At 60.4% G+C, this 55,289-nt stretch carries 59 protein-coding genes and 4 pseudogenes (1 of these 63 cut by a window edge); 18 read left to right on the top strand and 45 right to left on the bottom strand.

Going from position 1 to position 55,289, the window contains the following annotated elements; genetic code table 11:
* Positions 1-334: 334 nt before the first annotated feature.
* Positions 335-655, bottom strand: coding sequence for a LysE family transporter (locus JJC00_RS38695; protein WP_349643534.1), 321 nt, complete (start codon positions 653-655; stop codon positions 335-337).
* A 22-nt stretch (positions 656-677) separates the two neighbouring features.
* Positions 678-1,304 (bottom strand): FMN-binding negative transcriptional regulator, encoded by a 627-nt coding sequence (locus tag JJC00_RS07440; protein WP_200472024.1) that lies wholly within the window; start codon positions 1,302-1,304, stop codon positions 678-680.
* A gap of 158 nt (positions 1,305-1,462) precedes the next feature.
* Here JJC00_RS07440 and JJC00_RS38890 point away from each other — a divergent pair, with 158 nt between their 5' ends.
* Positions 1,463-1,903: a GntR family transcriptional regulator gene (locus tag JJC00_RS38890; RefSeq protein WP_200474018.1), complete on the top strand. Its 441-nt coding sequence runs from the start codon at positions 1,463-1,465 to the stop codon at positions 1,901-1,903.
* A gap of 525 nt (positions 1,904-2,428) precedes the next feature.
* Here the strand turns inward: JJC00_RS38890 and JJC00_RS07430 are convergent.
* From JJC00_RS07430 to bioB, 10 genes are all read right to left on the bottom strand, one after another.
* Complete coding sequence (locus JJC00_RS07430; RefSeq protein ID WP_200474017.1) at positions 2,429-3,235, bottom strand: polysaccharide deacetylase family protein; 807 nt, start codon at positions 3,233-3,235, stop codon at positions 2,429-2,431.
* A 1,739-nt stretch (positions 3,236-4,974) separates the two neighbouring features.
* Positions 4,975-6,894 carry a methyl-accepting chemotaxis protein gene (locus JJC00_RS07425; protein ID WP_246774123.1) on the bottom strand — a complete coding sequence of 640 codons (1,920 nt, stop codon included), beginning with the start codon at positions 6,892-6,894 and terminating at the stop codon, positions 4,975-4,977.
* A 391-nt stretch (positions 6,895-7,285) separates the two neighbouring features.
* A complete protein-coding gene (locus JJC00_RS07420; RefSeq protein WP_200472022.1) occupies positions 7,286-7,570 on the bottom strand; it encodes a hypothetical protein in 285 nt (94 codons plus the stop codon).
* A gap of 224 nt (positions 7,571-7,794) precedes the next feature.
* Positions 7,795-8,646, bottom strand: a complete 852-nt coding sequence (panC, locus tag JJC00_RS07415; protein WP_200474016.1) for a pantoate--beta-alanine ligase — start codon at positions 8,644-8,646, stop codon at positions 7,795-7,797.
* Positions 8,647-8,665: 19 nt separating this feature from the next.
* Positions 8,666-9,529 carry a 3-methyl-2-oxobutanoate hydroxymethyltransferase gene (gene panB / locus JJC00_RS07410; RefSeq protein WP_200472021.1) on the bottom strand — a complete coding sequence of 288 codons (864 nt, stop codon included), beginning with the start codon at positions 9,527-9,529 and terminating at the stop codon, positions 8,666-8,668.
* Positions 9,530-9,907: 378 nt separating this feature from the next.
* Entirely contained in the window at positions 9,908-11,110 is a 1,203-nt protein-coding gene (locus JJC00_RS07405) for an adenosylmethionine--8-amino-7-oxononanoate transaminase (protein ID WP_433996516.1), read from the bottom strand.
* A gap of 652 nt (positions 11,111-11,762) precedes the next feature.
* Entirely contained in the window at positions 11,763-12,395 is a 633-nt protein-coding gene (gene bioD / locus JJC00_RS07400; RefSeq protein ID WP_200472019.1) for a dethiobiotin synthase, read from the bottom strand.
* On the bottom strand, positions 12,392-13,546 hold the full coding sequence (locus JJC00_RS07395) for an 8-amino-7-oxononanoate synthase (RefSeq protein ID WP_200472018.1): 1,155 nt from the start codon (positions 13,544-13,546) through the stop codon (positions 12,392-12,394). Before JJC00_RS07395 ends, bioD begins: the two co-directional genes overlap by 4 nt.
* Positions 13,547-13,627: 81 nt before the next feature.
* Positions 13,628-13,981 carry an aspartate 1-decarboxylase gene (gene panD, locus JJC00_RS07390; RefSeq protein WP_200472017.1) on the bottom strand — a complete coding sequence of 118 codons (354 nt, stop codon included), beginning with the start codon at positions 13,979-13,981 and terminating at the stop codon, positions 13,628-13,630.
* Between the two features lie 50 nt (positions 13,982-14,031).
* Entirely contained in the window at positions 14,032-15,015 is a 984-nt protein-coding gene (gene bioB / locus JJC00_RS07385) for a biotin synthase BioB (protein WP_433996492.1), read from the bottom strand.
* A gap of 135 nt (positions 15,016-15,150) precedes the next feature.
* On the opposite strand from bioB, the gene JJC00_RS07380 reads away from it, so the two are divergent.
* A complete protein-coding gene (locus JJC00_RS07380; RefSeq protein ID WP_200472015.1) occupies positions 15,151-15,786 on the top strand; it encodes a GntR family transcriptional regulator in 636 nt (211 codons plus the stop codon).
* A gap of 154 nt (positions 15,787-15,940) precedes the next feature.
* On the opposite strand, the gene JJC00_RS07375 is transcribed toward JJC00_RS07380, so the two are convergent.
* Positions 15,941-16,375: a nuclear transport factor 2 family protein gene (locus JJC00_RS07375; RefSeq protein ID WP_200474015.1), complete on the bottom strand. Its 435-nt coding sequence runs from the start codon at positions 16,373-16,375 to the stop codon at positions 15,941-15,943.
* 940 nt (positions 16,376-17,315) lie between these two features.
* Here JJC00_RS07375 and JJC00_RS07370 point away from each other — a divergent pair.
* The 4 genes from JJC00_RS07370 (at position 17,316) to JJC00_RS07355 (ending at position 20,249) form a co-directional block, all read left to right on the top strand.
* A complete protein-coding gene (locus JJC00_RS07370) occupies positions 17,316-17,516 on the top strand; it encodes a hypothetical protein (protein WP_200472014.1) in 201 nt (66 codons plus the stop codon).
* A 256-nt stretch (positions 17,517-17,772) separates the two neighbouring features.
* Positions 17,773-18,132 carry a Dabb family protein gene (locus JJC00_RS07365; RefSeq protein WP_200472013.1) on the top strand — a complete coding sequence of 120 codons (360 nt, stop codon included), beginning with the start codon at positions 17,773-17,775 and terminating at the stop codon, positions 18,130-18,132.
* 114 nt (positions 18,133-18,246) lie between these two features.
* Positions 18,247-19,626 (top strand): aminodeoxychorismate synthase component I, encoded by a 1,380-nt coding sequence (gene pabB / locus JJC00_RS07360; protein WP_246774122.1) that lies wholly within the window; start codon positions 18,247-18,249, stop codon positions 19,624-19,626.
* A gap of 11 nt (positions 19,627-19,637) precedes the next feature.
* Entirely contained in the window at positions 19,638-20,249 is a 612-nt protein-coding gene (locus tag JJC00_RS07355) for an anthranilate synthase component II (protein WP_200472011.1), read from the top strand.
* Positions 20,250-20,491: 242 nt separating this feature from the next.
* Here JJC00_RS07355 and ald read toward each other — a convergent pair whose 3' ends face one another.
* Complete coding sequence (gene ald / locus JJC00_RS07350; RefSeq protein WP_200472010.1) at positions 20,492-21,604, bottom strand: alanine dehydrogenase; 1,113 nt, start codon at positions 21,602-21,604, stop codon at positions 20,492-20,494.
* 447 nt (positions 21,605-22,051) lie between these two features.
* On the opposite strand from ald, the gene JJC00_RS07345 reads away from it, so the two are divergent.
* The 3 genes from JJC00_RS07345 to JJC00_RS07335 all read left to right on the top strand — a co-directional run bounded on the left by JJC00_RS07345 (position 22,052) and on the right by JJC00_RS07335 (position 25,202).
* Complete coding sequence (locus JJC00_RS07345; RefSeq protein WP_200472009.1) at positions 22,052-22,774, top strand: LuxR family transcriptional regulator; 723 nt, start codon at positions 22,052-22,054, stop codon at positions 22,772-22,774.
* Positions 22,775-23,572: 798 nt separating this feature from the next.
* Positions 23,573-24,202 carry an acyl-homoserine-lactone synthase gene (locus JJC00_RS07340; protein WP_200472008.1) on the top strand — a complete coding sequence of 210 codons (630 nt, stop codon included), beginning with the start codon at positions 23,573-23,575 and terminating at the stop codon, positions 24,200-24,202.
* 61 nt (positions 24,203-24,263) lie between these two features.
* The gene (locus JJC00_RS07335) at positions 24,264-25,202 is read left to right on the top strand and encodes a LysR family transcriptional regulator (protein WP_200472007.1); all 939 of its coding nucleotides are present in this window, start codon (positions 24,264-24,266) and stop codon (positions 25,200-25,202) included.
* Here the strand turns inward: JJC00_RS07335 and JJC00_RS07330 are convergent.
* The 15 genes from JJC00_RS07330 to JJC00_RS07260 form a co-directional block, all read right to left on the bottom strand.
* Positions 25,169-25,414 carry a DUF2274 domain-containing protein gene (locus tag JJC00_RS07330; RefSeq protein ID WP_200472006.1) on the bottom strand — a complete coding sequence of 82 codons (246 nt, stop codon included), beginning with the start codon at positions 25,412-25,414 and terminating at the stop codon, positions 25,169-25,171. The genes JJC00_RS07335 and JJC00_RS07330 overlap by 34 nt on opposite strands.
* 6 nt (positions 25,415-25,420) lie before the next feature.
* On the bottom strand, positions 25,421-26,635 hold the full coding sequence (locus JJC00_RS07325; RefSeq protein ID WP_200472005.1) for a TrbI/VirB10 family protein: 1,215 nt from the start codon (positions 26,633-26,635) through the stop codon (positions 25,421-25,423).
* Positions 26,632-27,537 (bottom strand): P-type conjugative transfer protein TrbG, encoded by a 906-nt coding sequence (trbG, locus tag JJC00_RS07320; protein ID WP_433996515.1) that lies wholly within the window; start codon positions 27,535-27,537, stop codon positions 26,632-26,634. The genes JJC00_RS07325 and trbG overlap by 4 nt, the downstream gene beginning before the upstream one ends.
* An 86-nt stretch (positions 27,538-27,623) precedes the next feature.
* On the bottom strand, positions 27,624-28,307 hold the full coding sequence (gene trbF / locus JJC00_RS07315) for a conjugal transfer protein TrbF (protein WP_200472003.1): 684 nt from the start codon (positions 28,305-28,307) through the stop codon (positions 27,624-27,626).
* 483 nt (positions 28,308-28,790) lie between these two features.
* On the bottom strand, positions 28,791-30,011 hold the full coding sequence (trbL, locus tag JJC00_RS07310) for a P-type conjugative transfer protein TrbL (protein WP_200472002.1): 1,221 nt from the start codon (positions 30,009-30,011) through the stop codon (positions 28,791-28,793).
* Entirely contained in the window at positions 30,008-30,391 is a 384-nt protein-coding gene (trbK-alt, locus tag JJC00_RS07305; protein WP_200472001.1) for a putative entry exclusion protein TrbK-alt, read from the bottom strand. The genes trbL and trbK-alt overlap by 4 nt, the downstream gene beginning before the upstream one ends.
* Positions 30,391-31,122, bottom strand: coding sequence for a P-type conjugative transfer protein TrbJ (trbJ, locus tag JJC00_RS07300; protein WP_433996491.1), 732 nt, complete (start codon positions 31,120-31,122; stop codon positions 30,391-30,393). The genes trbK-alt and trbJ overlap by 1 nt, the downstream gene beginning before the upstream one ends.
* A complete protein-coding gene (gene trbE, locus JJC00_RS07295) occupies positions 31,119-33,560 on the bottom strand; it encodes a conjugal transfer protein TrbE (RefSeq protein ID WP_200472000.1) in 2,442 nt (813 codons plus the stop codon). Before trbE ends, trbJ begins: the two co-directional genes overlap by 4 nt.
* 9 nt (positions 33,561-33,569) lie before the next feature.
* Entirely contained in the window at positions 33,570-33,833 is a 264-nt protein-coding gene (locus JJC00_RS07290) for a VirB3 family type IV secretion system protein (RefSeq protein WP_200471999.1), read from the bottom strand.
* Positions 33,833-34,174 carry a TrbC/VirB2 family protein gene (locus JJC00_RS07285; protein ID WP_246774121.1) on the bottom strand — a complete coding sequence of 114 codons (342 nt, stop codon included), beginning with the start codon at positions 34,172-34,174 and terminating at the stop codon, positions 33,833-33,835. Before JJC00_RS07285 ends, JJC00_RS07290 begins: the two co-directional genes overlap by 1 nt.
* Positions 34,171-35,091, bottom strand: a complete 921-nt coding sequence (trbB, locus tag JJC00_RS07280) for a P-type conjugative transfer ATPase TrbB (RefSeq protein WP_433996514.1) — start codon at positions 35,089-35,091, stop codon at positions 34,171-34,173. The genes JJC00_RS07285 and trbB overlap by 4 nt, the downstream gene beginning before the upstream one ends.
* A gap of 200 nt (positions 35,092-35,291) precedes the next feature.
* Positions 35,292-35,720 (bottom strand): CopG family transcriptional regulator, encoded by a 429-nt coding sequence (locus JJC00_RS07275; RefSeq protein ID WP_200471997.1) that lies wholly within the window; start codon positions 35,718-35,720, stop codon positions 35,292-35,294.
* A gap of 6 nt (positions 35,721-35,726) precedes the next feature.
* Complete coding sequence (locus tag JJC00_RS07270; protein WP_200471996.1) at positions 35,727-37,709, bottom strand: conjugal transfer protein TraG; 1,983 nt, start codon at positions 37,707-37,709, stop codon at positions 35,727-35,729.
* Positions 37,710-37,741: 32 nt separating this feature from the next.
* Positions 37,742-39,505 carry a relaxase/mobilization nuclease domain-containing protein gene (locus JJC00_RS07265; RefSeq protein ID WP_200471995.1) on the bottom strand — a complete coding sequence of 588 codons (1,764 nt, stop codon included), beginning with the start codon at positions 39,503-39,505 and terminating at the stop codon, positions 37,742-37,744.
* 364 nt (positions 39,506-39,869) lie between these two features.
* Positions 39,870-40,199: a hypothetical protein gene (locus tag JJC00_RS07260; RefSeq protein ID WP_200471994.1), complete on the bottom strand. Its 330-nt coding sequence runs from the start codon at positions 40,197-40,199 to the stop codon at positions 39,870-39,872.
* 83 nt (positions 40,200-40,282) lie between these two features.
* Here JJC00_RS07260 and JJC00_RS07255 point away from each other — a divergent pair.
* Positions 40,283-40,684 (top strand): annotated as a pseudogene (locus JJC00_RS07255) (IS66 family transposase); the annotation flags it as partial.
* Positions 40,685-40,820: 136 nt separating this feature from the next.
* Complete coding sequence (locus tag JJC00_RS07250) at positions 40,821-41,045, top strand: hypothetical protein (RefSeq protein ID WP_200471993.1); 225 nt, start codon at positions 40,821-40,823, stop codon at positions 41,043-41,045.
* A 161-nt stretch (positions 41,046-41,206) separates the two neighbouring features.
* Here the strand turns inward: JJC00_RS07250 and JJC00_RS07245 are convergent, their stop codons facing one another.
* The 8 genes from JJC00_RS07245 to JJC00_RS07210 all read right to left on the bottom strand — a co-directional run bounded on the left by JJC00_RS07245 (position 41,207) and on the right by JJC00_RS07210 (position 45,876).
* Positions 41,207-41,938 carry a lytic transglycosylase domain-containing protein gene (locus JJC00_RS07245; RefSeq protein ID WP_200471992.1) on the bottom strand — a complete coding sequence of 244 codons (732 nt, stop codon included), beginning with the start codon at positions 41,936-41,938 and terminating at the stop codon, positions 41,207-41,209.
* 188 nt (positions 41,939-42,126) lie between these two features.
* Positions 42,127-42,612, bottom strand: coding sequence for a S26 family signal peptidase (locus JJC00_RS07240; RefSeq protein WP_246774120.1), 486 nt, complete (start codon positions 42,610-42,612; stop codon positions 42,127-42,129).
* 23 nt (positions 42,613-42,635) lie between these two features.
* Positions 42,636-43,100 carry a DUF2840 domain-containing protein gene (locus JJC00_RS07235; protein WP_200471990.1) on the bottom strand — a complete coding sequence of 155 codons (465 nt, stop codon included), beginning with the start codon at positions 43,098-43,100 and terminating at the stop codon, positions 42,636-42,638.
* 249 nt (positions 43,101-43,349) lie between these two features.
* On the bottom strand, positions 43,350-44,231 hold the full coding sequence (locus tag JJC00_RS07230; protein ID WP_200471989.1) for a replication initiator protein A: 882 nt from the start codon (positions 44,229-44,231) through the stop codon (positions 43,350-43,352).
* A 22-nt stretch (positions 44,232-44,253) separates the two neighbouring features.
* Complete coding sequence (locus tag JJC00_RS07225; protein WP_200471988.1) at positions 44,254-44,535, bottom strand: helix-turn-helix transcriptional regulator; 282 nt, start codon at positions 44,533-44,535, stop codon at positions 44,254-44,256.
* A gap of 132 nt (positions 44,536-44,667) precedes the next feature.
* Positions 44,668-45,177, bottom strand: coding sequence for a DUF2285 domain-containing protein (locus JJC00_RS07220; protein WP_246774119.1), 510 nt, complete (start codon positions 45,175-45,177; stop codon positions 44,668-44,670).
* A 67-nt stretch (positions 45,178-45,244) separates the two neighbouring features.
* Positions 45,245-45,439 carry a transcriptional regulator domain-containing protein gene (locus JJC00_RS07215; RefSeq protein ID WP_200471987.1) on the bottom strand — a complete coding sequence of 65 codons (195 nt, stop codon included), beginning with the start codon at positions 45,437-45,439 and terminating at the stop codon, positions 45,245-45,247.
* Between the two features lie 164 nt (positions 45,440-45,603).
* Positions 45,604-45,876, bottom strand: a complete 273-nt coding sequence (locus JJC00_RS07210) for a DUF2285 domain-containing protein (protein ID WP_200471986.1) — start codon at positions 45,874-45,876, stop codon at positions 45,604-45,606.
* Positions 45,877-46,039: 163 nt separating this feature from the next.
* Here JJC00_RS07210 and JJC00_RS07205 point away from each other — a divergent pair, with 163 nt between their 5' ends.
* Entirely contained in the window at positions 46,040-46,291 is a 252-nt protein-coding gene (locus tag JJC00_RS07205; protein ID WP_027545514.1) for a helix-turn-helix domain-containing protein, read from the top strand.
* Positions 46,292-46,304: 13 nt separating this feature from the next.
* Here the strand turns inward: JJC00_RS07205 and JJC00_RS07200 are convergent.
* A pseudogene (locus tag JJC00_RS07200) lies at positions 46,305-46,656 on the bottom strand (ParB/RepB/Spo0J family partition protein); the annotation flags it as partial.
* 108 nt (positions 46,657-46,764) lie between these two features.
* On the opposite strand from JJC00_RS07200, the gene JJC00_RS07195 reads away from it, so the two are divergent.
* A complete protein-coding gene (locus JJC00_RS07195; protein ID WP_200471985.1) occupies positions 46,765-47,100 on the top strand; it encodes a helix-turn-helix domain-containing protein in 336 nt (111 codons plus the stop codon).
* Positions 47,093-48,313 (top strand): annotated as a pseudogene (locus JJC00_RS07190) (type II toxin-antitoxin system HipA family toxin). Before JJC00_RS07195 ends, JJC00_RS07190 begins: the two are co-directional and overlap by 8 nt.
* Before the next feature lie 210 nt (positions 48,314-48,523).
* Here the strand turns inward: JJC00_RS07190 and JJC00_RS07185 are convergent.
* From JJC00_RS07185 to JJC00_RS07170, 5 genes are all read right to left on the bottom strand, one after another.
* Positions 48,524-49,540, bottom strand: a complete 1,017-nt coding sequence (locus tag JJC00_RS07185; protein ID WP_200471984.1) for a nucleotidyl transferase AbiEii/AbiGii toxin family protein — start codon at positions 49,538-49,540, stop codon at positions 48,524-48,526.
* Complete coding sequence (locus JJC00_RS07180) at positions 49,530-50,123, bottom strand: DUF6088 family protein (protein ID WP_200471983.1); 594 nt, start codon at positions 50,121-50,123, stop codon at positions 49,530-49,532. The genes JJC00_RS07185 and JJC00_RS07180 overlap by 11 nt, the downstream gene beginning before the upstream one ends.
* A gap of 218 nt (positions 50,124-50,341) precedes the next feature.
* Positions 50,342-50,674 (bottom strand): DUF2285 domain-containing protein, encoded by a 333-nt coding sequence (locus JJC00_RS37860; protein WP_246774118.1) that lies wholly within the window; start codon positions 50,672-50,674, stop codon positions 50,342-50,344.
* Between the two features lie 247 nt (positions 50,675-50,921).
* Positions 50,922-51,116 carry a transcriptional regulator domain-containing protein gene (locus tag JJC00_RS37855; protein WP_246774117.1) on the bottom strand — a complete coding sequence of 65 codons (195 nt, stop codon included), beginning with the start codon at positions 51,114-51,116 and terminating at the stop codon, positions 50,922-50,924.
* A 166-nt stretch (positions 51,117-51,282) separates the two neighbouring features.
* Complete coding sequence (locus JJC00_RS07170) at positions 51,283-51,555, bottom strand: DUF2285 domain-containing protein (RefSeq protein WP_200471982.1); 273 nt, start codon at positions 51,553-51,555, stop codon at positions 51,283-51,285.
* A gap of 146 nt (positions 51,556-51,701) precedes the next feature.
* On the opposite strand from JJC00_RS07170, the gene JJC00_RS07165 reads away from it, so the two are divergent.
* Positions 51,702-51,953, top strand: a complete 252-nt coding sequence (locus JJC00_RS07165; RefSeq protein WP_200471981.1) for a helix-turn-helix domain-containing protein — start codon at positions 51,702-51,704, stop codon at positions 51,951-51,953.
* Between the two features lie 110 nt (positions 51,954-52,063).
* Here the strand turns inward: JJC00_RS07165 and JJC00_RS07160 are convergent.
* A pseudogene (locus JJC00_RS07160) lies at positions 52,064-52,251 on the bottom strand (DUF736 domain-containing protein); the annotation flags it as partial.
* Between the two features lie 448 nt (positions 52,252-52,699).
* Here JJC00_RS07160 and parS point away from each other — a divergent pair.
* Together parS and JJC00_RS07150 are read left to right on the top strand one after the other, a co-directional pair.
* The gene (gene parS / locus JJC00_RS07155; RefSeq protein ID WP_027535764.1) at positions 52,700-53,131 is read left to right on the top strand and encodes a type II RES/Xre toxin-antitoxin system antitoxin; all 432 of its coding nucleotides are present in this window, start codon (positions 52,700-52,702) and stop codon (positions 53,129-53,131) included.
* Positions 53,113-53,592: an RES family NAD+ phosphorylase gene (locus JJC00_RS07150; RefSeq protein ID WP_246774116.1), complete on the top strand. Its 480-nt coding sequence runs from the start codon at positions 53,113-53,115 to the stop codon at positions 53,590-53,592. Before parS ends, JJC00_RS07150 begins: the two co-directional genes overlap by 19 nt.
* Positions 53,593-53,828: 236 nt before the next feature.
* On the opposite strand, the gene JJC00_RS07145 is transcribed toward JJC00_RS07150, so the two are convergent.
* Complete coding sequence (locus JJC00_RS07145) at positions 53,829-54,149, bottom strand: DUF736 domain-containing protein (protein ID WP_200471976.1); 321 nt, start codon at positions 54,147-54,149, stop codon at positions 53,829-53,831.
* A gap of 1,087 nt (positions 54,150-55,236) precedes the next feature.
* Between JJC00_RS07145 and JJC00_RS07140 the strand changes: the two genes are divergently transcribed.
* Positions 55,237-55,289 carry the beginning of a hypothetical protein gene (locus tag JJC00_RS07140; protein ID WP_246774115.1) on the top strand. The gene runs 421 nt beyond the window's last position, so 53 of the gene's 474 nt are visible here — the first part of the coding sequence; the start codon lies at positions 55,237-55,239; its stop codon lies off the right edge, out of view.

Below are 55,289 nucleotides of genomic sequence, written 5' to 3'. Positions count from 1 at the left end.
GTCCTCAGGGTGATCAACCGGCCGGCCGCGCAATTAGAAGTGAAGCTCGAAGTGAAGATCCCGACGTGCACATCGCTGCACCAGATACCTGTCGCATTTTGAGGACGGCAGACGGCCGCTTGGCCAAGCCAGCTCATGCTGTGGCGGCCCAATGGGTCGCGATCACATGGGCGGCAGCGTTGAGCGCAACTGAAACCGTCCCCATGATGACGAACTGCCGGGCGACATCGGCGGTTGGGTCAATAAATGCGGGGTGAAGGCGAGAAAATTGCATCCGTCTTCGGGTTCAGCACCTCGACAATAATGCCTCGCCAAAATGCCCGTCCGACACCGACTATCTCCACCCCGATCGGATCGACGATCTTGGCTTCGGTCCATGTCTTGACCCAAGCCAGATCAGATAGACGGCTCCGGCGCGCTTGAGCAGAGTGAAGGCTTCCGCACTCGCCATGACGAGCGCAAAGATCCCGACCGCCCCCGGCAATAACATGCACAAACCGCCAACACCGGTGCCCAAGCCGATGCCAGACCATGCGGACGGCCGCCTGCAAACGTTCGTGCCGCAACGTAGAACATCCCGGGTCCTGGTGTGATCGCCACCAGGAGCGCAGCTCCCAAGAACAGCAGGAACACCTGAAACTCGACCATCATTCACCCCATCCCGGCACCGTCCAGCGTCATCCTCTCGGTATCAGAGCGGCCACGATATGGTCTTCAGGGCGATCGCTCCTCGACAATCCATCGATGACGCCGGCGCGATCCGCTGCGTTGCGATTCTGGCTCACCTTTCGTTTGGCGTCGCACCTTGTGATCGGCATGCGCAGGCCGACGATCGCCTTGAGCTGGGCTTGGATGAAGTCAGCCGGAGCGTCCGCGACTGCCCAGCGGTCCTTTTGCGATTGCTCGTGCAGATCCGTCAGTCGTCTCACTATGTCGAGTAACCGGTCCGCATCGTCGAAAAACTCGACCGGGCCGTAGGCATGTACCGCAACGTAGTTCCAAGTTGGCACGACCTTGTGCGTCTCCTGCTTCGTCACGTACCACGACGGGGTGACATAGGCTTCAGGCCCCGCAAAGATGGCCATCGCCTCGCAGGAAGGCTGCAGCTTCCACTGTGGATTAGATCTTGCCACGTGCGCGTAAAGCGTGCCATTCGCACCCTCCGTCTCGTCGAGAAGCATCGGGACCGGCGTGCCGATCAGCCCCTCTTCAATTGCAGTGACAAGGGTTGCCGAGCGGGCCTCGCGCATGGTCCGGTGAATCTCTTCGATGTCCTCGACGCGAAAGGCTGGCGGTATATACATTGCTAGAACTCCTCCGCATCCGAACACTTCGATCGGATCTTGATGCCTGATCATCTAGGCGATACGCAGGCCACTTTGAAGGGCCAGTTTAGAGCGATATTGGTAGGCCAGTCAGAGACAGGAAAGTGGTGCCATAAGCCAAACGTGGCTATGAAGCACTGAAGGCGCGGATCGATGATGGCGTCTACAGACCGCGCGACCAGCTTCCTTCGACCCGCGCCTTCGCGGCCGAGTTTGGAGCCTCTCGAACCACGATTACCGCAGCCTACGAGCAGCTCCTGGCGGAAGGCTTCATCGAGACGCGCAGGGACGCCGGACCTTTGTTTCGCCTGCGGTTCGATCGGGGCGCCTGTCACGGTCCAGCGGCAAGCAGGCGTCAAGAACGGCTCGTCTATCGGCGCTCGGGCGACGGCTCCTCGAGTTGTCCGGACCGCCGATCGCGACCGAAGCCCTGCAGATTTCGCTGCGGCGATATTGCAGCTGCCGATTTCCAGAGCCTGGCCTGGCGGCGCGCTCTGACGAAAGTCCTGAGGACGCCTGGTCCGCGCAGCCTGCGCTATCAGGCCCCCCGCCTCGCCAGTGCACTGAGGCAACGATAGCACTTCCGCATCAGGCCCCATGCTGCTCCAAAACCTTCCCTGTCACGCGAGGAAAACTCGGCGCAGCGCGCGGACTATGGTCGCGGATAATGATTGCGTTCTCGTGTCCCGCCTCGGAACACGTATGTTGGCACAACTTGTGCTGGTCTAGCGGCTACCGGGATTTTGCATCATCCTCCCGGGGCTGGAGCGACGCCGCTCGCACTCATTTCAAGCGAGCGGCGTTGTTGTTTCCTGAGGGGCGCAATTGCCCGAAGCACTCCCGGAGGAAAGCTCGGCCCCCTCTTTCTGGTCGTTGCATCAGAGCGTCGGAAGATGCTCAGCTGGGCAAATGGCTCCGTCCCGATTTGAATTGCGAGTGTCCCAATTGAGGACGGCGTTTGGCCTGTGTGACTGGCGATTATCGCGGGGCGATGGCGATCTCGATGGCGCCTGATACAAGAGATCGCCATTTTTCATGCGGGCGCAGCGGCACTCCAATTCATGCGAGGGCCCGAAGCGGAACTCAAATTCGGTCGCGTGCCCTCAATGAGGAGCTCCCTCGGCGCGCGTCTGGGCCGGGGCAGCAGCCGGTACCAGGTGTACGATCCGATAGCCTTGGTCGTGCAAGTAGCGCAGGAACGCGGGCATCATAGCTGCCGTCCGCGCCTGCGGATCGTGCAGCAGAATGATTCCCTTTTTGGTGATCTCGAGTTGCTCGATCACCTTCTTCAATTCCTGCTCGGGGGTCATGTTTTCCCAGTCGGCCGCCCAAAGATCGGCGCCAAAGACGAGGATGCCACGTGACTGCAAAAGGTCGAGCGTCGCAGGCGTCGAATCGAAATAGGGAAAGCGAAAAAACGGCGTCAAGGGCGTTTTGGACGAGGTGCCGTTGAGCGCCCTCTCATCGGCCGCGATTCCGCGATCGATGTCTTTCCTCGCCTGCTCGAAGCTGATCTGAGACATCATCGGATGCGACCAACTATGGTGCCCGACGGTGTGGCCCTCGGCGGCGATACGCCGGACAAGTTCGGGAAATTCGGCGGAAGACTTGCCGACGAGGAAGAAGGTGGCTCGCACGCACTCTTGCGCGAGCGCGGCAAGTACCTTCTGCGTGTTCGGGGGTCTCGGCCCGTCATCGAACGTTAGCACGACCTCATGGTCGGCTAAGGGCAAGGTCTGCGGAAAGCTCTTCAGGCCGACGGGGAGATAATTTTTTGCATCGACGGCGAGCACGCGCGAAGTTCCAAGCGCATCCTTGCGTGAGCAATCGGTCGCATTTGCCGCGGTAATCCCAGTCAGCAGCGCGGTCGCAGCGCCAATGAGCCGTGAAGCCGCTCTGTGCCGGCGCATCCTCGGCACTCCCGCCCGGCCCAGGTGCTTCACGACCTCATGCGCTCACTGGGGGGTACCGGCATAGCCACTCACTTGTTGCGATTGTAGGGCTCTGGTTTGTGGGGCTAAGGGAAATCTCTTCCGATGACGCCTTCCGTAGATTGCACTCTCGGTCCGGCCGAGCTTGAGCCCGATAACGCGCGTCGGTGTGTTGCTTTTGCCAACTCTTTGAGCTGCCTGACGTCCCGGGCAGTCCAAGGGTTGCCGGCGTTACGCGTTGACTTGGCCATCCCGGCGACTTTCAGTAGCGCGCCGACCGATGGCCAAATGTGCGTGTGTTCGGATTGTAGTTGCCGCTGGTGCCGTAGTTGTCGCGCTGCGTGCTATTCGGATTTGTCGCCGTGTACGGCTGCACATAAGTCCCATTGCTGCGGGTGTAACCTGAGACACCGTGGCTGTTTGGGTTAGAACCCGTACCGAAGTATTGCGCTTGCGCCGCACTAACGGACCAAGTCAACACACACGCTGCAAATATCGATCTGATCATTTTCCCCTCTGCCGTATAGATTCAACGAACTTGTTGTCCTGTTCGAACCATAGTCATTGGCATCTGACCGGCCGGGTTCACCGGCAGATCGCATCAAAGGACGGCCGACCATGAAGCCGCATGCGCAAGGTGCGAAACCAAGCCAGCGCACTCGCTTTAGGTCAACGCCAAGGCAAGCAGGCCCGAGCAAAGCAGCGCAACGCCCCCAGTGGTCAGTGCCAGGAGGCTGCCTGAGACGAAGTCGTGATTTGCCATTCATCGCTTTCAGTTGTGGCGACGAACACGAGCCCCATGCTGCCTTCGATTTGACCGAGGAGCGCATAAATGATTATTCGAATCATGCGCACTATTCCTGCTGTTGTCAGGAAGACATGCTTTTTTCCAGCGCGCTGAGGCGACCGCGCGCCGTTCTGCAACGAAGTTGGCGTTGAGGATCCAGAAGGACGAGCTTAAGCCGGTCTGTCTCTGCGACCCGACATGCTCGTCTGATTGAGAGGTTACGGGGTTTGCATGCCGTTTCTCAAAACTCCGAAGTGCGAGATGTTTCATAAATCCGATACTGCTATCGGAGTAAGCTTTTTTCCATGCGTGGACTCATCATTCTCCTTGTGACCTTTGCAATTGCGCTCGCGGTCCGTGGCCGGCACCAGGATGGTTTGGTGCCGGGACCGACCGCGCCCATGCCACTCGTCAACGTGCCCTAGCCAGCAAAATGGGGCGGGCGCATATTGCGCCGTCGGCATGCTTGAGATCTGCGACTACTATCTATCCGAGTCCGCGCACGGGTGCCGTTGGGCCAACTCAGCAACGTGCGGTATGAGTGAGTGTAGATCGGTCAAGGGACGATGACAGAGCGCGAATTGTCGCTTTTGGAGAAGCAAGCTGCTGATGCTCTTCGTCGCGCACGGCGACTGCCCGTTGGTGCGAGCCGGAACGATCTCCGTCAGCTCGCAAAGGCGCTTCTTTGGCTGCATCGAAACGGAATGGAAGCTCTGGAGCAGGAGCGATCAAACATGGAACATGGACGAAGATGAGAGGAGTTGCGGGTCATCTCCTGTGCAGGCGGGTACTCGAATGACAGGAGGTGCGACGGCTTGGGTCGCGGACCTGAAGACGCTTTCGCCCGCACCATTGTCCTAAGCGACCGGAGCAATCTTCGAAAACGCATCGATGTTCCGGCTCCGGCGGCTCGTGCCGTTGAGACGCCAGCTTAAGCCGCTTGGACCCTCCCGAGGAAGCTGCCGAGCTCGCGCCTCAGCCGGGCGCTTTCCCCAGACAGCAGTTCGGCAGACATCAGCACCTGCATCGAAGCCCCTCCTGTATCCATTGCGCCGTTCGTCACTTCAATGGCGCTCGCTGCCACCTGGCTGGTTCTGGCTGCCGCTTCCTGCAAATTGGACGCGATGTTCTTGCTCGTTGCCCCCTGCTCTGCGATGGAGCTGACCACGGTCACTGCGATCTCCGAAATGCGGCCGATAATGGTGCCGATATCGGCAATCGCGCCGACCGACTCAGTCGTTGCCGTCTGAATGCCACGAATGTGCTCGCTGATCTCGTCGGTCGCACGCGCCGTTTGCGTTGCGAGAGACTTCACTTCCTCAGCCACAACCGCGAACCCTCTGCCGAGATCGCCGGCGCGCGCAGCTTCGATTGTCGCGTTCAGCGCGAGCAAATTGGTCTGCCGCGCAATCGCGGCGATCAGCTGAACGACGCTGCCGATCCGTTCCGCCGCAGCCGCCAAACCGACCATGCGCTGATCACTGAGTTCGGCCCTGCGAACCGCTTCTCGCGCGATATCGGCGGACTCTTCGACCTGCCGCCCGATGTTGGCGATCGTTGCCGCCATTTCGCCCGTCGCTGTCGCGACAAGCTGAACATTGGCAGACGCTTGCTCCGATGAGCTGGCGACTTCGACCGAGAGTTGCCGGCCGTGATCAGCCGTGCAGGTAAGGCTGCGGGCGGAGGCTTCAAGGTCTGAGGAGGCAGAGGAGACCGTATCGATAACCTTGCCCACAGCGGCTTCGAATTCGCCGGCGATCCGAGCGATATCGGCCTTCCGCTGCTCGGCGGCGGCACGATCCTGTTCGGCCTTTGCATCGATTTCGGCTTGCGCCTTTTCGCGCGCTTTCAGCTTGAACAGTTCGACCGCTGCGGCCATCTCGCCAAGTTCATCCTTACGGCCAAGGCCTGGCAGAACGACGTCGAACCGACCCTCGCCAAGCTGGCGCATGGCCGCCGTCATCGAAGCGACTGTTTTTGCGACGCGCTGGCCGAACAGCAACGCGAGCAGGCCAACGAGCAATGTTGCAAACCCAATCAGCCAAATCAGCTTCCGCTGAATTTGTTCAGCTTGCATTTCCGCAGCCCGCGAGTGCATGTCAGCGGCGGCCATGATCTTTGCCAGCGCCGGGCTGATGCGGTCGTAGATTTGTCCGAGATCGTCGGCCTGATCGCTCAGCGCCTGCTGTGTCACCATGAAGGACACGAAGCTTGACTTATATGCGCGGATCAGTTCGAGGAGCTGGGATCTTATTTCCGCGGGTAGGCTCGCCTGAGCAAGCGCGGTCTCGAATTCCGCCTCCCGGTCGGCCAGTTGATCGCCATCTTTGTCTTCGCCACGGAGAATGAAGTCCTTCTCGTGCCGGCGCATCGTCAGCATCAAGATCGTGAGGCGTGGCTGGTTCAGGTCGGCTAGACGTTGCTCGACAGCGTGCACGGCCTTGCGCAGCTTGCCTTGGAATCCATCATCTTCGTTGAAGCCGAGATTGCGTTGCGCCGAGACGACGTTTCGAAAGCGCGTCGCATAGAGGTTGATCACAGATCGCAACGCCGTCGCTTCCTTCCGTGGGTCGTGGTCGGGCAGAGCCGACACAAAAGCTTCGACCCGGCTCAGGTCTGCGAGCTGCTCCTCATGGCTCTTCGCATGCTTCGCGATCGCCATTTCGCTTGGCTTGCGCAGGAAGTCGCTCGTGATTTGTCGTGACTCCAGGAAGCTTTGTGACAGCGATGCGACATGATCTTTGAACTTGCTGCTGTCATTCGCCTCGCTCTGGACCAGGCTCGCGTAGTTCAGGGCGGCAGCGCAGAGTGCACCTGTGACAATGACTCCCGAGATCCCGAGCAGTGCCATTTGGCCGCGCAACCCAATGCGGAAGCCGCAGGACCACCTCAACTGCCCGATAAGTCTGCTCGCTGCTCCGGTCATTGTACCCCATGATGAGCTTTATGCCCCGGTGCGTGCTGGTTTTCGCGGGCCGACGGGCGATTATCAATATCGAGCAGAACTGGCGCTGGCCTGCTCTGCTCGCCGATGAGTGGCTTGCTAATTTAGATTGATTTCGGAATTCTGAATTCGCGTTTATAGGCGCAACTTTCCTTCAGCTCAGCAGCAAGGGCACGACGCAGCCGTTCGCGTTACAAATATCTGCATGATCGGTTTGTGTCGGGGAACATGGAGACGTTGGGGTTTCGCCCAGTGGACAGCTCACTAGGATGTTCAGAGAACGACAACTTGCTATCGTTCACGCCTGCCGCCACATGGTCGGCGCTTCGGGAAACGCTTCGCGGCCGATTTGTTTGAGGTCGCCGAGGGTCGTCTCGCCTGTACGGGCGATTTTGGCCGCGCCGTGTTCATGCCGAACTGGCTGGTCCGCCGCGATGGACCAGTGCTCGGATCGCACGACTTCACTCCCGAGCCGCATCAAGTTGTACTGCAGCCACATCATTTGTTGCTTCTCGCGCTTGCTGCGCTGAAACAATGCCTCGGCATACGCGCCCATCCAGAGCCGGTAGAAACGGCTTGCCATGTCCTGCTCCTATGCCGCGTCACCGGAATTGAGAGGGGTTTGACCACGTCATTTGTTGTCCGTCTGCCAAACGTCGGCTCGTCAAACGGGGTTGCGCCTAACCCTGCATGGTAAGGACAACTTGATGCCGATTAATGCAATTTATCTCGGCTCGGCGCTTAAATTCCGCATCCGCGCGATTTTACCGACGGATTTCACCGCACCTAATCCGCTCGGTGCTGGTGCTAGTAAGTCGGTATCGCCAGGATCACATTGTCGATCAGCCGCGTCGAGCCTACATAGGCAGCAGCGCACAGTGCCGCCGGGTGGCGTAGCGGACTTTCGGCGGCCTTGAGCGTGTCATGGTCGACAAGCTCAAGGTATTGCAGCCGATCGACCTCGTTCAAATGGCCTTTGGCGATTGCAAGCAGCTTTTCGACGTCGCGTTCTCCTGAGCCAAACTTGTCCGCTGCGGCGAACAGTCCACGGCTGATGGCACGAGCCCGCCGACGTTCTTCCTCGCTGAGATAGCGGTTGCGACTGCTCATCGCGAGACCATCCGCTTCCCGGACCGTCGGCACGGTAACGATCTCGATCGGAAGATCGAGATCAAATGCCATATGACGCACGACCGCGCATTGCTGAAAATCCTTCTGTCCGAAAAACGCGACATCCGGCTGCACCATGTTGAACAGTTTGCAGACGACCGTCGCGACACCGCGGAAGTGCCCGGGCCTGAACGCTCCGCAGAGCGGCTTTGCCAGGTCGCCCGGCTCCACGAAGGTCTCAAATTGTGCCGGATAGACTTCGCTGGCATCCGGCGCAAAGACGATGGCAACATCCGCATCGCAGCACAGTTTCTCATCGCGCGTGAAGTCGCGCGGATAGGTGCTGAGATCCTCGTTCGGTCCGAATTGAGTGGGATTCACAAAGATGCTGAGGACGGTGAGGTCAGATTGCGCCCGGCTTGCCTCGACCAGCGCCAGGTGACCTTCGTGCAAATAGCCCATGGTCGGTACGAATCCGACGCGTTTACCGGCCCTGCGGGCGTTTGCGAGAGCGCGACGAAGTTCAGCGGCTGTCGTGATTGTCTGCATTTCTTGGCTGTACATCAGGTTAGCTGGGGGTCCAGGTTGCGATCGTCTCGGCAACGCCTTCTGGAAGCCGATAGGACTCCTTCGGTCCTGGGAATACGCCGCTGCGGACATCTGCGGCCCAGCGCGACAGTGCCTCCTGCAGCAGCTGAAAACCCTCTGCATAGGCGCGAACGAATTTCGGCCGATGACCTTCAGTCAATCCCAGCACATCATGGAATACGAGCACCTGGCCCGAGCAACTGGGACCCGCGCCAATTCCAATGGTCGGTATCGTCAGGAATTCGGTCGCGCGCGCGGCGAGCTCCGCCGGAACGCCCTCCAGGACCAGAGCGAAGCATCCGGCCTCCTGCAGACGGTGGGCGTCCTCGAGCAGGCGCAGAGCGTCGTCGGCTTTCCGGCCCTGCACTTTGAATCCACCCATGACATTGACACTCTGCGGAGTGAGCCCGAGATGACCCATCACAGGAATTTCGCAATCGACCAGAGCACGGACCATTTCGATGCGCTTCGCGCCCCCTTCGAGCTTAACCGCTGCCGCGCCACGCTGCAGAAAGCCTCCGGCGTTGCGTATCGTCTCCTCAACGCCGAGGTGAAAGCTGAGAAATGGCATATCGGCAACGAGCAAGGCACGAGCTCTTGTGCGCGCAACAGCATCCAGGTGATGGTTCATCATGGCCATACTGACCGGCAACGTATTGTCAAATCCGAGGCAGACATTGCCAACACTGTCTCCGATCAGGATGACATCGACGATGGGATCGGCGATGCGCGCGGTGACTGCGTCGTAGGCTGTCGTCATCACGATGCGACGCCCTTCGTCCTTGCAACGCTGCAGAACTGGAATCGTGACACGTTCAACAGGCTGCTCTGAAATGTGGCTCATCTTAGATTCCGACCGCTCCACTGCCCGCATCCCGGACCTCGGGGCTACCTACGGAAGCTGAGAGAAGACTGTCAATGGTGCAGGCGATCCGGAAAAGCACGTTTCCCAAGCCAGCGGCGGACAGACAGAAACGTCTAATGATTGCGCAATCATCGAAAGGGAAACTTTCCAGCCACTGTTTCGTCGCGCGGAGCGGCTGTGCAACGCGCTGGGCACCACGCATGCTAACGCTCTCCGCACATCTGGCGAGTTTGCGCCGGGTACATCTGCGACAGCGGCTCGGATCTTTTGCCAAAGCCTCCGGCAGGTTCGGGTTCGGCCAGCATATTCACCTTGGGGCCGCAGTTGGGTTCCGTCAGACGCGCTCGAGCCGCACCCTCAAGCTAGCGCATCGGCAGCATCCCTGATGCCGGCGTAGATTTGATCAAGATCTGCCGCCGTGACGCAATAAGGCGGCATCACGTAGATCGTGTTGCCGAGTGGCCGCAGCAAGAGATTTCGGCTCTCGAAGAAGGCCTGAAGCTTCGGACCGATGCCTGCCAGATAGCCCGGATCGCTGGTTTTCAGATCGAGCGCTGTAATGGTGCCGGTCCGCCGGACGTTTGCAAAGCGCGGGTCGGCACGGAATGGCTCGATTGCATGCTCTTGCATCGTGGCGACAGACGCGACGCGCTGGTGTGATTCCTGATCTTGCCAGAGATCCAGATTCGCTTTTGCGGCGGCGCAGGCCACTGGATTCGCGGTATATGAACTCGAATGAAAGAACGTGCGGGTACGATCCCTTGAGTAATGCGCGTCGAATATCTCGGCGCGGCAGAGCGTCACTGCCAGCGGGAGCGCCCCTCCGGTGAGGCCTTTCGAATAGCAGGCGATATCGGGACTGACATCGGCCTGCTCGCAGGCGAATAGCGTTCCGGTACGGCCCCAGCCGGTCATGACCTCGTCGGCGATGAACAGAACGTCAAAGGCCTCGCAGATCCGCTTCATTTCTCCTAGCGCCCAAGCAGGGTACATCAGCATCCCGCCTGCCCCCAAAATCAGAGGCTCCACAATAAGGGCTGCGGGACTTTGGTTTCGGCATGCGGACTCGAGCGCATCGAGGGTCGCCTGCTCACGGCCTTCCGCAGGGAACGGAACTGCGGTCACGTCAAACAGCAAGGGCCCGTATGCGTCACTGAACACGCCCCGGGCCCCCACCGACATCGCCCCAATTGTATCGCCGTGATAGGAATGTTGCATCACGACAATGCGTGTCCGCGGCTCGCCAATATTATTCCAATAGCCGATCGCCATTTTTAAGGCGACTTCCACGCTCGTGGACCCGCTGTCGGAGAAGAAGACATGGTCGAGCCCACGGGGTGCGAGCTTCAAGAGTAGCGCCGCAATCTCCTCAGCCGGATCGTGGGTATAGCCGGCAAAGATGATCTGGTTGAGCTTGCCCGCCTGTTCCTGAATCGCCCTGACAATGTGCGGTTGGCAATGACCGTGGGTCACGACCCACCAGGATGAGATTGCATCGATGATGCGGCGGTCATCCGCGGTGTAGAGATAAGCACCATCGCCACGCAGAACCTTTGTCATCTCGCCCTGAAGCGCGTGTTGCGTGAACGGGTGCCAGATCGCGGGCTTCTTCTTCGGCGTCACGGCTTGAACTCACCAGCACGCAATGAGGCCTTGAACGCAGCCTGCGGCGTGTTTGCAATGAGAGAGGGACGGCCCGAGCACTCGCCCTAGCCAACGGACAGCCGATCGCTCTCGCAAATTGTGCTCATTCTTTTGTTCCGCGATGAAGGCATTGGCCTGGTCGACGCAGAAGCGGCGCATTGTTGCTCCTTTGATAGCTTCCTACATATGCCTTGCGAAGCTAGCGGTGATAGTCGACATCCATCTTGCTGCCCCGAACCCATGCTCTCTTGCATCGTCGAAAAACCGGCCTTGCCGCCGAAGTGAAGATCAAAAAGAACTCATCCAGCGTTGGCGGAATATTTTCAAGGAGAGCGCCATACTCGCCCGTGTTCAGAACGAGGCAGTTTCCTGCGAAGCAGCCGTCAACCGACATGTATCTTGCTTCGAGCGGCGGATTGAAGGGGACGCGACGAGCTTCACCATTTGCGGGGTCTATAACCATGAGCCGAGACTCAAACGCGCATCTTTGAACCCATAACCTTGGTGATGTCATCCAGAAGCGCGTGTTGCATGAACCGACACCAGATCTGGGTTTTCCTGTTCGTCATCATGACTTGAACGTATCAGCGCGAAACGACGCCTTGAACGCGTCCTGCAGCGTGTCTGGCGTGAGGGGAGCAAGCCAGGGCAATCGCCCTAACCAACGCACGCGGCCAATCTCGCAAACCGCACTCTCAGTGTCAGCATTCCGCTCCCCAATGAATGCAATCCCGAGGATGTCGATATGGCGCCTCCGCAGAGCTTCTATCGACAGCAGCGAGTGATTAATGGTGCCCAGCGCCGTCCGAGCGCAGAGCACCGCTGGAATGCGCCATCGCTCAAAGACGTCAGCATAAAGTGTGCCGAGACTCAGCGGCACCATCAGCCCGCCGGCGCCCTCGATGACCAACGGTCGCCCGCCGGTGTCTGGCACAGCGAGCGAGTCCGCATCGATGCGAACGCCGTCAATTTCCGCGGAGTGATAGGGCGAAGCCGGCGTTCGAAGGCGGTGAACCTCCGGCACGATGCGATCGCCTGAAAGACTCCCCAGCCGCGCGACGACTTCGGTGTCGGTTTCTCCTTCGAGGCCGGCCTGAATCGGTTTCCAATAGTTCGCGCCGAGGAGATTAGCGAGCCCTGCGGAAAAGACCGTCTTTCCGATCCCGGTATCCGTGCCTGTCACGACGATCTGCTGTCTCATCGGGCTTCACCTCTCGTCTCCTCGAACAGCGCATCGAGCATTGCACGCACGTCCTCCTCCCCGATGTTGAGGGTCAGTGAAATTCGCAAGCGTGCCGTACCCATGGGGACGGTTGGCGGTCGGATTCCGCGGATATCGAAGCCACGAGCCTGCAGTCGCGATGCGAGCCGCATCGCACGCCCGTTGTCGCCGACGATATAGGGCACGATCTGCGAGGCCGAAGGACTTCGCCCGCCACGCACGCCGATCTCCCGATGCGTGAACGCGACCAGCTTGGCCAAACGCTGCTGCCGCTCGGGTTCCTGCTGCAGGATTAACAGGGCCTCCCGCACGGCAACGGCCATCAATGGTGAGGGTGCTGTGGCGAAGATAAACGGGCGACAGCGATTGACCATGAAGTCGCGCATGGCCGTTGAGGCAGTGACGAGCGCGCCTGCGGCGCCCAGCGCCTTGCCGCAGGTATGAACGACCAACAGATTTCCTTGTCCCTCATAGGAGGCGGTGAGTCCTCGTCCCAGCTCCCCGTAGACGCCTGTGGCGTGGGCCTCATCGACCATCAGGAACCCGTCGTGCCGGCCGGCGATAGCGAGGAGGTCTTCGAGCGGCGCGAAGTCGCCATCCATGCTGTAGAGACTTTCAACCACGATCCAGACCCGGCCCACTCCGCCCTGGGTACGCCAGTCGCGGATTGTGTCTTCGACCGACTGAGGATCGTTGTGGGCGCTTGTGCGAGAGTCAGCCCGGCCAGCTCGCGCACCTTCATGGATGCTCGCGTGCACGAGAGCATCGAGAACGAGTAGATCGCCGCGCTGCGGCAATGTTGTCAGAAGAGCGAAATTTGCGACATAACCGCCGCCGAAGAAGAGCGCCGTCTCCGCCCCAAAAAACTGAGCCGCTTCTGCTTCGAGGCGTTCGTGCTCCTCGCAATTGCCGCGCAGAAGCCGCGACCCACCCGCTCCGATCGGAGTGCCGGCCTCGAGCGCCGCCGAAACTGCCTTTTTCATGCGCGAAGCGCTCGCAAGCGCCAGATAATCGTTCGATACAAAATCGACGCCTTCACGCGGCCTAAGGCGGCGTAGCCGGTCGTCTTGTTTCAGGGCATGCAACGCCGCGACATAGTCGGCGACCTTGGCCGTATGGATCGAGCTCATTCACCCCTCCCAGGGTCGCCATCAATCAAGCAAATTCAATTGGCCGCCTGGACAATGGCTCCAGCATCGGCCTCTCGGCTTTCAATCCGGTAGGATGCGGTTCTCCCGGTCAACCCGCACAATGTGTGGCCTGAACGCTTTTGCTTCCATCTCATCAAAGGCGGCATACGCAACGATGATGACCTTATCGCCAGGCATCGCTAGTCGCGCGGCCGCACCATTGAGGCCTATCATGCCGGACCCCTTGGGTGCCTCGATCACATAGGTGGCAAAGCGTGCGCCGGTGTCGATGTTAAAGATTTCGACGCGCTCGTTGATCAGGAGTCCCGCAGCGTCCAATAGCAACCGATCAATCGAAATCGAGCCTTCATAGTGCAGATCGGCTTCAGTGACCGATGCGCGATGGATTTTGCCTTTCATCAACGTAATCTGCATGTTTACCTACATTGGAGTTTGCGCAGCCGCGTTCGCCACCCTGTTTCCCCTCAAGATAGCCCGGACGTGATGCCGAGCCGGTGCAGCAAATTGGCGTCGCGATCGGCCTTCGGGTTCTTCGTCGTCAACAGCACGTCGCCGAGGAAGATCGAATTTGCGCCCGCCAGGAAGCACAGCGCCTGCAGTTCATCGCTCATGTATTGGCGTCCAGCGGACAACCGCACCACGGTCTTGGGCATCATGATGCGGGTCGTCGCGACCAGACGCACCACCGCGATCGGGTCGGGGCGCTCTGCGGTGTCATTCACCGGCACGCCCTTGACCTCGTTCCACAGGTTGATCGGAACGCTTTCCGGATGGCTGGGTAGGTTGGTAAGCAGGACGAGCATGGCGAGGCGATCCTCGACGCCCTCACCCATGCCGATAATGCCACCACAGCAGACCTTGATGCCCGCCTCGCGCACATGTGCAAGTGTGTCGATCCGATCCTGTAAGGTGCGGGTGGTGATGATCTTGCCGTAGAACCGCGCCGAGGTATCGATGTTGTGATTGTAGAAGTCGAGACCGGCCTCTGAGAGCCGCGCAGCCTGCCTTGGCATCAGCATCCCGAGCGTGACGCAGGTCTCCATCCCGAGACCCTTGACCGCACTGACCATGTCGCAGACCTGATCAAGATCGCGGTCTTTCGGACTGCGCCACGCCGCGGCCATGCAGAAACGGGTCGCTCCCGCATCCTTGGCACGCTGCGCACTCGCGACCACATCGGCGCGATTCATCAGGCGGGTGGCTTTCAGCCCAGTATCGTAGTGCGCGCTCTGCGAGCAGTAGCCGCAGTCCTCTGGACAGCCGCCGGTCTTGATGCTGAGCAGGCTTGCGGTTTCGACGTGGTTTGGATCGAAGTTGGCCCGATGAACGCTCTGCGCCTGAAGCATCAACTCGGCAAACGGCAGTCCATAGAGTGCTTCAGCCTCGGCGCGGTTCCAGCTTCTGCAGACCTGCGCGCTGTTGTTTCCGTCGTTTCGCTTCACGTCCATAGCAGCAACCATAAGAGCCGCGCTCCCATCCGCGGTTAATCATAGATAATGCGAGTGATTATCTATGATAACGAGTCTCGACCAATGCTAGAGGATGTCCTAAGTGAACGCATTCGTTTTTCTGGTAGATAATCTATGGTGATGGACGAGAACACGACGGTTGCCGGGCGCATCGCCGACTCGATCGGTGAGCGCATTATCACCGGCGCGCTGCAGCCAGACGCTCCGCTCCGGCAGGATCATGTCGCGCGGCAATTCAATTCCAGTCACGTTCCTGTCCGCGAGGCGTTTCGGCAGCTGGAAGCCCAACACCTTGTCGTAGCTCGGCCCCGTCGCGGCGTGCGGGTTGCTCCTCTCGACACCAAATCGGTGAAGGAGATCGCCGAGATGCGCGCCGCGCTCGAGGTGGTCGCATTGCGCAATGCGGTTCCAAAGCTGACGTCGGCCCATTTGGCACGGATCGAGCTCGCCCTCATTGAAGGAGACAATGCCGAGACAATCGAGGATTTTGAAATGGCCAACCGCGCCTTTCACCGCGCGCTCGTTTCGCCCTGCGCGATGCCGCGCCTGCTCGCCAACCTCGATGGACTGCAGCTTGCAAATTCGCGCTTGGTGTTCGCAATGGCGCGAAGTGCCGGCTGGCGACCGCGGTCCAACCAGGATCACCGGCTGATTCTGCAGGCATTGCGATCCCGCAACGTCGATCAAGCCTGCAACCTCCTCGCGCGTCACATTCAAACCATTGAGCGCCTTGCCCTTCCCGCCTCCTGACTGGAAGAGGCTTCTGGTCCGTTTACGAATTTGTCTATGTTGACGCCGATCGCCATCATCACAACGCAATGAAGACGCGATCGCGTCCGGCGTAAGCATCGCGCACCCGCCATCGTCGACCCCAAGAGGGAGGGACCCGCTGGCGCCCCTCACCTCAGTTTGTCATCCTCGGGAGATGAATTTGCCGGCCCAGTGCCTGCTCGACGAGATCAAAGGTGTCGACGAGCACACGCATGCTGATGAGCCGGCCGGCCTTGAACTGGGCGAACTGCGCCACGCGCAGCGAGATGGACTTGTCGGATTGGCGCGCCGTCAGGGAACAGCGCAGCATGGAGGCTGCGGAATCGACGCCGAGCATGGTGGTGTCGCGTTCGAAACGGCGAATCTGGACATTGTCAGAGATCTCCCGGATGACGTCGAGCACGGCGCGCTTGCCGTGCCGAGTGCCGAGAAATGGAAACATGTCGATCGGACCGTAGATCGTCCAGTCGACCTCCTCGTCGAGGAGGACCTCGATGTCCTCAAGATGCCGGTCGTTGATCGCGCGATGCAACGTTCGCGAGAAGCGCCAGAAGCTATGCTCCGCCATTTTGGTTGTTCCTGACACCAGCTTGCAATAACGGAGCTGCTTCTCTGTCGTCTGTATCGACCTATGAAGCTCGGCGGACCTCATTGCGATGGGCTGGGGCCACCTCCGTAGCGTCGCCACAGGGGCGAGCCAAACGTCCATGTTCCCGCGCGGACAGTGTTGGACAGCTCTACGGCCATGAGCTCCCCCATCCGCAAGGCTGCAAGTGACATCGAATACCAGTAGGATGGTGCAAACGACGTCATGAATTCGAGCGGCAAAGCGTGAAGCGTCGGGGCATCCACTTCGGCACATGACGTTTTCAGCCAAGGCATCAACAGGCTCCTGGCTTCATGGCGAAGGTAGCAATCGTAACCACAGTATGGCCTCTGCGTCGACACATCCCGCAGGTATCCGGTGCCGAGAGCTTTCGCGCATGCGGTGCAGGCCGCGCGGTTAAGCGGAGCCCTGTGATTGACCAATACGAACTTCATAATGGAGATCCACGCCTTCCCTGCGGTCGGTGCGCAATTCGCGAGATTGTCGCGCGCTAGTCGACGTCAATGATTTCGGCGCCGCTGTAGGAGGCGCGCTCTCGGCCGCCGCTGACCGCTCAGGCGGCGGGTAATCGCCGTAACCAATTGCTGTCCGCTTCGCAACGGGACTTGAAGTGCTCAACGCACCTCTTTGAGCAGAGGGCGGTTCGCGAAGAGTAGTAACGAATAAGGCCAAACTTTCCGGCGCAAATGGCGCACCGTTTGACGGTGTTGCGCTGAAGTTTTTGATGGTCTTTGGACATGTCCGTCTCCAATTCCTGCCTCTCCCATTGCGCGTTGGAGGGCTCAGGCTTGCGACGCGTGGCCGGGCGGGATGCGACGTAGCTCAATCCCGCGTCGCGCTTCGGTATGCCGCTTGCACTCGTCGCTTTGACCTTGACCTGCGCCCCTTCCGATCGGGCACCGTGGATAAGCGCGAAATTTATCCGCTTTATTTAAAAGAAATTCGCCAATCTCCTCCCTGTCAGCGCATACGTCGCGCGATGTTTCCCTATTTGGCGCAGAAATTCATCGCCGAAATCGACTATTGGGCCGGGCATAGCGAGGACGAATTCACGGCAACTCGGTCTGCGGAGATCTCAACAAGGAGAAGACCGATGGCGTGAGGTTTGAGGGCGATTTCATCCCGACACCGGGGCACCATGATTGAGTGCCGGCGGCTCACGTCGTGGCATCTGGAGCGCGCGCGCTGGCGGCTGGGCCTGGACTGCGGTCACGTGCCGCAAATGGAGCCCGCTTGACCAAGGGCAGAAGCTCCAGCAGCGAAGCCATGGCGGCGATTGCGACGCGCTGCGGTAATGTTGCAGCGGGCTCAATGCCAAGTTAATTATGCGCCTGCATGCGATCAACCCGAGGCCATTCATGATTCGTCACATCGTTTTGTTTACCGCCAAGGATAAGGCCCGGATCGACGAAATGATCGAAGGCCTGTCAATTCTCACCACAATCCCACATGCACGCCTGCTGGAGGTTGGTCGCAATCGCAAGGCCGACCAGTTCGGCAACGATATCGACGTTGTGGTCTACGGTGAGTTCGACAACGACAGGGAACTCGCAGCCTACAAGGCTCATGAGCTATACCAGAAATCGATTAGCCGGGTGCGACCGCTCCGCGAACTGCGGTTTGCGGCCGATTACACCGTATCAACGGATGCGCGCTTCGCCTCAACGGCAGCAACAGGTCAGGTCGCTCGGCGCCTCGAGCCGACTGGCGAGGGCTAACCTGACAATCGCCCTCGATGGTCTCCGGGCCCCAGGCGAGCGCCTCTCGGTCTGCTCGGGATCACAATCTGAGCACATCTCACAGCACGCAAGTCATCGGTGATTGACAGACCAGTGCACGTCCGCGAGCTGCAGTGGATCGAGCCCGTCACGGCGATGCGACGTTTGGCGCATCGACCGCAGCTGACGTTTCTCGACAGCGCGGCAACGCACGAATTGCTCGGCCGCTATTCATATCTGAGCTGCGACCCGTTCGGCACCTTTATGGTCGCGGACGGACAGGCGAGTTGGAACGGAGAGGCTCTTGAGGGCGACCCGTGGGAAGCTCTTCGTGCCCTTCTCGCCAACTATTCGCAAGAGCATCGCTCTGATCTCCCGCCGTTCCAGGGAGGCGCGGCCGGCTTCCTTGCTTACGATCTAAACAGGACCTTAGAGAACTTGCCGACGTCCGTAATTCCCGGCCAGGGATTGCCCCAATCGCTCCTGCATTTCTATGACGTAGTCGTGAGCTACGACCACCGGCACAACAAATGCTGGATCGTTTCGACCGGATGGCCGGAGCAGGATCCTATACGCCGCGCAGAGCGTGCACACCGCCGAGCTGACGAATTTGCATCTCTCCTTGCCCGCGCAGAGACGCCGCGGGATGCATCCTCCGGCAGCGTGGGCGTGTGGCATTCGAACTTCAGCCGCGATGACTATATTGCTGCGGTCAAGCGCGTCATCGGCTTGATTCTGGCCGGAGACGTCTTCCAAGCCAACATTGCGCAGCGCTTCAGCGCCAAGGTATCGACTTCCTTCGACCCGCTCACCTTCTACTGCCAGCTACGATCATCGAACCCCGCACCCTTTGGAGCGCTCCTGCGCTATGGCAAGCTGACCGTCGCATCGAGCTCACCGGAGCGTTTCCTAAAGCTTGGCGGAGGTCGGGTCGAGACGCGCCCCATCAAGGGCACGATCGCGCGTTCCGCTGACTGGAAGGAAGACAGATGTCGAGCTGAAATCCTCCTTACGTCTGAAAAGGACCGCGCCGAGAACGTTATGATCGTCGACCTCCTGCGTAATGATCTGTCTCGCGTTTGCACTGCGCCTTCGGTCGAGGTTCCGGCATTGTGCAACCTCGAATCCTATGCCTCGGTGCACCACCTCGTGTCGGTCGTTACGGGTGAACTTGCAGGAGATCAGGACGCGGTCACCTTACTTCGCGCTTGCTTTCCCGGCGGTTCCATTACCGGAGCACCAAAGGTGCGCTCGATGGAAATTATAGCGGAAATCGAGCGTGTGGCACGCGAGCTCTATTGTGGAGCGATCGGCTTCATCGGTTTTAACGGCCACATGGATACAAACATTGCGATTCGCACTGTAACGATCGATGGCGATGCGGCTGTCTTTCATGCAGGCAGCGGCATTACGGCGATGTCGGATCCAGAGGCCGAATACGAGGAGACGCTCGCCAAGGCGGAGCGCATCTTCGATGCGTTTCGTGCTGAATGAACGGGTGCATTTTGATTGTCATCATCGACAACTACGACTCCTTCGTCTTCAACATTGCCCGCTATTTCCGCAACCTTGGTGAGGAGGCGGAGGTGATCCGGAACGACGTGATCAGCGTCACGGACCTTGTAGGCCTGAAGCCGCGCGCAGTGGTCATCTCGCCTGGTCCCTGCACTCCACTTGAGGCCGGAATATCCACCGCCGTCGTTCGCGAGCTTTCAGGTCGCGTACCACTTCTCGGCATTTGCCTCGGACACCAGTGTATCGGGAGCGTTTTCGGCGGAGGCGTGGAGCGTGCACGTCGCCCTATGCATGGCCGGTCCTCCACTGTAACGCATGACGGTCGAGGGCTATTCAAGGAGCTTCCGTCTCCACTTCGCGTCGGGCGCTACCACTCTCTTGTTGTTGAGTTCGATGAGGCATGCGCGCCGCATCTCACGGTGACGGCGCGTTCGGACGAAGGCGAGGTCATGGCGCTCGCACATCGTTTCCAACCAACATTTGGCGTGCAGTTTCATCCGGAATCGATACTCACGGAACAAGGGCACGTGCTGCTTATGAACTTCTTGCGCCTGACGGAAGCTTCCTGGGCGAAGATCGAGCCAATTGCCGGATCGCTATGATCCTGCTCGGCAGCGGTTCGATCCGTCGCAACCGGTGACGCTCGGGGCGCCAAGGGTATTCAGGCCTGATGCCGACTCACGGCAGCCCGGTCAGCGATGATGAGTCTGTGAATAGCAGCCTGAGGGCAAGTCACACCGCCTTACGCAGAGTTGTGCTATCCCCTCAAAAAAAGGGCCACTCCGGAGGAAGAAGGAGTGGCCCAAGTCAGGGAGGAAAACGCTCCCTAAGGAGCCTCTGTGGATCAGGCCGCGGCCTGGTCGAAGGGTGAGAAGGGTAGGCCCAGGCTCTCGGCCACGGCCTTATAGGTTAGCCGGCCCCGATAGACATTGAGGCCTGCGCGCAGATGCGGATTTTCAAGCACGGCTGCAAATCCCTTGTTGGCGAGAGCCAAGCCAAAGGGCAGCGTGGCGTTGTTCAATGCCTGGCTCGAGGTGAGCGGGACAGCTCCGGGCATATTGGCGACGCAATAATGGATAACGCCGTCCACCTCGTAAGTTGGATCCGCATGCGTCGTCGCACGCGAGGTCTCGAAGCATCCGCCCTGATCGATAGCCACGTCCACAATGACGGAGCCCTTGCGCATCGAGCTCAACATGCCGCGACTGACCAGCTTCGGCGCGCTGGCACCGGGAACGAGCACCGCCCCAATGACAACGTCCGCTGCAAATACTTCCTCCTCGACGGCGTCTATGGTCGAGAACCTGGTGCGAACGCGCCCCTCGAAGAGTTCGTCCAGTTCGCGAAGCCGGGGAATCGAACGATCGAGGATCGTGACCTCGGCACCCAATCCCGCCGCCATCCGTGCGGCATGCGCACCAACAACCCCGCCCCCGATCACAACGATACGGGCCGGCTGCACACCGGGCACGCCGCCGATCAATAGCCCCCGCCCACCTGAGTAGCGCCTCAGCGCCGCGCCCGCTGCTTCAATCGCAAGCCTGCCCGCAACCTCGCTCATTGGCGCAAGCAGCGGAAGCCCGCCAGCCGGACCAGTCACGGTCTCGTAAGCAATGGCGGTACATCCGGACTTTATGAGGCCCTTGGCCTGCTCCGGGTCCGGCGCCAGATGCAGATATGTGAAGAGGATCTGGTTCTCTCGCAGCTGGGTCCATTCCGAAGGCTGGGGCTCCTTGACCTTTACGATCATCTCGCTCGACGCAAAGACCTCGCGAGCGGAGTCCAGAATCGTCGCGCCAGCCTTGCGGTACTGGTCGTCTGTTGCGCCGATGCCAGCGCCAGCCGTGGTCTCGATCAGCACGGCGTGGCCTGCGGCCACATATTCGCGGACAGCCCCAGGAGTCAGGCCCACGCGGTATTCGTGCGTCTTGATCTCCTTGGGAACACCGACCTTCATTTGCAATCTCCTCTTGAGCGGCCTCTTCTAGTGGGAATCGCGGTGCAAACTTACGAAAGTGGAGCCAAGTCGCGCGGAAATTCCGCGATTTTCTGGGCAACCACGCAGGATTTCAAAGACGCGAACGAGACCGATACCGCAATGTCGATGAGCAGCCCCAAGTGACGGATTCCCAGACCAAACTCTCGTGTCGAGCGGACACTATTTGCCGCCACGCTCGCGCAGCTATGGGACGCTGATCACAACATCACAGCATATCAAGCATGACTTGACCTCAACCGACTTGACCTCATCATTGGAGGCAAGCAATCAGGTTTCACCTTGGTTCGCGCAAAGACGTCACAGGCGTTCTCCGCGCGCGCCACGAAGTGACGATGCGTATGAACCTGACATGTGAATCTTTTGATTCAGACGACAGTCGTACGAGTGCCTGCAGCGAGAAGGACAATGCGTCACGTTTTCCAAGCTTTCGTTGATCAACTGATTGAAAGTACCGACCTCGATGACCTTAGGCTCGGGATGGCTGAAACTGCAGCCGCGCTCGATCTATCTTGTTTCGCCTACCTCGTTTTGCCTTCCAGACCAGGCGCGCCGCCGCTTCTGATTTCGACCTATCCGTCAAGTTGGACTTCGCATTACGTCGAGCAGCAGTACCATCGGTTTGATCCTGTAATTATTCAATCCGTTCGGCGAGACAAGGCCTTTGAGTGGGGCCTTGGCCTCGGGCCCGAAGCACATTCGGAGCCCGCTCGTCAGCTTTTCGAGGAGGCCGCGCGATTTGGCATTCGCTGTGGCTTCACCGTTCCGATTCACGAGAGCGGCGTTGCTATTGCAGCAGTCACATTTGCCGCCAACGAACGAGCTGCTGCCTTCGGACGCTCCGTACGCCGGCATGCTCGTATACTTCCTTTTATGGCAACGGTTTTCCATGCACACGCAGAACGTAAGCTGCGTGCCCGCGATCAGATTGACGGTGTCTCGCTTTCTCGGCGGGAGATCGAGTGCCTAAATTGGGCCGCTCAGGGCAAGTCTTCCTGGGAGATTGGCCGTATCATGGGCATCTCTCACCATACGGTCGCATATCACCTGGACAACGCCAGGACCAAACTGGGCGTTCGATCGAGGATCCAAGCAGTTGCGCGCTTTGTCGCCGCTGGTCGAAAGACCTAAATGAGGGCGGCCGGCGCGCCAAGGCCGTCTACACTCTCATCACCTGCGCCAAGCTGAACGACACCGATCCCCGAGGCCGGGCGCGCAGGCATACTTGCCCGTCTGCCAGGCCATCCTGCCAAGCGCATCCACGCACCCCTGCCTTGATTGGCGCCCCAGAGCGTCGCCGATGATGCTTGAGATCGTCAGCTCGATGCCGAGACGAGCTAACGAGGCTGAAACAATGTTCCGGCATCACCCCCGAACTCCCAAACCGCGACTAACTCCGGGCGATTTGATCTTGTGCGGCCGCGAGACGCTCGGCTTCTCTCAATGCTGCGGCTTTTGTCCTGAATGGTCCGACGTCATTCTCTTCAGTGTCAGGCAACCAGGTAGGGAGAAACCACCAACCTCCTGGTCTTCCGTAGCTGGCCGTGCTTCGGACTGATCCGATGCCCTCAGCGATGAACCAGCCAGAATCGACCCCATCCCGTCGCCATGAGATTTCTGCCATAGTGTGCGTCATTCCTCGATAGAATGTACCCTTGGCTCTAAGTCTCGCTCCCGAGTCCTAGCCACCCGTATAGGCCGACAGTCAAGACTCGTCTAGCCGACAGCAAAAAACGCGTCGATAGAGCTCTGAGGATGTTCAGCGACGCTGCGGGCGAAGAGGATTTAATCCGATGGCGCGGCTCGGCCCTGCCAATCCGGCTTTTTGCCAGATGCGTACGTCGGTATCACACCTCCTTAACTGAGGAGGCTGCACATCCCCAACAATTCCCCTTCAATACCCGCCCCGCGGCTTTGGAGGCACAATCGATGATGCAGATGATTACACAGGAGTTCTATGGAGCCTTTGCTGAAGACCTTTGTGAGATGCACAGACTTAGATACAGGGTTTTCAAGGAACGACTCGCATGGGACGTTCAGACCAGCGGGGACATGGAAGTCGATGAATTCGATGCACTCGGTCCTGTCTACCTGATTCAGCGATCGAGCAATTATAGCGTTCAGGGCTGCGTACGGCTGCTTCCATCTACCGGACCGACGATGTTGCGCGATACCTTCCCTGTGCTGCTCGATGGACAGCCCTTTAACGCGGATCATTCGGTCTGGGAAAGCAGCCGTTTCGCGCTGGATGTTGACGCTGGCGCGCGCGGAACGATGCGCGGGCTGACCAGCGCGACGTACGAGCTCTTCGCTGGCATGATCGAATTCGGCCTTTCGAGACGGCTAACAGAAATCATCACGGTGACCGACGCTCGCATGGAGCGCATCTTGCGACGCGCCGGGTGGCCCCTGCGACGGGCGGGCCAGGCAAGGACATTGGGAAACACCCAGGCCGTTGCTGGCTATCTCGAGATTTCAGCGGCCGCACTATCGCGGGTCCGCGACACCGGAACACTCCGCTCACCTGTGCTCTGGGAGCCGGCGCTGAAAGCTGCGTAGAGGATACCGTATTTCAGCCCGCTCAACCTCCCAACCACTAGCGATCGCTATCTCAAGAAACATGTCTCACCCTGTCCAATCGGCCAATATCAGTCTACATCACTTGCGATCCGCGGTCGCTGCAGCCGACTGTGGAAGTTTTCGACAGGCGGCCGAATGCCTGGCTGTGCAGCATTCGGTGCTCAGTCGCTCGATCAGTCAATTTGAGCACCTGGTCGGAGTGGCTCTCTTTGACCGTTCGACCGGCGGAGTTGCGCCCACGCCGGCCGGGCGAACGATCCTGCAAATGTCGCGAATGATCCTTGAGCAGGTCGACACTCTGGTCGCAACGGGCCGCTCCAGCGGCCGCGGCGAGGCGGGCCATCTTTCCGTGGGTTTCTGCACCTCGATATCTGCAGGCAATCTACGTGCCACCCTCGCGGAGTTCAGGAAGCGAGCACCGATGGTCGCACTCACCACAGCCGAACAGTCGCGTACGCGTCTGATGGATTCTGTTCGCAGTGGCACGACCGATGTCGCTGTCGTGCCTGGAGGACGTACGCTATCCGGTCAGAAGAGTCTGCCGGTTTGGAGCGAACGCATTCTCGTTGTGCTTCCAAAGGATCATCCTCTGCTCACCCGCAACGTTATCTACTGGACCGATCTTCTCAACGAGACGGTTCTGCTAAGCCAACGCGATCCGGGAAGCGATATAAAAGAGCTGCTGGTTTCAAAGCTGGTTGCCAATGAGAGGCGGCCGAAGATCGAGCGGCATGATGTCAGCCGAGGTATCATCAAGAGCCTCGTCAGCTTGGGACTTGGAATAAGTCTGGTCCTTGAAGCTGACGTGGGGGCCAACTTCACCGGCGTGGTCTATCGGGAAATCCAGGACGGTTCTGGACCAAGCCGAATGGGCTTTAACGCGTACTGGCGTAAGGACAATGAGAACCCGGCGCTTACGCGCTTCCTGGATCTCTTGGCCGAACGCTATCCCTCACCGCCTTCAACGGCAGAGGGGTGACTTGAACGCCTAAGTTTTCGGAAACCACGATCGGTGGCCATAAACCGTGCCAGCATCGGCGCAATCAGCTTGGCGGGCTCTACAGATTGGCTCGATTCACGCGAGAGGGTCTCGGCATAGGCAACAAGCTCTCGATGCACGGACGCCGGCAGATCAAGACTGATCTTGACGGGCTTTTCATCTGGTATCGCTCCAATTTTGAGTTTTGGCATGTGCAATCACCCTTTATATGGCTCCAGAACGAGGTCACGGTTGATGTTGACGCGGATCGGAAACCCAGGTCGGACAGTGAGTGTGGGCTGGATGTTGAGACTGCGCCGAACCACTTGCTGTCCAGTTTGGTTGAGCGAATCCGATGCGCCATGTCGCAACGCCTGAATGATCGCACTATCGTTGGTGTTTGTGTCGGAGCCAGCTCCCAGTTCTGTGCCGACGGCCAGGAAGGTCGAAAGTGCGGCTGCCTTGAAGAGTTCGCCCCAGTGGTTGTCGACCTCGTCTTCAAGTCCTGCATACCCCGATGGATCCGCACCGGGTTGCCGCTCGAGGACAATGGAGCGCCCGTTGGGCATGATCAGTCGCGTCCAGACCAGCAACACACGTGACTGGCCGAAGCTGATCTGGCTGTCATAGACCCCTATGAGACGCGCGCCCTGCGGGATCAGCAAAAAGCGGCCCGTCGGCGTGTCGTACACGTGCTCGGTGACTTGTGCCGTGATCTGTCCCGGCAGATCGGAGCGGATCCCCGTAATCAGCGCTCCGGGAATGACCGTTCCTGCCTGCACCACATAAGGTGAAGCAGCTTTCGTGACTCGATCCGGACTCGTGGTGCGCCTGTCCACGGCGGCATTCACGAACGCAAGCTTCCGGTCCTGCGCATTCTGCGCAGATCCCTCCTCGTTGTTGAACCCCGGCGCAGCCAGGTTCGCGCGATCAACTGCTTGCCCAGTCCCTATCGGATTTGAGGCCTCTCGCGTATTCGTGGAGGCAAACAGACGGCTGATGCGCGCCGCCTCTGCCTCCTGGTTCTCCCGCTGCCGTTCCTGATCAGCCGAACCTGGCGCGGTACCGGCTGGCTGCCCCTGAGCAGCGAGGATCGGGCGGCCAAGATCGCCTGGAAGTGGCGGGCCCAACTGCGGCACCTGGCGTGGCACCTTCGCGTAATCCTGCGGAAGTGCAGTGATACTCTCCGCAACATTGTGATGATCAGTGCTGTAGAGCTCTTCTGGCCTGGGACCGCGTGCCTGATTTTTCTGCAGTGCCCAGAAGGTCGCCCCAGCCACAAGGAATAATGCGAGGGAGCTTCCGGTCAACAGGACCTTGCGCGAAAGGCGGGTCACGCGCGGGTATTCTGGCCGGAGCCGAAACAGCTCTGTCTGATCCTGAGACGGTCGCTGCGTGCCGGCCAGTTGTTCTTCATCCTGACGGTCGGTCATGTCGAGCTCCCGTCGGTCCGGACAATTCTGACCTTCTGCTGGTGCTCTCCGCCCAGGCGGAGTTCGGCGGCTGCGAACAGCCGATCGACAATCAGCAGATTGCCATAGGCCCGATAGTTGACGATCTCGGTCTTGCCGTCAGGGCCGAGGGCAAACAGGGGCGGCATTTCGCCCTGTACGATGCCTTGTGGGAATTCGATGTAGACCTTGCGACCATCATCATAGGCCGCGATAGGTCGCCAGGGAGCGTTGTCACCTTCGATACGGTAACGCAACCGGCGCTGCGTGATGTCGGGCAAAGCAGGTGTCAAAGGTGCTGATTGTCTTTTCCCCTGCCGATCTTGCGGGTAGTACCACGCAACCAACGGCATGTAGGGCTTTTCGCGCGAGCGAAGCTCAACCAGATAGGTGCGCCGATCCGTGTTGATGACGAGGTTCGTTTCGATCGACGCGCGCGTCGGCTTCACCAGGACATGGACGCGGCGGGTGTCCCCGCTTCCGTTCTCGGTATCACCGACGACCCAACGCACCGTGTCACCGGCCGCGATCGGGCCGGACCCGACCAGCTGTTCGCCCTCTTCCAGCGCGATGTCCGTGATTTGACCCGGCGCTGCATAGACCTGGTACAGGGCACCGGGACTGAAGCTGTAGATCTGCGCGGCGTTGAAATACCCGCGTTTGCGTGGCTGGACGCGAGCTGCGCTATTGGCCGCTTCGACCCTGTCGACCGGCTCGGCTTCCTCCTTTGCCCCCGATTTGCCGCCGAGCACCGGCTTCCAGGCGGGCGGGACGTGAAGCGGCCGGCTCCGATCATCGACATCGGCCGGTAGCGGCGGCAGTGGCGGCACGTCGGAGTCATAGGTGATTTGGGGCGGAATATAAGTCGAGCAGGCGCCTAGCATGCACGCGAGGACCGCGAGCACTGAAACGGCCGCCCTGCCCGATGACCCTGGAGAGACGCCGGTCGCCACTTGAGAGGATTGCGGCTTCATTGCCCGAGCTCCTTCGACCAGCTGATTGCATTGACGTAGACGCCGAGCGGATTCTTGCGCAACCGATCGGCATCGCGAGGGGGCTGAATGACGATCGTCAGAATGGCGGTCCAGCGCTCGGTTGAACCAAGTGATCCGTTCTCGTAGCCGCGCTCGACCCAGGCGACACGGAAGCTTTCCGTTGAGGCGCGGATCACGCTCGAGACCTCGACTGAGACTTGCGTCTTTCCGAGCCTTGCGAAGGGATCATTGCTCCTGGCGTATTCGTTCAGGGCGGCGGCCCCGCGGTCAGTGGTGAAGTCGTACGCCCTGAGCCAGTTCTGGCGCAGGACAATGCCGTCTGCTGGCAGACCGCGAACGTCCTCGATGAAGCGAGCCAAGTGATAGGCAATTTGAGCATCGCTGGGTTCGAAATCGGAGTTTGCGGGAGCTATTCTTTGGGCCTGGCCGAAACGATCGACTTCAACGACCCACGGCGTGATTGTTCCTTGGGTGGATTGCCAGACCAGCCCCCCTGCGAGGCCACACGAGAGCGTCAGGCAGCTGAATGCCATCAGCCGCCAATTTCGGGCCTGCACACGTGCCGAACCGATGCGCTCGTCCCACGCTTGCGCCGCCTTCTGGTAGGGCGTCACCGGCGCGGGCGTTCGCCCGTAGTGGACCGAAGACCTCTTGAACATCAGTCATTTCCCCAAGAAACGAAATTGAGACTTACATTTTGATCGATGGCCAGGCGGCGAGTGCGGAGGGTGCAATCACGTCGGTTGCTCGACGCGCACGACGCGTCTGAACACGCAAAGGCAGCGCGAGACACGGCAGGCCCTGCATTGCCGTCTGCGAACGCTCGAGCTCAAACCCCGGAGGTCCGGCAGCAAATGCACGAGAGGCAGCGTAAGGAAGGCGTCCGGCCGATCCTGCATGGCCGACATCTCGAACACTTGTTGCCTCTCGTGCAGTGGCGCTCTCACTGACGCGGACTGGTCATGCGTGGCCTGCCAGAGAAGCGCGGGCGTAAGGCTCAACGAGAGTGCTTGAGAAGCCAGCACCAGCGCTTGCCAAGCCTGACCATGCCAGGCGCGCCGACCAGGGCGCGCGCTTGAACCCGGCTGGTCAGTCCTGTGGCCATATCCGCACGGCTTCGCAGCAAACGGGCACTTTGACATCTAGCGCCCTCCGTCAGACAGGTCGATCGAGCTGCCACTTCCACCATGGTCTCCCGACCGAACGGCATGAGTTGCCGCCGAAACTCCATGGCTGATTGTCTGCGCGCGCTTCATGCGCTGCGCCCAATCCGGCGGACCTTCGCCCGAGCTGGCGCTGGTGGACCGGCTGCCGCCATGGATCGCCGCGGAGGCTCTGCGGAGCGGACTGACAGACGCTGAAGCCGCAGCCTCGGCAACACCACCTATGCCGCCGCTCCGGTAGGCGGCCGCCGCGCCGCTTGCGATGGCGCTGCCGCCCCGCGCCGCACCTGCGATCGCGCCGCCGGCGAGACCGACACCGCCGGCAGCCAGACCGGCTCCCGCTGCAGCCATCCCGCCGGCCGCAAGTCCCGTACCGACCGCGCTGCCCGCTCCGAGTTGCGGACCACCAGATACCAGTCCGTTCGCGATTCCGGGTCCAAAGATTCCAAGACCCAGAAGCGACAATGCGGCCAAGACCAGAGTCATGGCATCTTCGATCGTCGGCTGACCGCCATTGAAGCCGGAGGTGAACTGGGAAAACAAGGTAGACCCGATACCGACGATCACGGCCAGCACCAGCACCTTGATGCCGGACGACACGACATTGCCAAGGACGCGTTCGGCCGCAAACGCCGTCTTGCCGAACAGGCCGAACGGAAGCAGCACGAACCCTGCCAGTGTCGTCAGCTTGAACTCGATCAGTGTAACGAAGAGCTGGATCGCCAGAATAAAGAAGGCGAGCAGGACGACGGCCCAGGCGAACAGCAGGACCACGATTTGGACAAAGTTCTCAAAAAAGCTGATGTAGCCCATCAGGTTTGAGATCGAATCCAGGATCGGCCGGCCGGCATCGAGCCCGACTTGTGCAATTTTTCCAGGGTGAACGAAATCGCCTGCCGTAAGGCCCGTACCTGAGGCCTTCAATCCGAGACCGGCGAAGCTTTCGAAGACGATACGGGCGAGATTATTCCAATTGCCGATCAGGTAGGCGAAGACACCGACGAACAGAGTTTTCTTGACGAGCCGCGCGACGATGTCCTCATCCGTGCCCCAGCTCCAGAACACGGCGGCCAGGGTGATATCGATCGCAGCCAGCGTTGTCGCAAGATAACCGACCTCGCCGCCAAGAAGCCCAAAGCCATTGTCGATGTAGCGGGTGAAGGTCTCGAGGAACTGATCGATAATTCCCGTGCCCGTCATTGATCACCTCCCTCGGGTGACGCGACGGAGGGATCGCCTTGAGGCATTCGGCTCTGATCTTTCGGCGCTGACAGCAACGGCGAGCTGGCTCGATCGTTGACAGCGGGACCGGTCGAACTCACCCCTTGGCCGAAGAACCGGCGCCGGTTCTCCGCCCAGATCCTTTGGCAATCCTGATATGCCGCAGAATGCTCTGACGTCACAGTACGGCAGCGGGTGAGATCGGATTCCATGGTGCGGCTGGCCGTTGCGCTCGATGGCTTCGGACCCATGATTTTGTCCGGACCGCGTAGCTGGATCGTGCATGCGACGATGAGTGCCGCTCCGCCAATCACCGTGATAGCGAGCGACAATGCTTGGAATGCCTTTTGATCGCTCATCAATGAAACATCTGCACGTTGGAGGATTGATAACCCTGACCGCTCGTCAGAAAGCGCCGAAGCTGCTCGCGACCTTGGTCCTGAGCAGCGGCGCGTCGGGCAGATTCCAGAGATTGAGCCCTGCCCTGCGCCGCCACGGCCGCGGTCAAGTCGGCGAGCTGCTGCGCCTGGAGTGCGAGGATCTGGTTGCCGGCTTGCGTGGCCTGCAGGGCCCCGCTTGCACCCTGGCTTGAGCTCACCAGTGCCGAGGTCTGAATGCGGTTTGTGTCGAGATTTCCGACAACGCCGGCTTGCACACGAAGCGCGTCCTGAAATCCCGCGACCGAGTCCTGCCAGCGCGATTGCGCACCTGCGATCAACGCTGAATCGGATTGGCGTGCGGTTGCCGGTCCGTAGCTGGTGGCGAAGGCCCGATCGATCTGCTGCACGTCATAGCCGATGCGCTGGGCCTGGCTGAGAAGCTGCTGGGTGCGTTGAATCGAGCTCTGGAGCTGCTGCAGCGAGGAATATGGCAGGCTTGCCAGGTTTTTCGCCTGGTTGATCAACATCTGCGCCTCGTTCTGCAACGAGGTGATCTGATTGTTGATCTGCTGCAGCTCTCGTGCTGCGGTCAGGACATTCTGGACGTAATTGTTGGGATCAAAGACGATCCATTGCGCCCCGCTGGGCGCGGTTGCCAGCAGCGAGACAGCAACGATACTGATCGCCATACCGAGACGACGACGGTTCATTGCGACTTCTCCAGATTGCCGAGATTGGGAATGAGGTCCACGGCCCAACCGGCTCCGCGGTGCTGGAGCCAAGCAGGCACAAAGGCCTCGCGGCCGTGCTCTGTGAGCAATCGGTCGATTGCGGCCTGGTCTGTCTTGGATGATGCAGCCGCAAAGGCGAGCGCGACTTCACCGAGTCCGAGCTCGAACATGCGGTTGCCGCGGCGGGATTGGCAGTAGTAGTCCCGTTTCGGCGTCGCGCGGCTCAAGAGCTCGATCTGGCGATCGTTGAGCCCAAAACGGCGATAGATCGCGGTGATCTGAGGCTCGATCGCCCGCTCGTTCGGCAAAAGCAATCGAGTCGGGCAGCTCTCGATGATGGCAGGAGCGATGTCAGATCCATCGATGTCCGACAAAGACTGTGTGGCGAACACCACAGAGGCGTTCTTCTTGCGCAGCGTCTTCAACCATTCGCGGAGCTGGCCGGCAAAATCCGCATCATCAAGCGCAAGCCAGCCTTCGTCGACGATCATGAGCGTCGGCCTGCCATCGAGGCGATCGCCAATGCGGTGGAACAGATAGGCCAGCACCGCGGGCGCCGCGCCCGTTCCGATCAGTCCTTCGGTCTCGAACGCCTGGACCGACGCCTCGCCAATTCGCTCGAATTCTGCATCGAGCAGCCGCCCATAGGGCCCACCGAGGCAATAGGGTTGCAAAGCGCGTTTCAGAGTCGTCGACTGGAGCAGAACGGACAGCCCTGTCAGGGTCCGCTCCGGGAGGCGCGCTGAAGCAAGGGAAGTCAGCGCCGACCATAGATGATCCTTTGCCTCCGGCGTGATCTCGATCTTCTCGCGGGCAAGGATCGAGGCGACCCAGTCCGTGGCCCAGGCCCGTTCCGCCGTATCGTCGATCCAGGCCAATGGCTGCAACGCGACCGGCTCGGACGCAGCTTGCGACAGCGCGCCGCCGAGATCGTGCCAATCGCCACCCATGGCGAGGGCTGCCGCCCGGATTGAGCCTCCAAAATCAAAGGCAAAGACCTGAGACTGGGGATAGCGGCGGAACTGGAGCGCCATCAGCGCCAGCAGGACCGACTTGCCGGCACCGGTCGGACCAACCACAAGCGTGTGTCCGACGTCCCCGACGTGAAGCGCGAAACGGAAGGGAGTTGACCCTTCCGTCTTGCCAAAAAGTAGGGGTGGAGCCTTGAAATGGTGATCCCGCGCCTCGCCAGCCCACACGGCCGACAGCGGAATCATGTGAGCAAGGTTGAGAGTCGATATCGGCGGTTGCCGGATATTGGCGTAGACGTGTCCAGGCAGGCTGCCGAGCCACGCTTCGACGGCATTCACCGTCTCTATCATGCAGGTGAAGTCGCGGCCCTGAACGACCTTCTCGACGAGCCGCAATCTCTCATCGGCCGAGCGCGCATCTCGGCCCCAAACGGTAACGCTCGCCGTCACGAACGCCTCGCCGACCTGGTCCGAACCCAGCTCCAGGAGCGCCGCGTCCGCATCCATCGCCTTGTTGTGAGCGTCGGTATCGAGAAGCGAGGAGGCCTCGTTGGTCATCACCTCCTTCAGGATCGCAGCAATCGACTTTCGTTTGGCGAACCACTGGCGCCGGATCTTCGTCAGGAGCTTTGTGGCATCCGTTTTGTCGAGCATGATCGCCCGGGTCGACCAGCGGTACGGGAAAGCGAGACGGTTGAGGTCATCGAGAATTCCGGGCGTGGTCGCTGTCGGAAACCCGACGATGGTGAGAACACGCAGGTGCGCCGCGCCCAACATCGGCTCGAGACCACCGGTCAAGGGTTGATCAGCGAGCAGCGCGTCGAGATACATGGGGATCTCGGGCACACGAACTCGATGCCGTTTGATCGAAATCGTCGAATGCAGGTAGGTCAGCGTCTCCTCGTCGCCGAGCCAGGCGCATTCGGGCATAAAGCCCTCGATAAGCTGCAGCACGCGGTCGGTTCGGTCGGCAAAGCCGGTGAGAACTTCCCGCGCGTCGGCACTTGGCGTGCGACTGCTGCCTTCATAAAGAAGCCGCTCCGCCCTCGCCGCATCCTCCGGCGGCGGCAGGTAGGCGAAAGTCAGGTAATAGCTCGAGTCGTAATGGGCGCCCTCTTCTTCAAACTGCGCACGGCGCTCGGCATCGACCAGCGCGGATGCGACGTCCGGAAATGTGTCCGGCGGATACACCCCTGCGGAATGGCGCTGCGCCTCCACGAAGACGGCCCAGCCGGATCCCAGACGGCGCAGAGCGTTGTTGAGACGACCGGCCACGGCCACGAGTTCGGCCGGGACCGCGCTGTCCAGATCCGGTCCGCGGAATCTGGCCGTTCGCTGAAACGAGCCGTCCTTGTTCAGGACGATGCCCGCGTCGACCAGGGCCGCCCACGGCAGGAAATCGGCAAGCCGCGTGCTTGATCGGCGGTATTCCGCGAGATTCATCATGGGAGAGCTCTAGATGTTGAGATGGGCTGGGACACGCAGGTGACGGCGCACCACTTCGACGAATGCGGGGTCTCGCTTGGCAGCCCATACAGCCGCCGCGTGGCCAATGGCCCAGAGCAGGAGACCGGCGATCCACAAGCGCAATCCGAGCCCAAGGGCTGCGGCGAGCGTCCCGTTAACGATGGCGACCGAGCGGGGTGCTCCGCCCATCAGGATCGGCTCCGTCAGAGCCCGATGCATCGGCGCGATAAATCCGGCGACGGGCTCGTCCATCACACCACCACGCCGCCGCCGAATGAGAAAAACGACAAGAAGAAGCTCGAAGCTGCAAACGCAATCGAAAGCCCGAACACGATCTGAATCAGCCTGCGAAAGCCGCCCGAGGTATCGCCGAATGCGAGCGTCAGGCCCGTGACGACGATGATGATGACGGCGATGATTTTGGCGACCGGTCCTTCGACAGACTGCAGGATTTGATTGAGCGGCTGCTCCCAGGGCATGTTGGAGCCGGCAGCCCAGGCGGGCGGACTCATAAACAGGACCGCACCCAGTGCGGCGATGGAAACGCTCCAATGCGGAACTGGGTTTCGATTGCTCATGTTTCGATTGCTCATGTGAAGTCTCCTGCTGGTGAAAGGCTGTAATCCCCGGCCGCTCCGAGGCCGTTGACGCGCGCGAGTTCGGCAAGCCGGCGCTCGGCACCGCGCCCGGACAGAACCGCAACGACGTTGATGGTTTCGGCGATCAGGGCGCGCGGCACGGTCATCACGGCTTCCTGGATGAGCTGCTCCAGCCGGCGTAAAGCGCCGAGCGCAGTGCCCGCATGGATGGTGCCGATCCCGCCGGGGTGACCGGTTCCCCACGCCTTGAGCAGATCAAGAGCCTCAGCACCCCGCACCTCGCCAATGGGAATGCGGTCTGGACGCAGTCGAAGTGAGGAGCGCACGAGATCCGAGAGCGAGACCACGCCATCCTTGGTGCGCAACGCGACCAGATTCGGTGCTTTGCATTGCAGCTCGCGGGTGTCCTCGATCAGCACGACCCGGTCACTGGTCTTCGCGACCTCAGCAAGCAATGCATTCGTGAGCGTGGTCTTGCCCGTTGATGTGCCGCCAGCGACCAGGACGTTTTTGCGTGAGGCGACGGCCTGGCGCAGTGCCGTGGCGTGATCGGCCGTCATGATGCCCGCCCTGGCGTAGTCGTCGAGCGTGAAGACCGCGACGGCAGGCTTGCGAATGGCGAACGCTGGTGCCGCGACGACAGGCGGCAACAGGCCTTCAAACCGCTCTCCGGTCTCGGGTAGTTCAGCAGAAATACGGGGCGCGCCGGCGTGGACCTCGGCTCCCACATGATGCGCCACCAGGCGAATGATGCGCTCGCCATCGGCGGCGGAGAGTTTTTCACCTGTGTCAGTCAATCCACTGGAGAGCCGGTCGATCCACAATCGGCCGTCAGGGTTCAGCATCACCTCGACGATCGCATCGTCTTCGAGGTAGCGCGCGATGGCGAGCCCCAGCGCGCTGCGGAGCATCCGCGCGCCACGCGAGATCGCCTCCGACTGAAGAGAATGGATCGCCACTGCCTGCCCCCATCGATCGAGGGCTAAAGCAGCGCCCTCGGATGGGGATGATTAGAAAAACCACCAACGACCTTCCTGCAACCAGACGATCATCTTCGTCGTAGTCTGGCGTAGAAAGAGAAAGGCCGGAGCAGCCAGCAAGGCCGGCGCAATCAGTTGGTGGAATCCTCGGGCGCTCCACGAACGATATCGTCCGGAATCTCCCGCAGGAAGCTTTGGCCCTTTTGCAGGCGGCGGCCCAATGTCTCGACGAAGCCTTCAAAGCGCTCACGTCCTTTGATCTGGGCGGCGGCCTGGGCTTCGTTCGGCAAGGGAGGCGTGATCGTCAACCAGAACCGAACAAACAGGGCCAACGTCTCGGCCGTCAGCCCGACATCCCGTTCAAGTCGCTGCACTTGGCGGGACAACCGGTCGAGACGGCGGGCGAACGCCGCCTCTCTGCGATCCACTCCATCGGGTGACAGAAACGAGACGACTGCCGCCTCGACGACGGCCGATCGCGAGAGGTTTTTGCGATCGGCAAGGTCGGAGATCTGCTTCAGAAGCTCCGGGGGGAAATACACGTTCATGCGGTTGCGCATGGGACCTCAGAGATCAATGCCGTCGTTCGGGTCAAGCGCCGCCTGGCGGGCCACGCCCCGCATCTGCTGGCGAAGAAGCCGAGCTTGCCGCACGGCCTCATCGTCGTCGTCCAGGACGGCAAACTCTTCTGTCGGCGTCACATCGGTTGTCTCTTTGACGATGGCGACGTGGTCAGGAAGCTCGGGTTCCCGGCGCAGACCGCTGTTGGCGGCATCGGTTTCGGACTCTTGTGTCTGGACGGTTGCGTCGTTCCGCACGGGGAGCTTGGGGCTGGACCAACTATCTTCCCGCGAAGACCGCCCCAGTCTGGCCGGCTCTGGCGGTGGGAGAATGCGCTCGGTAAGGCGTCTGTCTTCGTAGTAGCGCACCTTCTTGGCTCGGATCGGCGCCGTCCCGGCCACCATCACGATTTCGTCGGTCGGAGGAAGCTGCATCACCTCGCCGGGGGTGAGCAAGGCGCGTGCGGTCTCCTGCCGCGAGACCATGAGATGGCCAAGCCACGGGTTCAGCCGATGGCCGGCATAGTTCTTCATGGCTCGCATCTCGGTCGCAGTCCCAAGCGCGTCCGAAACGCGTCTTGCGGTCCGCTCGTCGTTTGTTGCGAAGCTCACGCGGACATGGCAATTATCCAAAATCGCATTGTTGGGGCCGTAGGCCTTCTCGATCTGGTTCAACGACTGCGCGATCAGGAAGGCCTTGATCCCGTATCCGGCCATGAAAGCGAGCGCCGACTCGAAAAAGTCGAGACGTCCAAGGGCTGGGAACTCGTCCAGCATCACCAGGAGGCGGTGGCGCCGGTTCTTGGCTTGCAGATCTTCGGTGATGCGACGGCCAATTTGATTGAGCACGAGACGTATGAGCGGCTTCGTCCGGGAGATGTCGGACGGAGGCACGACAAGATAAAGCGTCGTGGGACGAGCATCGGCAATCAGGTCCGAGATCCGCCAGTCACATCGGCTTGTCACCTGGGCCACCACCGGATCCCGATAGAGTCCAAGAAACGACATCGCGGTCGAGAGCACGCCAGAACGCTCGTTCTCGGACTTGTTCAGCAGTTCTCGCGCGGTTGAGGCGACAACCGGATGTGGACCCTGCTCACCGAGATGCGAGCTTGTCATCATTGCCTTGAGCGTGACCTCGATTGGGCGCTTCGGGTCCGACAAAAAGGCCGCGACCCCGGCGAGCGTCTTGTCGGGCTCTGCATAGAGGACGTGCAGGATGGCACCGACAAGCAGCGAGTGGCTGGTCTTCTCCCAGTGATTCCGCTTGTCGAGCGACCCTTCCGGATCGACCAGCACGTCCGCAACATTCTGGACGTCCCGAACCTCCCATTCGCCGCGGCGTACTTCGAGAAGTGGATTGTAGGCAGACGATTTTGGATTGGTCGGATCGAACAGCAACACCCGGCCATGTCGGGACCGAAACCCGGCCGTGAGCTGCCAGTTCTCGCCCTTGATGTCGTGCACGATTGCCGAGTCTGGCCACGTGAGGAGGGAAGGAACGACAAGACCAACGCCCTTACCGGACCGGGTCGGCGCAAAGCAGAGCACATGCTCTGGTCCGTTGTGGCGCAGGTAATCCTCCGCCAACCTGCCAAGCACGACTCCGTCCCCACCCAAAAGTCCGGCCGCCTGCACCTCGCGCGGATCGGCCCACCGCGCCGAGCCGTAGGTCTGGACATTCTTGGCCTCGCGCGCCCGCCAGACCGACATGCCGATCGCGACCGCGATCGAAACGAAGGTCCCTGCGGCCACGATGAATGCACCCTCGACAAAGACCTGAGGGGCATAGGCGTCGTAGACGAACCACCACCAAAAGAAGATGGGCGGGTAATAGAGCTTGAAGCCCGACAACGCGAACCACGGCCGCCCTAGCTCCGGCTGATAGGCGAGCCGCCAGGCTGTCCACTCGGTCGCTCCCCAGATCGCCAGCAAGACGATCAGGCCGACGACAATCACCTGTCCCCAGAGGATCTTGGTTCCGGACATCCCGAATACCTTTCGAGCAATTGACAAAACAGCTACAGGCTGAGGTCGCGCTTCCGGCCGAAGCTCCATTCGATCCCGCCGCCCTCCTTCGCGGTGCCGGCAACGTGCTGGCCCAAGCTTTTCTCGAGCTCGCGCGACCAGGGCACCAGCTGAAATCCGAGCCCGTCGTCAATCATGGCAAACCGCCCCGAGGCGAGCGTCAACCGCTGACGATACGTGCCCGCCACGTGCTCGCCGGTGGCGCCCTTCACGTGAGGCAGGCTGGTCTCCGCCGAGATTCTTGCTGCCACCTCGTCCAGCTCGCGTCGACGCAACGTGTTCAGGAGATCACGCTGGAAGGTGACGCGCTGGCCCTGCCGTACCGCCAGACCTTCCCGAACCAGATGCTCGATGCGAGCTTCGAGAGCGTCGCGCGTCTGGCGACCAAAGCCGCCCATGGCGAGGGGCATGGGGTTGGATTCAACCAACCGGTGGTCGAGCCAGGTGGCGCCTTTCGCGGTGACCTGCTCACCAAGATCGAGATCAGAACGGGCCGCAAGGACCAATGTCGGACGCGGATCATTGGCCCGACCGAAGCGCCGGACCTCGACGATACCGCCGACGGATGGCGCATGTTCGAAAGCTTCGATTCCCCGGAACCGGACGTGGTGCGCGCGACCGTCGGTTCCGTCGATCAGGGCGTAGGCCTCGCCGGTGAGCTCGTCATGCAATCCTCGATCGACCAGGCGCCCGACAATCTGGTACCTTGGCTGTTCACCTTCGACAACGTAGTCGGACACGCTGCGCGCTTCCCCACGCTCGGTAAAGGCGCGATGCATAGTCTTGATGATGTCGCCGCGCATGCCGAGGTCGCGAAGATTACGTTCAGCCTCGAGCCCGACCATCCACTCCCCTGGCGCAGCTGACGCAGCAAGGCCCATCCTCTCCAAATGCTGAAGGCGGCCGACCATCAGGCGCCGGATTTCGGGATCGGAGCTGCCCGGATTCTCAGGACGAAGATCGATATAGCCGGTTTCGTCGGCTGACAGCCGAATCTCCCGATCGAGCCGCGTCCATCGCTCTGCTGTGACTTCCCTCTCCAGCGAGTTGCGGATTTCATGCTCCGGTCTTGGACCAAGTTCGATGGCGACCAACTCCTCGGCACGTGAGCGCAGGCCGCGGCTGATGTAGTCGCGCGAGATCACGAGGTCTGCGCCTGTCTCATCGACGCCCCGAACGAGAAGATGGACGTGAGGGTTGTCCGTGTTCCAGTGATCGACGGCCACCCAATCGAGCCGCGTTCCGAGATCGGTCTCCATCTGCTTGGCCAGATCGCGGGTGAAGGCCTTGAGGTCAGTCATGTCGCTGGCGTCCTCGGGCGAGACAATGAATCGAAAATGATGGCGGTCGCCCTGGCATCGGTCTGCGAAGTCCACGCCGTCAGCTCGATCGCTGCCAGCATCGAACATCTCGGCCCGCTCGCCGTTCCGGGTTACTCCGTCGCGCTTGAGGTATGAAAGATGAGCCGTCAGCGGCGCTGAACGGAATGAACGTCCCTGGTGACGCACGATGCGCGCCTTCACCACAACGCGCCGCGTCGTGCTGAACAAGCGGCTGCGGCCAAAGGACAGCCGGCCGCGGCCAAACGTCGAGCGGCCATAGGCCGCAGAACGCCTGCCAAGCCCAACCTGACCCGACGTGTGTCCGGCTTTCTTCGCGGCACGTAGCACCTGGTTGATGAAGCTCTTCGGCTTGGGCGCGCGGGTGCTGCGGATGCGCCCGGGCCGAATGCGCAGATCGCTGTCGCCATTGGTCACTGCCAGGCCTCCGGGCGCTCAACAGCAGCCACAGTGCCGAAAACATCGTTGATTGCATTCGTGAAAACGCACGGCGCGGCACGCGCCCCGACCGACCGGCACGCCAGGACCCAAGCCATGTCAATGGCTTGCGGTCTGACCGGCGAGCCCCTTTTATCTCGCCGTCCTGCTGTCGTGTCGTAAGCGTCCGAATCCTGCACGACTTTCCAAGAGTGCGTTGTCGTTCCATTTCGGGTTCTCTGCTGCATTGGAGAATCTCCGGTGGGCCCAAAACATTTCCAGAACAAAGCCAGACGTGAATGGTGGTCGATCCACATCGAAGCCTGGCAGCGCAGCGCGTTTCGCAGAGGGCGTATTGCCGTCCTCATCGCTTAGACCAGGGGATGTTCGTGCGTTGGCTGAGGCTCTTGCTGGCGAGGAAGCTGCACGCAAGCTCACGAAATATCAGACGGAATTGCGCCGCGAAGGACAGAAAGCAGAACCGAGAATGACACTGCGGCAGCGCTTCTCGATCATCACGCGTGTGCGTGATCGCGGTTTGCAAGCGTTCTGGGCAATGCATGTCGACGCGATGAACTGGAGCGGAATGGGTGTACGCGAACATGCCGCTGCACTGTCCCTGTCGCCGTACGCGCTGCGCAAATGGCGCGACCGGTTGGATGCCGGCGAACTTGAAATCGACTGGCGCGCGCATCTTCACCCCTCCACCCGCCCGGTCGTTAGTACTAGTGCTAAGGAATCGTCCTCCGAAAGCAGCTTGAGAGAGCCTTCGAACGACGCTCCGCCCACGACAAGCCAATCGTTCAAGCATTGCATTCCTGGCTGGAGACGCAGCTTCCCCTCGTCTCTGGCCACAGCACGCTTGCCGAAGCGATCCCTTACGCGCTCTCGCGCTGGAAGGGGCCGACGCGATTCCTGCATGATGGCCGCATTGAGCTCGACACCAATCCGGTCGAACGCGCGATCAGGCCTGTGGCGCTCGGCCGCAAGAACCACCTGTTCGCCGGCAGCGACGGCGGCGGGCATCGTTGGGCTGTCGCCTGCTCGCTGATTGCGACCTGTAAGCTCAACGACGTCGAACCCTCCGTCTACCTGCGCGACGTGCTCCAGCGGATGGTCGACGGATATCCTGTCAAGCGTCTCGACGAGTTGCTGCCGTGGAACTGGCGCTCCCAGTGAGCGGCCGCTACCACCGTCTGGGCAAAGCCAGACGCCCGCCAAATGGCCAACCTGGGACCATAGGCAATTGCAATGGTCGTCTTTTGTAACGATATTGCCTGATGAACCATAATTGCAATGTGATGGGGTTAAAGAGTTGACGCGGTCTTCTCGTAATGAGGCGGATGCCAAGCTGCTCTCCGAAGCCATTGCGGCGCTTCGTGAGTTGATCTCACGCGCGCAAGAGGCCAGCGACGAGTCGTACGATGACGGCGAACAGGTTGATACTTGGAAGAGCGAGGAATTCCGTGCCGCGATAGAGCGCGCCGAAGCGGTGATCGCGAAGGCGGAAGCTGCCATGTCAGAGCCCCGCACAAAGTAGGAGCCCGCCGAGTCGACGCCTTGCCGGCCGAGGCCGCTAGGCTCGTCAAGACATGACGTCATGTGCAGCCTCCGGACGCATACGTGGTGCCTTCCCACTGCCCTCGCCCCGCCGTCCATTCTTCTCCAGGGTATGCAATATATGCGAGCTAACGCGTTCGCTCATCGCCGACCTTCCGCATCAGATCTCGTGACGAACAGGCCCGTCGCGGTGGGCGCAATGGCCGAAATGGCGCGGCCGGATATTGCGATCGGAGCGCGATCTGACACACGGCGGGGCGGCGGCGAGGCGAACTTTTTTGAAGTTTCGGAGAGCACTGCAAAGAGCGCTCCCGCCGATGGCCGCAACTTGACGACTGTCTTGGAAACCGACATGTCGCCGCCGATCATTGGCGCAAGCTTGTCCAAGTATGCGAGAGTTTCAATCGGCAATGGTCGGCCAACGAGATGCTCTTCGTAGCGAGCAGGTCCGGCATTGTAGGCCGCCAGGAAACCCGGCGAACCGTAACGGTCGTGCAGCTCGCGCAGATAACCCGAACCAGCAAGAATGTTGTCGTGAGGATTGTACGGATCATTGCCAAGACCGTATCGCAGACGCAGTTCGGCCCACGTCTTCGGCATGATCTGCATCAGCCCCATGGCGCCTTTCGGGGACTTGGCGCGCGCATTTCCAGCGCTTTCGAGCTCCAAGACTGCGCGTATCCAGTACACCGGTACGCCGAAACGACGCGAGGCCTCGTCGATGAAGTCCGCAAACGGGTCGTGAGTACGAAATCTCGCCGTGTGCTCTGCGGATGGTGTCGCGCCGAAGGCAGCGGCGTCACCCATCGTCAGCGCCAAGAACGACACGACAACAGCGCAAACGCCCGTCCCGACTGAACGCCAGCATGCCATCGTGTTCGTGCTCCTCCGGGGTAAGGTCGCGTGGTGCCGGCTTATCGGCCGCCTGCGAACAAATTCCGGGGCAGTGTCTGGACTGGGCCTGCGCGCGACAGCTCCGCGATCGTTGGCCGGGACGGAGGAACGGTGGAGCATTCGGTCGAACAGCGGAATAGCAGATCGGAATCCCAACACGCGCACGCTCAGTCCTCCCAGGTCCACACGGGGAGCGCACGCCCAAGGACGGCGGATGCCGGCAGAAAGCCGAAGTATCTTCCGTCCAGCGAGCCGGCGGATTGCCGGTTCATGACAAAGAGTTCGCCCTCGCCGACGACGCGGCAACCCTGCCATTTCGGGAGGGGACGGCCGCGGCCATCGCGATCTCTTGCCTCGCCCATTTCGATCGCGTCGACGGTCACTGCGAGCCCGGTTCTACAGACGGTCTGCCCCGGAAGCGCCAGCACGCGCTTGAGCATCGGGATCCCGGCCGGCAGATAGCCGCTCACGTCGAGGAAGGTTGCAAGCGGCTCCGGCGGCTGAACGGCGAGCAGCTCGGTCACGAACAGCTTTTCCGCAGGCTGCAAACGATACAGGCCGATCGGCACGCTCTCAGATGCATTCCAGACGTAGAGTGGTGTCAGGTCGAGAACCGTCGGTGCGAGAAGGGCACCAGCGCCGGCGAACATCATTGCCAAGATTTTCCACGCACTTGTCATCGCATGGTCCTTTGCCGCTGAAGCCATGCCTGGTGTCTCGCTTTCGTGTAGAGGCGGGGCTTTTCATTGACCGACATGCGGTTATGAACGTGATGCCAGTAATCGGGCGCAGCGTCCGCGGGATCGATGTCAAGCGCCTCGACAGCGTCGATCAACTGAAGCACCCGTTCGACCTTGGGCCAGCCGGATAGGCGCAGGAGAATGTCCCCGCCGGGCTTCACATAGGTCACCGTGGAGCATCGTTGTCCCGGTGCCACCGCGCGCAGAATATCGATCCGTGAGATTGCCGTTCCGAAGTCGTTTGATGTCCAGCGTACGAACGCGAAGATGCTGCCGGGCGCAAAGGACAGCACGCGTCGGCGGCGATCGAGGATTCTTTCCTCGACGGAGTGGCCGAACCGGATGCGGTTCTCAATGCGCTTCTCGAGCCAAAGGAGTTCGACTTCGGTGAAATTGTTCATGGTGCACTCCGAGTACAGAAAGGTTCTGGTTGCCTGGCGGGAGCGGAATTGCGACAGCGCGTCCTCGCCCTTGCCCTCACTGTGGCGAGGCAGAACAGGCGGACCGTGGTGGTTATCCTCATCAGGCCCGAAGGCGCGGTCCGTTAGAAGAAATCCGAAGGATTTCTGGTTAGAAGAGTTACGGCGGCTGGAAAGCGCTAAAGGACAAGGACTTGGATCCGATTCCAGTCCCCGATAGCACGAGCTGATTCACAGGTTGCCTCCCGATTTCGGAAGGAGATCGCGGCTGCGAAGTCTCTCGGTGAATGGATTGACGGGCGCGGGCGCGAACCTCAACCGCTCGGCGCCGTCCAGATCTCGCGTGAGCACGAGTTGGTAGCCAGGCAATGCCTGGCGCTGGACAATCTGGCGCACGTCGTATGCAAAATGCTTGAGAGGCGAGAGACTGCCGGACTTGGCATGGAGATGCACAAGATCGAAACTCCAGCCGCCCTGCTGCCGGCCGCCATGCTTGCGCACGAGCCGGTAAAGCCAGCGCTCAAGTCCGCCCGTCAGATCGAAATAGGCGCGATCAATCGTGAGCACGAGCGCGTCATCGATCACGCCGGAATAGAACCAATCGGGCAAGATCAGTTCGAGCCCGGACGGGCGTCCGTTTGCGTCGGCCGTCTCCTTCCATTCGTTGATCCAGGAGAAACGATGCCGCCGTCGTTCCGCAATCTGCCGGATCGACGTCAATACGGTCGTTGATTGCAACCTGTCGAGGCCAGCCTTCAACCGGTCATAGTCACGTGCGCTGGTGCCGCGGCCGACGAACGTCAGAATCTCGTAAGGCGTTGCAGCCATCAGGCGCGACGTCTTCAAGCCGGCGTCACGGGCTTCGACGATCTGGGAAGCGGCCCAGATCAAAACGTCCGCATCCCAAATGGTTGCCATGCCGTGTTCCGGCACCGCTTCGACCCGAATTGCGATCGCACCGGCACGAAAATCGATCGGCACAATGCGCTTTGCTTTCGCGAGCGAGAAGAATGGATAAGCCATCAGATCCTGCGCGTCGCGGGGCGCGAGTTCGCCAGGCAGCGCACGAAACATTTCCAGTTGATCGCGTTCGGACGGGTGCTTGCGCCGCATCGCCGGTGCTCTTTCCCAAAGATCAACGGCGTTCCTGGCCCGCATACGGGCGCAGGGTCGGATGTTTTTTGGCAGGCAGCACGGTCCCCTTGCCGGGATCGGACGTCGATTTCTTTTTGCCAAGTTTGGCCCACGCCATCAGGTCCGCAACCGAATAGACCACGCGGCCGCCGATCTTGTGATATTCGGGACCGGTGCCATACGTGCGGTGTTTTTCCAGCGTGCGGCCAGACAAACTCAAAAAGCGTGCGGCTTCGGATGTACGGAGGTATCGAGGCGGCGGATCGGCGTTCGGATCGGACATTTGAGAAGCTCCGTGACCATCTGGAGCGCCGGTGCGAACAGCGGCGCGTCGACGGCCACGATCGCGGAGAAGGCCCGCGAATGGGGATGCCGATGATTGGGGGGTATGTTTTCGATACCCCCGGCTGGAGCGCTATTTGTCCTTGCGCTTGGCACGGAGCAATTCGCGATAGCCTCCGCGAACGAATGCGAAGCCGCTTTGGACGAGACGGATGGTTCGGCTGCGCAAATCGTGCGTTTTCCAGACACGATCGGGGATGCGCTTTTCGCCGAACAGAGCCTCTGCGATGCTGCGATAGGTCGCGCCGGCGAAATACGCGGCGAGTGCGCGAAGGGCTGCGCATAATCTTTCGCGCCGCTGTTTCGACAGGCGTTGGAAGGCAGGTCCTTGCGCGCGCCCATTCATCGCGCGCCATAGCCGCGTGGCAGCGTGCGCCCGCGCCTCGAAACTGCTGTCGAGCGGTAACTCGGCTGCATAGTGAGCGCCTGGGGTCAGCGGCTGTTTCGACCAGATGCGATGCTCAACCGAGCCGATACACAGCACCGCATGCCAACCATCGGCGGCGCGGCATACCTGTCCGGCAGCAAAGTCGAACAGCGGCTGAGATGCCGCTTCGTGAGAAACAGGCGGCGCGGTTGTCACGGGGACAACGGACGCTAGAACCTCAGGTGTCCAAAAGATGACCTGTTCTTTGGAGGACTTTTGCGGATCATGGGCGAAAGCAGATACCCCACCTCCTCCTGAATTCCTCGGTCACTTCGCCATCTGGGCTATTCGCAATCATCGCTTCGTAGTCGCGTTGATAGTCCACGTTCATACGAAGGCCTTCCCAGGCGATGTGAGTGATCTCAGCATTCTCCAGGCTCTTGAACGAATCTGGCGATCGCCAGTCGAATTCAGGCATTGCTTCCGTCCCATTGCACGCAGCCAACAAGGATTGCGGCGCAATAGTTATGAACGAAGCGGTTGTAGGAAGCCTCTAGTTTGGCACCACGTGGTGCATGAGAATGACCGCCGGTTAGCGGGAGAAAATTGTTTTGGCCACAAAAGTTAGCTGGCGATTTTCTTCTATTTTGAGCCGGTGCCGCGTAAGAGGCGCCCCTGCTCGGTCACCCATTTGGCGCGCGCAAGATGACTCTGATATGCAGTCCGCGCACGGTCCGGTTCTCGCTCCGGGTCGATGTGCAAAACGATTCGAGCAACCTCCCGCCAGTCCGCTCCCTGACCCTCCGCCTGCAAAAGGCGAATGTATGTGACAACATGCTGTTCGTCATAGGCGGTCAGCGCCAGCTCGTTCGGCGCGACATCCACGACGTCAGGATCTAGCTGCGGTTTTGTCATGACCACCCCAACAAACAGCGAATGATTCTAATCTCCCTAGAAGGCCGAGATCGTGCCGACGTCTCATTTTAGCCCCATTGGGACCTAACCGACCAGCGAGCCGCTCGAAAAAACATACTATAGGAGATAAACCTCATAGTATGTAAAGACGCAACTTGCGCCGATGGACATGCGCAAGCTGGTCGGCCGGAATTTCGCAAGACTGCGGAAGCAAAAGCGCTTCACGCAGGAGAAATTCGCCGAAATGTCCGGCTTCACTCAGCAATATATCAGTGACCTGGAGCGCGGCCGTCGTAACCCAACTGTCGTAACTCTTTTTGAGCTCGCCAGCACGTTAGGTGTCAGTCACGTTGAATTGGTAGTTCCTGACGAAGACGCGCGAAGCGACCGATCAAAGCCGGCTAAACGGAAATGATCGGGTCGGCAGAGCCCAAGCGGGCGGCGATTTCTTCCACACCAAAACCGCGCTCTTCCGCCAGCTTCTTGAAGGCCACGAACTGATCAGCGGGATGCACATTTTCCCGCGTGACGTTCTCGTCTAGGCTGATTTCGTGCGGATCGTTCGCCGTGTCGATGATGCAGCGGGTCAGTCTTGTTGATCTCCTTCCGCTTCGCTCTCAGAAGCCGGGCAAGCCGTCTGCAAACCCTGTAGCCGCCCTTCTCTGTCCAACCCCGGTTCGACCGGCAGATTCTGCAAGATACCTTGGCGACGACGCTCGCCGCATAAGTTTCGATCGCCGCCTCACTGTGCGGGGTCTTGCGCGCATTCTTCGGGGACTCGGGCGAACGCTTAGCCGTCTCTAATACAGGGTACCGCCCTGCTGGGGGCTAGGAGTTTTGTAATCTTCGTGCTACATATTCGCCGAATGTGTAGTATGAAGGTTACAAATGCCTACCCCCCACAATCCCCCGGCCGCCGTTCGACGGGCCCTGCGCAAGCTCGGCGCGGACATCCACGATGCCCGGCGGCGCCGGCGGCTGCCGATGTCTGTCGTCGCCGAGCGCGCCTTCACGTCCCGCTCGACGCTGCAGAGAGTTGAAGCCGGCGACACCAGTGTCAGCATCGGGATCTATGCCGGCGTTCTCCAGGCGCTCGGCCTGCTCGACGGTCTGATCAAGGTCGCCGACATCAGCAACGACAGCGTAGGCCAGGCGCTCGCCAGCGCCGAGCTGCCGAAGCATATCCACCTCAAACGCAGGACCGGAGCCTCACGCGATGGCTGACTTCGAGGTGCATATCGATCTCGGCGGCCGCACGCGCCGCATCGGACTGGCGAGGAGCAACCGTGTTCGAGGCTCGGAGACCATCCTCTTCGAGTACGATGGCGCGTGGCTTGATGATTCGGACCGGTTCTCCCTGGAACCCGCCCTCGCCCTGACGCGCGGCGCCTTTGCTCCTCCTGCCGGCCTGGCGACTTTTGGCTCGAGGTCGCCGCCTCATGCAGCGCGCCGAACGCCGCCTCGCCGACCGTGAAGGCCGCGCCGTTCGCACGCTGCAGAAAGCGACTATTTGCTCGGCGTTGCCGACGAAACGCGACTTGGCGCACTTCGCTTCCGCTGAGTCGGCGACGAAACTTTCCAGGCGCCGACCCGCGCCGGTGTGCCGGCCCTCATCGAACTCGGGCAGCTGCTGTAGATCACCGAGCGCATTCTCCGCGACGAGGAAACGGACGAAGATCTCCAGCTCATCTTCGCGCCGGGCTCCTCCCTCGGTGGCGGGCGGCCGAAGGCCTCGCTGATCGACCAACACGGCAATCTCTCGATCGCCAAGTTTCCAAAGGAAACCGACGACTACAGCATGGAGACCTGGGAGGGGATTGCGCTGCGGCTCGCCAGCAAGGCCGGCATCGCCACCCCGCAACACGAACTGATCGAGGTGGCCGGCAAGGCCGTCATGCTGTCGCGCCGCTTCGATCGCAATGACGCCGTCCGCGTCCCGTTTCTGTCCGCCATGGCGATGATGGGCGCCAAAGACGGCGAGCGCGGCAGCTACCCGGAGATTGTCGACGCTCTCGCGCAACATGGTGCGCAAGGAAAGACGGATGCCCATGCCCTCTACAGGCGTGTCGTCTTCAATGTGCTGATCTCCAATGTCGATGATCATCTACGCAACCACGGTTTCCTGTGGTTGGGAAAGGCGGGATGGTCGCTCTCTCCGGCTTACGATCTCAATCCCGTGCCTACCGATGTGAAGGCGCGGGTGCTGACGACGAACATCGACCTCGACGAAGGCACCTGCTCGCTCGACCTACTTGAGGCCGCGTCGGAGTATTTTGGTCTTACGCTGCAGCAGGCCCGCCCGATCATTAAGGAAGTCGCGACAGCGACCGCGACCTGGCGCGACACGGCCAAAGCTGTCGGCGCCCGCGCGGCCGAGATCAATCGCATGGCCAGCGCTTTCGAGCACGACGATCTCAAGCGAGCGCTAGCGCTTTGACACGGACATTTCTTCATAGCTTCGATCCTGCAGCGGCGAGCCCCATCGCCGGCCCGACCGTCGACCTTGAAGTCTCCGATATCGAGGATGCCGGCATTCGGGAGGTGCTGCAGACACCCGGCGCCGCCTATGGCGCCTGGTCCATTCTCGACACGCTGCTGGCGCCTAGCTGTCGATTTGAGCGCGCTCCCCGGCGGGATCGCGAACGTATCAGGTGGACTTGTTCGCTCTATTCTCGAGGTCCAAGCACCGTGTCATCAACTTATCGAATGTTTCGGGCTCATCGAGCATAAGCCCGTCGTCAGTCATGCGTTTGTAGTCTTGCTCCAAGACCGTTCGCGATTGTCCCTCGGGGACCAGCTTCAAGGATCCATTGACGGCTTTATGATAATCGATGACCGCTCCCGTGGGATCCTTTTCTAAAAAGAACCAAGTCTTGTGTTCTGCGACGATTTCGGCAAGCTTTCTGTCTTTCAACGCCACCTCGGCAATCCCTGCATCGTCTAGTCTTACAAGGTCATACCAATGGCGGGCAAAGCGCTCGCCTTTCAGTTTGCCTTGGACGCAAAAGACGTGGATCGCCGTGGCCTTTTCCCAGAAAGTGCGCTCCGCTTTCATGGTTTTGGGCTTGGCCGTGGGAAATTCGAGGGTGTCGAGATATTCGGCGGCGTCGCAAACCACATCGTGGAGCTCGCTCGGCTCGCCCGTCGACCGCGCTCCGAATTCGAGCATAACGGCGGGACTCACATAGCCACTGCCGGTCTCCAATGGAGCGTACCTTACGAAAATCTTGTCATCCTGGGCCTCAGCGGTTGCACTGAGCTTGTCTTCTTCCAGTCGCTGCTTGATGACCGATAAGGCCTTCTCCTTCACCCAGACCGGGAGGCGCTCTCGTGCCTGCGTGCTCCACTTCTTGCTCTGACTACGGGTTTGAGGGACCGGATTATCGTCCCTTGTGTTCACGAGATCCGGAGCTATCGTCCGAATATCGTAGGTGAGGTCGACATCTTCCGAGAAGCGACGGATCGCACCATATGCCTTCGATAGCGATGTTCCGCCTTTGAAGACGAGATGTTCGCCTAAAGGCGAGGAGAAGAGCGCGTTCAGGCACCAGACGACCCAGACATCCTTTTCGAGAAGATGTGCCGGGCGACCTGAGTTGGACGCAGCAACGCCGAGCGCCTCTTGGCGCTCGGCGTCAGAGAGGGTTAGAAATCTATCCGACACGGAGTTCGCTTACCGGCTTGGCAAGCCAAGTCGGAAAGGAAGAAGCAGCGGACTTCAACTCGTTCACTTCGGTCGGGGTCAATTTCTGACTGACGGACCTCAATGCTCGTTCTGCTGTCTCTGGGCCCATCCAGGCAAGCGCACGCACAACCTCACCTGCACGTCGGTTCGCCAGGGTAAGCTGCCAACTCGGTGCATGCTTGAACTCCACGACTTGCTTGCCAAGACGGAGTCTGCGGGAAGGACCAGAGGTCAGATAAACCTGACGGACAGGTACTTGCCTCGTCAAACCAAGATGATTAGCCGCCGCCGCGCCGCTGGAAACGATCGTTTCGCCGCTGCGAACCTTGGTTTCCTCGATGACTTTTTCAACTGATGGAGCTCTAACTCCGAAACGGCTTTCAACCGGGCGCAAATATATCCCTCGTCTCGCGCGCAGAAGTCTTCCTCGCTCGGCAAGACGCGAAAGGGCCTGATCGACGGCAGCACGCTTTCCAAGATGCAAAAGTGCCTTGGCAGCGATCGGTGCGCCTTCGGGCAATGCTTTGGTTGCTTCCAGAATCCTGATGCTCAGGGGGGCCATGGTTTACTCCACTGTCAGAAACATAGGCTGACTTCTGACAAACTACAAGCGTTAGATTTATACATAATTCTGCAGTATATTCAGTTGCTTAGGTCAATTGGCGCTCAAAAGCCCCCAAAGGGCCCGGCCCGTCATGCCAACGCGCGGCCAGATCTCTAAGGCTCCTGTAGTTGCGTCTTCCGCGATTTTGTCGTTCGCCTCAGCGAAGATCGAGACGGCTATTTGTCCTTGCGCTTGGGGCGCAGCAATTCGCGATAGCCGCCTCGCATTAATGCGACGCCGCTCTGCACGAGGCGAATTGTACGATTGCGCAGATCGTGCGTTTTCCAGGCGCGATCGGGGATGCGCTTCTTGCCGAATAGAGCTTCGGCAATGATCCGATACGTGCCGCCGGCGTCATGGGCGTCGAGCGCCTGAATGGCGGCGCACAGCCGTTCGCATCTCAGTTTTGACAAACCGTGAGAGGCGGGACCGACAGCGCGTTCATTCATCGCGCGCCACAGCCGCTGCGCTGCAAGGGCGCGCGCGTCGAAATCGCGGTCGAATGCCAATTGAACTGCGTAATTGGCGCCGGCGGCTGGCAGATCCTTCAGCCAGACTCGATGCTCTACGACGCCTATCCGTAGCACAGCGTGCCAGCCATCGGAGGCACGCCGCGCCCGGCCAGCCGCAAGATCGAGCAGTAGCTGAGGAGAGCTGTCCCCACTGACCGTCGACGCGATCACCGCGATTGGAACGACCGTCGGCAGAACCTCAGGCGCCCAAATGACGACTTGTTCCTCGAAGGATATCTGCGGGTCATGGGCGAAAGCAGATGCCCCACCTCCTCCTGAACTCCGGGGATACTTCGCCGTCCGGGCTGTTCCTCACAGTCTCTTCGTAGTCGCGTTGGTAGTCTTTGTTTCGGCGAAGAAATTCCCAGGCGATGTCGGTTATTTCAGCGTCCTGTAGGCTCTTGTACGAATCCGGCGACCGCCAGTCGAATGTCGGCATTGCTTACGCCCTTTGTCCAGTCGGATAACAAGGATTGCGCCGCAATAATTCTGATCGATTGGGTTGTAGGAAGTCCTTACTTTGGCACCACGCAGTGCTCTAAAGTGACCACCAACGAGCAGAAGAAGATCGTATTCTTGACAAACGCTTCACCGGTGAGATTTTCCTAATTTGACCTGGCACCGCGCAAGAAACGTCCCTGTTCAGTAGCCCACTTAGCGCGCTTAAGATGAGACAGGTATGCATTTCGCGCACGATCAGGCTCGCGCTCCGGATCGATATGCAACACTATTCGTGCGACTTCCCGCCAGTCGGCCCCTTCGCTGTCGGCTTGCAAAAGGCGCGTGTACGTCACGATGTGCTGCTCGTCATAAACCGTCAGAGCTTGATCGGTAGGGGCAGCGTCGGCGACGTCGGGATCGAGCGGCGGCTTCCTCATGAAACTCCACGCCTCAGATTTGACAAATTCTAACATGCCGGCCGGAAGGAGCAGAAGCGTAAAAATTTGGTCGTAGGCTTCCGCGCGAACGTTTTGTCGAGAATACTCCGTGGTGAAATACTCTTCAAGGACGTGCCGTCTCGCGTATGGATATACGCGGGGTACTGGCAATCAATTTGCGAAAGCTACGACAAGCTCGCGGCTTGTCGCAGGAGGAATTGGCACATCGAGCAGAAATTGACCGCACCTATATCAGTGCACTCGAACGGAGCGTCTATGCGGCGGGCATCGACGTTGTCGACCGGCTGGCGCGCAGTTTGGGAGTCGAAGCAGCAGACCTGTTGACACGGCCGCCAGGCGCAGGCGCCAAGAAAAAGACGCGCGGACAGACTGAATAGCCGATGAGCGGCCGAGCGGCTGGAATCTGTGTTGACACGGTCCGTGCTGCCAGACGGGCGCTAGATTGAGAAGCCCCGCCCGGCGGACCGGGCGGGGCTTTTTGGCGACCTCAGTCGCCGTTCTTGCGCGGCCGCGACCAGACAGGCTGAAGCCGTCGCCGTCCTCGTCGTTGAACAGGTTCGCGTAGATCGGTGCGTTGAACGAGGGGTTGTCGTGCTTGAGCGAGAGATAGTCGCGGCCCTCCTCGGAGCGCTTCGACCAGGCGGCCCCGATCTCGGCCCGGCCGACGAAGACGCGGTACGCAGCGGAGGACGCCAGCGGGGCGACTTTCTTGCCTCGCGAGGAATGGGCGTAGACCAGGGGAGGAAAGTTGAACCGCTGGCGTTGCGTTCAGGCGATCGAGGCGCAGCCGCTCTTCGGCCAGATCGAGCCATCAAGAGGCCAGGTGGTCCGTGCGCTGAACAGCATCCCCGGAAGAAGTTGTGGTGCCTCTCGGTTGGGCTGCGCAAGATGTCGCTGCGGTCAGCGTGTAGAAAACAACAATGGCGAAGGAAGTGGTGGATTCGATTGCCCGGAACAATCCGCAATGCAATGCCCTGCCTGCCTAAGCTCGTGCCGGGAAGGCCGGGGCCGCCTGGTCGTCCCACTCCGGCTCCTTGCAGGCGGGCCTTTGCGGAGTTCTTGCAAATTCGGCAATATGCCGCTATCTATACGGCACATTGCCGCCATGTTCACGGAGGCCCTTGTGTCCATTGTCGAAATCGTAGCAAGGAAGCTGGGTGGGCGCTCGGTCCTCGGAGCGGTTATACGCTCGCAGGCAGACCTCGCCCTGGCGGTACGAAAGCGGCTTCCCCTGACCGCGCTGCATGGGCTGGCGAAGGCGGGACTTAGTGATCAGGAAATCGAATTGTTCGTCATTCCGCAACGAACGCGCCGGCATCGCGCGGAGAAAAAGCAACCGCTCACCGTGGAAGAATCCGACCGGGCAGTGCGATTGCTGCGGGTGCAGACACTTGCCGAGGAGACCTTCGGCGACGCCGACAAGGCCAATTTATGGCTCCGGCGTTCGTTAGCAGAACTTCATGGCGAGACGCCGTTGGCGGTAGCACAAACCGAAACTGGCGCCCGCGTCGTCGAGACGATACTCGGCAAGATCGCGTGGGGCGCCGCCGCCTGATGCTGCTTTGGCGTTTGTCGGGCATGCAGCATGCCAAGACGTTCGATGGTGGCTACGGCCTGCTTTTTGACGGACGCTGGAATACGGTCGGACGGCCTGTCACCTACTGCAGCACGTCGCCTGCGCTGTGCGTGTTGGAAAAACTGGTCCATATCGAGGACCCAGCTCTCATGCCCGCGCTTGTGATGGTGCGCTACGATGGGGCAGATGACCTTGCCGTCGAGACGCTGGGCTTAAGCGATCTGCCCGCCGATTGGCGGCGCCAGGAAGTTTGGACGCAGCAACGAGGTGATCAATGGCACGCCTCGCTCGCGACACCCCTCCTCCGCGTTCCCTCTGCCATCGTCCCTGTAGATCAGTCCCCCGACGTCAACATCCTGATCAACCACACTCACAAGGACGCGGCGCGGATCTCCGTGATCTCTGTAGAGCCATTCGTTCTTGACCCACGTCTGTTCTGACTCAGAGACGACCACAGATCGGTAGTCTTCCGCGACGAGAGGCGTCGGAGGAATCGAACCGGCACGGTGCTTTCCCGCAAGATGGAAGGATGCCGACGATCCACAGACGTTCACGCACAAGACCGCGAAAGTCGATCAGCGTGAGGCGCTGAAGCGCAGTGGCCTCGCGACTATTCTTTGATGCCCGGTGAGAGAAACGCCCCGCCCGGCGGACCGGGCGGGGCTTCTTGGCGACCTCAGTCGCCGGTCTTGCGCGGCCGCGACCAGATCAGGCTGAAGCCGTCGCCGTCCTCGTCGCTGAACAGGTTGGCGTAGATCGGTGCGTTGAACGAGGGATCGTCGAGCTTGAGCGAGAGGTAGTCGCGGCCCTCCTCGGAGCACTTCGACCAGGCGGCCCCGATCTCGGCCCGGCCGACGAAGACACGGTGGCTCGGGGCGTTCTCGTTGCTGCCTTTGGCCTCGGGCACGATGCGGACGCCCTTGGTCTGGAGGCTGAGGGTGACGATCTCGCCCTGGAAGTCGCTGCCGACCTTCTTGAAAGAACCGATGGTAGCCATGTTACTTCTCCTTTGCTGTTTCGAGCCGCGACCACCGCGGCCTCGATGGCGATCTACAGGCCGAAGACGATCGACGACGCACCCGCCCGCGGGCCGCAGCGCAGCGGAGGACGCCAGCGGGGCGACTTTCTTGCCTCGCGAGGAATGGGCGTAGCCCAGGGGAAGAAAGTCGCGCTGCTGGCGTTGCGTTCAGGCGATCGAGGCGCAGCCGATCTTCGGCCAGATCGAGCCATCAAGAGGCCAGGTGGTCCGTGCGCTGAACAGCATCTCCGGAAGAAGTTGTGGCGCCGCTCGGTTGGGCTGCACAAGATGTGGCTGCGTTCAGGCGTAGACATGGAAACAAAAGCGAAGAAAGGGCGATCGCGATTGCGGTGGACCAACCGCGATGAGATGCCCCTGGCTATGATGGAGGACCTGTGGCCGCCAGCTACAGCGTCGGCAAACACCACGAGAACTTCAAGATCTCATCGATAGCGGCCGATACGCCACGGCCAGCGAAGTCATGCGCTGCGGCTTGTCGAAGAACGCGAGCAGCTTTGCGCGGCGAAACTTGAATCGTTGCGAGCGGCCGATCAGGAAGGTCAAAACGGGGGTCCGACCCGTTTGAGGCCGGTGAACTGAGGGATCGGGTCAAGGCCCGCGGACGCGAGCGGCTGAGAGCCGGTAAGCGTAGCGGCAATGTCGCCACCTCGAAACCGAGCTGGCGGATATCTGGTCATTCATTGCATCCGGTAAGGTCGCGGCCGGCACATCGGGTACTCGAGATCTACGACCGGGTCGAAGATCGGCGCTTGGCCGCTCGCGGCGGTATGGTTTCCGGATGGGAGCTCGAGCAAGAGTTCGGCTCATTGTCAAAGCGCTGACGGAGACATACTTATTAGCGCTTTCAGTAGTTTACGTCGGATATGTGCATGATTTTTCAATGAAAAAACTTGCAAACAGTCAGTTCTGACCTATACCCCAAGCCATGACGAAGCTCGAGACCCTCAAGAAGCGTCTGAAGCCCGGCCAAGCCTATAGGCGCGCGGATTTGGCCCGCTGGTCGACATCCATCGATCGGCACCTCAAGCAGCTGGTTGAGAGCGGCATGCTTAAGAAGCTTTCGGGCGGACTTTACGCCTATCCGAAGGAAACCGCGTT

It is taken from the genome of Bradyrhizobium diazoefficiens, assembly GCF_016616885.1.
GTDB classification, from domain to species: domain Bacteria; phylum Pseudomonadota; class Alphaproteobacteria; order Rhizobiales; family Xanthobacteraceae; genus Bradyrhizobium; species Bradyrhizobium diazoefficiens_F.
This window is presented reverse-complemented; position numbering and strand designations above follow the sequence as displayed.

Excerpts from the sequence above, each read along its gene's own strand:
- JJC00_RS07380 (WP_200472015.1), top strand. The coding sequence starts at position 15,151 with ATGGTGATGGACGAGAACACGACGGTTGCCGGGCGCATCGCCGACTCG.
- panC (WP_200474016.1), bottom strand. The coding sequence starts at position 8,646 with ATGCAGACAATCACGACAGCCGCTGAACTTCGTCGCGCTCTCGCAAAC.
- trbE (WP_200472000.1), bottom strand. The coding sequence starts at position 33,560 with ATGATGAATCTCGCGGAATACCGCCGATCAAGCACGCGGCTTGCCGAT.
- JJC00_RS07215 (WP_200471987.1), bottom strand. The coding sequence starts at position 45,439 with ATGCCTGAATTCGACTGGCGATCGCCAGATTCGTTCAAGAGCCTGGAG.
- trbJ (WP_433996491.1), bottom strand. The coding sequence starts at position 31,122 with ATGAACCGTCGTCGTCTCGGTATGGCGATCAGTATCGTTGCTGTCTCG.
- JJC00_RS07260 (WP_200471994.1), bottom strand. The coding sequence starts at position 40,199 with ATGCGCGCGCCAGTCGATTTCAAGTTCGCCGGCATCCAACCGGTCGCG.
- JJC00_RS07180 (WP_200471983.1), bottom strand. The coding sequence starts at position 50,123 with ATGGCCCCCCTGAGCATCAGGATTCTGGAAGCAACCAAAGCATTGCCC.
- trbB (WP_433996514.1), bottom strand. The coding sequence starts at position 35,091 with ATGCTCCGCAGCGCGCTGGGGCTCGCCATCGCGCGCTACCTCGAAGAC.
- bioD (WP_200472019.1), bottom strand. The coding sequence starts at position 12,395 with ATGAGACAGCAGATCGTCGTGACAGGCACGGATACCGGGATCGGAAAG.
- JJC00_RS07285 (WP_246774121.1), bottom strand. The coding sequence starts at position 34,174 with ATGAGCAATCGAAACATGAGCAATCGAAACCCAGTTCCGCATTGGAGC.
- JJC00_RS07405 (WP_433996516.1), bottom strand. The coding sequence starts at position 11,110 with ATGACAAAGGTTCTGCGTGGCGATGGTGCTTATCTCTACACCGCGGAT.
- panD (WP_200472017.1), bottom strand. The coding sequence starts at position 13,981 with ATGCAGATTACGTTGATGAAAGGCAAAATCCATCGCGCATCGGTCACT.
- JJC00_RS07290 (WP_200471999.1), bottom strand. The coding sequence starts at position 33,833 with ATGGACGAGCCCGTCGCCGGATTTATCGCGCCGATGCATCGGGCTCTG.
- panB (WP_200472021.1), bottom strand. The coding sequence starts at position 9,529 with ATGAGCCACATTTCAGAGCAGCCTGTTGAACGTGTCACGATTCCAGTT.
- trbK-alt (WP_200472001.1), bottom strand. The coding sequence starts at position 30,391 with ATGAGCGATCAAAAGGCATTCCAAGCATTGTCGCTCGCTATCACGGTG.
- JJC00_RS07335 (WP_200472007.1), top strand. The coding sequence starts at position 24,264 with ATGTCTCACCCTGTCCAATCGGCCAATATCAGTCTACATCACTTGCGA.
- bioB (WP_433996492.1), bottom strand. The coding sequence starts at position 15,015 with ATGGACGTGAAGCGAAACGACGGAAACAACAGCGCGCAGGTCTGCAGA.
- JJC00_RS07245 (WP_200471992.1), bottom strand. The coding sequence starts at position 41,938 with ATGGCATGCTGGCGTTCAGTCGGGACGGGCGTTTGCGCTGTTGTCGTG.
- JJC00_RS07210 (WP_200471986.1), bottom strand. The coding sequence starts at position 45,876 with ATGACAAAACCGCAGCTAGATCCTGACGTCGTGGATGTCGCGCCGAAC.
- JJC00_RS07430 (WP_200474017.1), bottom strand. The coding sequence starts at position 3,235 with ATGCGCCGGCACAGAGCGGCTTCACGGCTCATTGGCGCTGCGACCGCG.
- JJC00_RS07340 (WP_200472008.1), top strand. The coding sequence starts at position 23,573 with ATGATGCAGATGATTACACAGGAGTTCTATGGAGCCTTTGCTGAAGAC.
- trbF (WP_200472003.1), bottom strand. The coding sequence starts at position 28,307 with ATGTTCAAGAGGTCTTCGGTCCACTACGGGCGAACGCCCGCGCCGGTG.
- JJC00_RS07165 (WP_200471981.1), top strand. The coding sequence starts at position 51,702 with ATGGATATACGCGGGGTACTGGCAATCAATTTGCGAAAGCTACGACAA.
- JJC00_RS07325 (WP_200472005.1), bottom strand. The coding sequence starts at position 26,635 with ATGACCGACCGTCAGGATGAAGAACAACTGGCCGGCACGCAGCGACCG.
- JJC00_RS07195 (WP_200471985.1), top strand. The coding sequence starts at position 46,765 with ATGCCTACCCCCCACAATCCCCCGGCCGCCGTTCGACGGGCCCTGCGC.
- ald (WP_200472010.1), bottom strand. The coding sequence starts at position 21,604 with ATGAAGGTCGGTGTTCCCAAGGAGATCAAGACGCACGAATACCGCGTG.
- JJC00_RS37855 (WP_246774117.1), bottom strand. The coding sequence starts at position 51,116 with ATGCCGACATTCGACTGGCGGTCGCCGGATTCGTACAAGAGCCTACAG.
- JJC00_RS07375 (WP_200474015.1), bottom strand. The coding sequence starts at position 16,375 with ATGGCGGAGCATAGCTTCTGGCGCTTCTCGCGAACGTTGCATCGCGCG.
- JJC00_RS07270 (WP_200471996.1), bottom strand. The coding sequence starts at position 37,709 with ATGTCCGGAACCAAGATCCTCTGGGGACAGGTGATTGTCGTCGGCCTG.
- JJC00_RS07440 (WP_200472024.1), bottom strand. The coding sequence starts at position 1,304 with ATGTATATACCGCCAGCCTTTCGCGTCGAGGACATCGAAGAGATTCAC.
- JJC00_RS07230 (WP_200471989.1), bottom strand. The coding sequence starts at position 44,231 with ATGCGGCGCAAGCACCCGTCCGAACGCGATCAACTGGAAATGTTTCGT.
- JJC00_RS07145 (WP_200471976.1), bottom strand. The coding sequence starts at position 54,149 with ATGGCTACCATCGGTTCTTTCAAGAAGGTCGGCAGCGACTTCCAGGGC.
- JJC00_RS07365 (WP_200472013.1), top strand. The coding sequence starts at position 17,773 with ATGATTCGTCACATCGTTTTGTTTACCGCCAAGGATAAGGCCCGGATC.
- JJC00_RS07330 (WP_200472006.1), bottom strand. The coding sequence starts at position 25,414 with ATGCCAAAACTCAAAATTGGAGCGATACCAGATGAAAAGCCCGTCAAG.
- JJC00_RS07420 (WP_200472022.1), bottom strand. The coding sequence starts at position 7,570 with ATGGCAAGCCGTTTCTACCGGCTCTGGATGGGCGCGTATGCCGAGGCA.
- JJC00_RS07240 (WP_246774120.1), bottom strand. The coding sequence starts at position 42,612 with ATGATGTTCGCCGGCGCTGGTGCCCTTCTCGCACCGACGGTTCTCGAC.
- JJC00_RS07225 (WP_200471988.1), bottom strand. The coding sequence starts at position 44,535 with ATGTCCGATCCGAACGCCGATCCGCCGCCTCGATACCTCCGTACATCC.
- JJC00_RS07395 (WP_200472018.1), bottom strand. The coding sequence starts at position 13,546 with ATGAGCTCGATCCATACGGCCAAGGTCGCCGACTATGTCGCGGCGTTG.
- JJC00_RS07275 (WP_200471997.1), bottom strand. The coding sequence starts at position 35,720 with ATGCGCAACCGCATGAACGTGTATTTCCCCCCGGAGCTTCTGAAGCAG.
- JJC00_RS07170 (WP_200471982.1), bottom strand. The coding sequence starts at position 51,555 with ATGAGGAAGCCGCCGCTCGATCCCGACGTCGCCGACGCTGCCCCTACC.
- JJC00_RS07425 (WP_246774123.1), bottom strand. The coding sequence starts at position 6,894 with ATGGCACTGCTCGGGATCTCGGGAGTCATTGTCACAGGTGCACTCTGC.
- JJC00_RS07205 (WP_027545514.1), top strand. The coding sequence starts at position 46,040 with ATGGACATGCGCAAGCTGGTCGGCCGGAATTTCGCAAGACTGCGGAAG.
- JJC00_RS07345 (WP_200472009.1), top strand. The coding sequence starts at position 22,052 with ATGCGTCACGTTTTCCAAGCTTTCGTTGATCAACTGATTGAAAGTACC.
- trbG (WP_433996515.1), bottom strand. The coding sequence starts at position 27,537 with ATGCTAGGCGCCTGCTCGACTTATATTCCGCCCCAAATCACCTATGAC.
- trbL (WP_200472002.1), bottom strand. The coding sequence starts at position 30,011 with ATGACGGGCACGGGAATTATCGATCAGTTCCTCGAGACCTTCACCCGC.
- JJC00_RS07235 (WP_200471990.1), bottom strand. The coding sequence starts at position 43,100 with ATGAACAATTTCACCGAAGTCGAACTCCTTTGGCTCGAGAAGCGCATT.